Below are 56,711 nucleotides of genomic sequence, written 5' to 3'. Positions count from 1 at the left end.
GGGCAGGACGGTGACCGCTATGTCCTCGTCGCCAGCGGGGTTCGTTTCGGGGATCCGGCATTGCCGAACTGGTACCGCAACCTGCGCGCCAATCCAGAGGTCGAGGTCCAGGTCCGCGGCGAGCGGTTGACCGCCCGGGCCCGGACGGTGGTTGGGCCGGAACGATCCCGGCTGTGGCGGCTGATGGCCGACGACGCGCCCATCTTCGAGCGGCATCAGGCCTCGGTGTCACATGAGATCCCGGTGGTGGTTCTCGAACGGACGCCGTAGCCGGCCAGACGCGGACTCCGCGCGGGCCGTTCCGTGCCAGCTCTCCCGGTCATAGTGACAGCGGATTCGCTATCATTGGGCGAATGGGACTGGTTGATGGTGACACGGACGCCGCGAGACGTGGCCGGGCAGCAGGTTTGGTGGCTGCTGCGCGGGTGAGGCGTGCCATGTCGCAGCGTGAGCTTGCTCGTGCTGCGGGTGTCCCGCAGTCGACGGTGGCTGCGGTTGAGTCCGGTCGTCGTCAGCCATCAGTCATGATGCTTGAGCGGTTACTAGATGCTGCTGGGTTTGGCCTTGATACGCGTTTGGTGAATGCGGTTCGGCCGTCGGTGTTGCTTGATCGTCATCGTGATGCTGTTGCTGGGGTGTTCGCTCGTTTCCCCGTTGTTCAGGCCTGGGTGTTTGGTTCCGTGGCGCGAGGCGATGATCGGCCGGACTCGGATCTTGATCTGCTGGTTGAGCTTGAGTCGGGTTCGTCGGCTGTGGACATCATCGGCCTGGATGAAGAGTTGTCGGCTGTGCTCGGCTGCCCCGTTCAGGTGGTGACCACCGCTGAGCTGGAGTCGAACGATCTGCTTCGGCGTGGTGTGAACCGTCACCGTGAACCGCTGGCGATTGCGGCTTGACGGTGGACATTCGTACTGCCGAGCGGTTGCTCTATGTCGATGCGTCGCTGGCGGAGATGGGCCAGTTGGCTGCACGTGGGCGAGCCGCGTATGACTCTGATATTGCGGTTGCTCGTGCATGCCAGTACAACGTCATCCGCCTAGCGGCCGATCTTGAGCGTCTTGGCGATTCATGGCTGGAGTCTCATCCGGAAGTGCCTTGGCGGCTGATCAGGGGGATGCGTAACCGTGTCGCGCACAACTACTGGACCGTCGACGACGATATTGTCTGGTCTGTCGTCGCTGAACACGCCCCAGAGCTACGCGAAGCTCTCAGCGACGAGATCGACACGGCCAGATCGGTGCTCGACGCCGACGACTCGGTGGCAGGTTCCAGCGACAATTCTTGAATAGCCCTCGGCTTCTCGTCAGGGTTGGCGCCAACGATATGCCGCGGTCGGACTAGGGCCTGTCTTACGGATCTTCCGCGGCGCGGATCGTCGCCCAGACGCCGGCGGGCTGCGTTCTCGTCGTCGCTCGATGAACCCACATCGAACTCCTCCTCGGCCTTGCCGCTGGCGGCGCGGCTCTTCCGAATTCCGGTATCAGGGATATGCGGTGGCTAGGCGGGCCAGTGTGGTGCGTCCGAGGTGTGCCATGGCCGGATTCGTGTCGTTGTAGTACCAGACGAGGCCGATCGCTTGTTGAAGGGCCCAGGCCGCTCCACGGTCCCATTCGATGTCGTCGCAGGCCAGTTCGGTTCGGAGTACCTCGCGCGCCGGGGTGTCGAGCAGATGCCAGCCGGCGACCAGGTCGAGTGCGGGGTCGGCCGGACCGAAACCGCCTCCGTCCAAGACCCCGGCCAGCCGGCCGTTGGTGGCCAGTATGTTGCCCGGGATCAGGTCGGTGTGGCTCATCACCTCTGTGGTGGGACGAGGAAGGGTGCGTAGCTGGGCCCAGATGCGGCGCAATGGTGGCACGTCGAGTAGAAGTTCCGAACGTTCGAAGCAGGTGTCGGCCCAGGCGTCGTGGGCGGGCAGTTCACCACCTCGACCCGTACCGGTGAAGGAACGTTCGCGGGTGTCGACGGCACGCAGCCGGCCGATTAACCCAGCCAGGTCCACGGCGAACGCCGTCGATTGGGCCACCGACGTTGGGGTGGCGATCTCACCCGGAATCCAGGCCTGCACCGACCATGGCAGCGGGTAGCCGTGGCCCGGGCGGCCCAGCCCCTTCGGCCGCGGAGCGGGAACGCCGGCATGATCAGCCAGCTCGGCCAGTGCGGCGGCCTCGCGGCGAAGTTCGGTTTCTACGTACTCCGGATCGCGGTGGCGCAGCGGGAATCTGGCGACGAGTGACTCACCGATCCGGAACAAAGCGTTCATCGTTCCGGCGGTGGCGATCCGACGGACAGGTAGCGTCCGCCACTGTGGAAACTGGGCGTTGATCAGAGCGTTGACAGTGGTGACGTCCAGCTCCAGCTGGTCGTCATGCATCGCGCGCGGCACTGGGCCAGGCTAGCCGCGCTCGACCAACTGACATACCGAATTTACGGCGCAGAGCATTAGTGACGCGGCGCCGACACCAACATGACGTGTCACTGACGTGGCACGTCACCGACGTCGCATGCTAGTAATGACCCGTGGGGTTCAACAACCGAGTCCGTGAGCTATCTCTGTTGCGTGAATGGTGGGAGTCGCCGACTCCTCGCCCAGCATTGATCTGGGGACGCCGACGTGTCGGCAAGACGGCACTCATCACCGAGTTCGCGGCAAGAGCCGGAGCCCGCACGATTTATCACATCGGTGGCACCCGGTCAGCGACGGCGGAGTTGGCGGCGCTGTCGCAACGGGCTGCGGCGGTGACCGTAGCGGGACGTCGCAATCCGGCCGAGCGGCCCTTCCAGACATGGGACGACGCGCTCGAGCATCTTGCCAGGCAAGCCGCAACTGAGCCGCTGCTTCTGGTGCTCGACGAATTCCCCGAATTGGTGCACTCCTCACCTGAGCTGCCCGGCGTGCTGCGCGCCTTCCTGGACCATCCGGATGGTGTCGCACAGCTGCGGATACTGCTCTGCGGGTCAGCCGTGCGGGCGATGGGGGCTATGCAGGAGCATCGGGCGCCCTTATATGGACGCTTTGACCTGTCCATGCAGTTACATCCGTTTCGGCCACACGAGGCTGCCGAATTCTTGCCCGATCTCGGTCCTAGTGACCGGGCCTTCGCGTACGGCATTCTTGGCGGCACGCCGCTATATCTTGGCTGGTGGCGTCAAGATCTCTCAATCGCTGAGAACGTCCTCCAGCTCGCTTGTCGCCCCGGAGCACGGCTGCTGTCAGAAGGAGAGCTGGTGCTCTCCACTGAGGTCGATCCTGGGGAGTATCCAGCCGCCGTTCTGGAGGCGATCGCTACAGGCAAGACTCGACACCACGAGATCGCGGACGTGATAGGCACGGATCCCAGTCGCTCCCTGCGCCAGCTTCTCCAACTTCGCCTCGTTGAGCAGGTACTGCCCGTTACCGAGTCCCAACGCCGCACCCGCCGCAAGATCTACCGAATCGCCGACCCTTTTCTCCGCTTCTACCTGGGGCCACTTCAGCGGTACCGCACCGAGATCGAACGAGGACTTGGGCCGGACATTGTTGGACCTCTTCTCGACTCTTTGGCGGAGCACCTTGGAAGTGTCTACGAGGAAGCGTTCCGCGACCACCTCCGCCGGTTGGCCGTCGACGGCGAACTAGGCCCACGCGTTGTCGCCGTCGGACCATGGTGGCGCGAGGGCGGACAAGATGAGATCGACGCCGTCGTCCTCAGCGAACCTGAACGCACCAGAGTTCCAGTGCTCGTGGGCGAAGCAAAATGGACGCGGAGAGTCGACGGACGCCGCATCCAAGCCAGACTCGCAGCCAAAGCACTCAATCTCACCGACACCCCGGACGAACTCACTTACGCGATCTGCGCCCGGGAAGAAGTAATCAGTCATGATCCAAAGATCCGAGCTATCACAGCCGCGGACATCTTTCAGCTACCCGCGGACAAGCCCGCGACTCAGTAGCCGAGGTTCGACGGTCCATGCTCTCCGCGGCTCAGCGGCGGGTCTTGGAGCTGGCCGGGCCGAAGGCCTAGAACGGATCGGAGTCAGCGACACCTGGGTGAAGGTGGCATACGGCAGGACCACCAGTACCGGCCAGACCTGGTGGCGTTCTGGCCTTTCATGACGCACGAGTGCCAAACGAACATGCCGACCAAGCTCGAAGGTCAAGCACGGCAAGCGGGACCTAGGCTGTTCCTCGATGGAGTTTCCACAAATCGACGACCCAGCAGGGGCAGACACCCCTCTTGGCATGTTGCAACGAGGTCGTGGTGCCGGATGGCTGGGTGCGGTTTCCAGTGACGACGGCGACCAGTGGCTTCTGGCCTGTTTGCGAGGAGATCCTCGAGGAGATCCTCGGTGGGATCGCCAGGTGGAGTCGCGTTCCGACTACTACGCCACCCTCGCCCTTCGGTTGTCGGTTCCGGTGGCGTCGTTCGCGGCGGATCTGGGCGAGGGCGACGAACAGTGGATCGTTGGGGACGTCGTCGAGGCGATGGCGCGTCGAGGATCCGTCGAGGCCGCCGAGCTCTTGAGCACACTCGAGCGGGACGACGACCAACCCGGTGACGAGATGGCCGGGACTCCGGTCGTCGAGTTGCGATCGACGACGGGGCCGCGGGTCTCAGCCGATGCGCCGATCGACGACCTGCTCGCTGCTACCTGGCATCGCCCGTTCCCGAAAGCGGTGATCAATCGGCTGCGGATGACCCGCGACCCAGTGGAGGTCGATGCTTTGCGTCGCGCCGCGCGGGACGTCGACAACCCCGGCTGGCACCTCGCCCTCCATGTCCTCGCCCGCCGGGCCGATGTATCACCACTGGAGGTGGTCGAGCGGGTCTTGGCCGCCGACGAGACCGGGAGTGTTCGAGCCTCTGCCTTCCGATTCGTCACGGCGCTGCCTTCCGATATTGCCCTGCCGTTGGCGCGCTCGTGGCTCAGCCACGACGACGGTAGGGGGTCGGCCGCGTCAGCTGTGCTTGCCTCGCACGCCGAGCCGGTCGACGCCCTGGCGTTGCGCGAGGCGTTGGCGGTCGCGACCGACTACTACTCCATGTCGAGCCTCGTTGAGGCGCTTGGCCGGTTGCCGGAGGCGGGGCCGTTCCCGGAGCTCGATGAGGTGTACGTGCATTCGGCTTACTCGTATACGCGTGCCCGAGCGGTGCATGCGATGGCAGCAACCGACCCGGCATTCGCCGACAAGTGGGCAGCGGAGTGTCTGTGGGACTGCGAGGGGGTCGTGCGCGCCGAGGGAGCCCGCCTCGCATCGCTGGACTCTGTGGTGGCCGCACGACTTCAGGAACTCGCCAATGACGAGTTCGAGGTCGACGAGGTCCGCGACGAGGCACAAGCGCGGCTGGATGGCCGGGGCGCCTGATCACGCTGGGACGTCGGCGTCAGCGTCGGCGTCGGCGTCGAGGTGCGAGCGGCGAAGTTCGGACATGATCTCTTGCCACAGCGCGGGGCCGCCTTGTTCCAGCTGCTCGGCGGCCGCCCCAAGTGCCGGGTCCGTGGGCCGGTGGCGGGCCCCCCAGCTGCCGAGTTGTGCGAACACGGGTACGAGTTGGATCGCGGGTTCGGTCAGGCTGTAGCGTGCCCGCTGGCCGGAGCGGGTGTCCTCACGGGTGAGGAGTCCTGACTCGACGAGTCGCTTGAGCCGGTCGGCAAGGATGTTTGACGCGATCCCCTCGTCTGAGTCGGCCTGTAGCTGCCGGAAGTATCGCTTGCCTCCGAAGATGATGTCGCGGAGCACGATCAAGGTCCAGCGATCGCCGAATACCTCGACCGCCGCGTTGATCGGGCACCCCGACCGTGGTTGGAACGCTGCGCTCATAGTGCTTGCAATCTACCATCGCCAGGTGTTACCGTCCTGGCCAAGCGATTGCAAACTACAAGCGGAGGGTCGTCATGCTGAGGCAGGTCGCGGAGGGCGTGCTGATCCACCAGAGCGAGTTCGTGCAGAGCAACGCCGTTGTTGTGCAGGGTCGGGCCGGGGTGTTGCTCGTCGACCCCGGGGTGCAGGGCCACGAAATGACCTGCCTTGTGAATGACCTCGCCGATATGGGGCAGACCGTTGTGGTGGGCTTCTCGACCCATCCGGATTGGGACCACCTGCTCTGGCACGCCGAGCTCGGCTCGGCGCCGCGTTACGGCACGGCCCGCTGTGCGGACACGGTCCGAACTTATCGGTCGGACCCACAATGGAAGGATCAGATCGCCGATCACCTACCGCCAGATGCCGAGCAGGTACCGCTGGACCTGCTGGGCCTGATCACCGGCCTGCCCGCCGAAACGACGCGGATTCCTTGGGACGGCCCCGACGTCCAGATCATCGAGCATCAGGCCCATGCTCCGGGCCATGCGGCACTGCTGATCGAAGAGTCCGGGGTTCTCGTCGCCGGCGACATGCTCTCCGACGTCCTGGTCCCGATGCTCGACCTGGACGCCACTGATCCGATCGGTGACTACCTCGCCGCGTTGCGGCTATTCGAGGGGGTGGCGGGCAACGTCGATGTGCTCGTCCCCGGGCACGGATCCGTCGGCGGCGCCAGTCAGCTACGCACCCGGATCGACCAGGACCGGGTTTACGTGCAAGCCCTCAACGACGCCGATGCCGGTGCTCCGGATGACCCGCGGATCGGCCCATCGGCCAAACCTGGCTGGGAATGGGTGAGCGACGTGCACGAGGGACAACTCCAGCGCCTCGCCCAGAGAACAGAGCGCAACGGTACGCCCGGATAAGGATCCGCCGTGGGATGACGGTGGTCGGTGCGACCCACTAGGGTGGTCGCATTCTGCGGCCCGACGCAGGGACTCGAGTTGGGAGCGCGCACGGCGGAGCGTCAGCCATGACTGGGCAGCGTGTGGGGGAGGGGCGAGCCGTCAGGTACGGCCTCCTGGCTGGGGCCCTGCTGACGGTGGAGTTCGTTGCGGGGATGCAGACGTTTCTGCTGCGTACGGTGATTCCCCTCGTCGGCGCCGATCTTGACGCACATGAGTTCTACGGCGTCATGACTGGCGCGGCCGAGATCGCGATGTTCGTGACGCTGCCGCTCGGCCCGTATCTACTCCAGCGCTTCGCGGTGGACCGGCTGTTGCTAAACCTGACGTTGCTCAGCGTGGCCGGTGGTGTGATCGCCGCCTTAGCCCCGTCCGTGGGTGTCTTCGTCCTCGGCCGGGCCTGTTCCGGACTCGCGGCCGGTGCGCTGGCATCGGTGTCGCTGGCCGCGATCGTCACGGTGCTTCCTGCCGGATGGCGGCGCGCCGTGCTCGCCGGATACAACGTGATGTGGATCATCACCTCGTTCGTCGGCCCCACGTACGCGGCGTGGGTGGCGTCGGCGCTGAGCTGGCGGTGGGCGTTGGTGCTCTACCTTCCGTTGCTCGTGGTCGCGCGGGTTGTTATCGCCCGCCAGCTAAGAGGAACTCTGAATCCCGGAGGGCAGGAGCGCCTCGCGATCGGGTCCGCTTTTATGCTGACCGGCGGTGTGGCCTTGGTGTCCCTGGTCGGGTTGCGGACGTTGCCGACGGGAGTTGCTTTCGCCGTGGGCGGGGTGGGTATAGCCACGACGTTGTTCGCCGCGCGACGCCTGCTGCCCCACGGGACCCTGACCGCGCGCCCGGGTCGCCCTGCGGCTCTCGCGACGATGGGTCTGCTGACCGCCGCGTACTTCGGAGCCGGAGCGATCATCGCGATCATCGTTCACGACCTGCTCCACGGCACGTCCCGCGACGTCGGTGTGGTCCTGGCAGGTGGTGGTCTCGGCTGGGCTTTCGCCGGCCTGGCGGTGGCGAAGTGGCCGGCTCAGGCGGCCCGGACCTACGTGCGTCGCTCGACCCTTGGTGCGTGCTTCCTTGTCGCTGGGATGGCCGCGACGGTCGCCGTCCTACTCGTCGACGGAATTACCGTTCCCGTGCAGATCGTCCTGTTCGGGTGGACACTGGCCAGTGTCGGGATGGGACTCACCTACCTCGACACGATCAACCACATCGTCGATATACCTCAAGAGGTCGACGACGTCTCTCCCGCGAAAGCGGCCGCTTTGGAGATCCTGATCGAGGCGATCGCTACCGCCACGTTATCCACTCTCACCGCGGCGATGGTTGGCCGAGCCATCGCCGGCGGCGCCGGATACGAGGCCGCCGCGATCGCACTAACGCTCACCGCGCTGGCGGCGGCGTCCCTTGCTTGGACAGTTCGCCGGCTGGTCGCCTGCGCGTCGGCTGGGTCATCGGGCGACGTCCAACTCTCGTAATCCGGTGGCGAGTTCCTCAATGCCTGCGATGTTGCGGATAGAAGGGTCCATGGTTGTGCTGTCGAGGATGATGTATCTCTCTTCGCGCACGGCGCTGAGTTGGCGGGCACTGGATCGGACTCCAGATATATGGTGCTCGAGTTCCTGCGTACCACCAGGCCAGCGAAACCTAACCATGGCCCGCGCCAACTCTCGGCGCAGTAAACGCGAGATAACAGTTGAGCGACGGCGCTATCCATGTGGTTCCTGAATGGTGCTTTCTTTGGCGGATCAAAGATAGTACCTTTGAGTACTGGCCGGGTTCCGCTTGCTTCTCCCACACGTGACGGCAACCGAGCCGAAGGCGTGAGAAGGCGGTTTGCCGCCCACGCGCCTGGCCACGCCTCTCGACTATCCGTTTCGCACATCTAGCAGAAGGAGAAGGGTGTGAACGTCTCATGTATCTGAGGCACGAATTGCGTCGGACGACTGCCCTCACTCGATCACTCGGCCTCCCCGGGGCCGCTGCCCTGGTTGTCACTGCCTGTGAATGCTGATGTGCTCCTTCAGGTGACCGGCCTCCGGAGCGCGGGCGTGGGAAGAGCACCACCGGCCGGTTGTTGCTGCGGCTGATCGAGCCGACATCGGGCTCGGTGGCCTTCGACGGCGTCGATCTCACTGAGTTGGATCGGCGCCACCTCCGGCCGATTCGCCGCCGCCCTGATCGTCGTCGACCCGGACACGGTTGGCGACGCGGCGACCTACGACGATCCGCGCCACCTCGCCACCGGCGTCGACGACGTCTGGGTGAACGGCGTGCGTGTCCTGTGCGCGGGGGAGCTCACCTCCACCCTGGCCGGCCGGGCGCTGGCCCCGGGGGATTGATCAACCGATCTGATGGAAAGGACACAAGTGACCGACTACATAGTCAGGGGCCAACTGCCGGAGCCTGGTGCACCGGAGGGAATCGACGGTCGCATCACCGTGGGTTCGGACCCGAAGAACGTCCTGGTCGACATCGACGGCGTCGCCGTCAAGCCGTCATGAGCGCAAGCGCGGACTGGCCGGTGGATCACCGGTACAAGGGTTTCCCTCCGCATTCGGATGGCCGCCCCGCCCGGGACATCGGCGCCGCCGGCTGGCAGTTGCAGGCCGACTTCTCGACTCCGATCGCGGCGCTCAAAGAGTCAGCGCTGACGCACAACCTCGATCGGATGCGGGCATACTGCGCCGAGAATGGTGTCTTGCACGCCCCGCACGGAAAAACGGCGATGTCACCAGAGCTGATCACCCGGCAACTCGAGCACGGCGCGTGGGGGATCACGGTGGCCACGACGTGGCAGGCCCAGGTGGTGCACAGCTTCGGTGTGCGCCGGATCATGGTGGCCAACCAATGCCTGGATCCGGTCGGGCTGCGCTGGATCGCCGAGGCGATGCGCGACGAGCCGGAGACGGACGTGCTCGTGTTCGCTGACTCGGCCGCGGCCGTGGAGTTGATGAGGAAGATCCTGCGTGACGTGCCGGACGCACCGTCTCTGCCCGTGCTGGTCGAGATCGGGGCGCAGGCCGGGCGGGCCGGGGCGCGGGGTGTCGAGTCCGCCGTCGACGTCGGGCATGCCATCGCACAAGCCCCTGAACTGACCCTCGCCGGGGTAGCCGGCTTCGAGGGTGCGGTCGCCGACCGGCGAGATTCAGACGGACTCGCGGCGGTAACAGCATTCCTAGGGGAAATTCGGCAAACCGCCGAGGTACTCGCCGCCGGCGGGGCGTTTCCCGACGACCGGAACATGGTGCTCTCCGCTGGGGGGAGTATGTTCTTCGACCTGGTGGTGGAGGAGCTCGTGCCGTTTCGCGGCTGCCCGGCCGACGTGGTCATCCGGTCCGGCTGCTACGTCACCCATGATCACGCCCTGTACCAGGCGAACTCGCCGCTGGCCGGCGACCCGCCTGACCTGCTCCCAGCCATGGAGGTGTGGACGCGGGTGTTGTCCATCCCCGAAGACGGGCTGGCGATCATCGACGCGGGGCGGCGCGATATCTCCAATGACGCGGGGAATCCCGTGGTGCTCGGACGCTGGCGAGGTGATCGGGTCGAAGAATTACCGGGGGTGACGCTGCTGCGGTTCAACGATCAGCACGGCTTCGTCCACGTCCCGGAGACCGGCCTGCTAAGCGTGGGGGACCTTGTGGCGCTCGGTATCTCGCACCCCTGCACGACGTTCGACAAGTGGCGCGCGATCCCGGTGGTGAACGACGGGTACGCCGTGGTTGATGCCGTCAGCACATACTTTTGACGTCCCGCCGCCCGACCACGGGAATGGAAGGGCGGCTCTGGGGCACCGGGCGTCGCTGCCCTGCATCCGAGGAGGTCGGTAAATAACGCGTCGACGGAACCGATACCGGCCATGGGGTCGCCAGTCGCCGGGCTTCGGTGACACCATGTGTGACGACAAGATCCCCTGCTACCTGAATTTGCTAGGAACCTTGGCCACCCTTCCGGGTTTGTCGGCCACTCACCGCTTCTTCCTCGTTATTTGATCGAGGCCGACCCGAGTTTGTTGAGCCCTGTCGCCGGTTCGTTGCTTTGGCGCGTACTTCGCATGGCGACCTTCCAGGAAATTGAGGCACCCGCGCTACCGCCGATTAGTAATCCAATGAGGAAGGTGCCGAGGCCACTGAAGTCCATTCCATGGACGTGCCCCTAAATCTTGGTTGTATGCAATCTGGTCGTATGCTTGAAGGTGTGGCTAGAGTTATGAATTGCCAGGGTTAGCGGTATGCTTCGCTGCGTTTTGCGACGGTGAATATGGTGATGGTCTGGTCGGCGTCGTTGATCTCGTAGACGATGCGGTACTGGCCGAAGCGGATGCGCCAGTCGTGGTCGCTTCCAGCAAGCTTCTTGGCGCCGTGGGGGCGTGATTCAGTTGTCAGATCGATGATCTTTAAGAGGGCGGTTTTGAAGGCATCACGTGGGAGGCGTTGGAGCTGTTTGAGGACATCGGGGTGGAACTGTATCTTCACGACGCGAGGACCTCGTCGGCGCTGACGCCGAGGGCCTCCATCATGTCGGACAAGGGTACGGAGGCAAAGCCTTGGGTGCGTATGTGCCTGAGGCGTAGGGCGTCGGCAACGTCAGCGTGTTCGTGCAGGCGTTCATAGTCGGCCATCGAGACGATGACGGCAATTTCAGTGCCGCTGTCAGTGATGATGGCTTCTTCGCCGGATGTGGCGACTTCCCGTACGACGGAGCCCAGGTGGCTGCGCAGGTCGCGTAGACTGTGTGTACTCATGTTTAACATGGTAAACGCGGCTATGTGGTGGGGCAACTGTCTTGGTAGTCGAAGTCGTTCCGGCGCTTCGTTTCATGATCTCCGCCATTCGTACGCCACCTGGCTCGTCTCGGATGGTGTTCCGGTCAACGACGTGCAGAGCGTCGTGGGTCGCGAGCAGGCGACGACGATGCTCAACCTGTTCACGCACACGTCCGGTGAGGCGGCAAACCGGATACGGGGTACGTTCGATGCCTTTTCGCTGCCCCAGCCGAGGAAGGAGAGAAAAGCAAAGAAGACGGCTCCTAAGAACCGTCCTCTGACCTGCGATGATGCTGGCGGTCCTGACGGGACTTGAACCCGCGACCTCCGCCTTGACAGGCTCCGGTCCATCGCTCGGGGTGAGGGGGCCGGACGTCGTCGTCCACTATTCCGAGCTCGACGACGGGTCGGCGGCGGAGTCCGGCCACTTGACCCGGGTATTGGGCATCGAACTGAGAACGGGCCCGCCGAGGCCGGGACGCGACGGCGCGACGACGGTCGGCCGTGCGCTACGAGGTGTGTCGTACCGGATCGCGCGTACCGCGAACTGCTGAATCCGGGGTGGCTGCACCGGGGTCAGGTGAATCATGCAGTGCAGTTCGCCATCGGTTCCGGGGATCGCCCACGTCACGTCCGCCGGGGTGGCCGCGGACAGTACGTCCGGCACCGCCCGGCGTGGCGCCAGCGGCCCGATCTCGTCGACGAACTGCTCGATCTCGGCGCGGCGCTCGGCCACCGGACGATCGAAGTCGATGTTCTCGGCGAAGATGCGCTCGGCCAGGTCGTCGTCCCAAGACCGGATCAGATCTTCGGCGGCGCGGCACAGCTCCTGGGTCGCGGGCCACAACCGGACGGTGCGGGCCGGCGTCTTGTGGCGGTCGAGTACCCGGAAGAGAGCCTCCTCGGCCAGCACGGCAGGGTTGCCGCGGTGGCTGTTGGTGAGAACCACGATGCCGTGCCCGGAGTCCGGATGCCAGATCATGTTCAGCACGAACCCGGGAAGCCCGCCGCTGTGCGTGACGACGGTCCCGCGATTCAGATCCTCGAGCACGACCAGCCCCAGGCCATACCCCCCGACGGAGAGCTTCCACAGCCCGTTGGCCCGGGTGGCGAGGCTGGGCAGGATCAGCGAATGTATCCGCTGCATGTCCCGCCGGGACGCCCGTGAGACGGGGCCGCTGGCCGGGTCGGACGGCGTCCGGAAGGCCGCCCCCAGCCACGTGACCCATACGGCGAGGTCACGCACCGTGCTCTGCATTCCGCCGGCGGCGGCGAACGCATCGGACCGCGCGGGTGGGTAGCCGACCCAGTTGCCTTCCGAGTCCAGCGTATAGCCGGTGGCGCGGACCGGGCCGCCATCGGGCGCGCTGTTGTCGAACCAGGTGGAGCTCAGACCGAGTGGGGTTAGCAGTTCCTGGTGGACGAAGTCTTCGATACGTGTCCCGACGGCGCGTCCCACGGCCAGGCCGGCCAGTGTGAATCCGACATTGGAGTACTCGAAGACCGATCCTGGAACGTTGCTATAGGTGAGGCCCTGGGAAATCTGCTGGAGCAGTTCGGGCACCGGCTTGCCGATGAACGGATCGACCCAGGCGTTGTCCTCGGTCAGTCCGCCGGTCATGCTCAGCAGCATCCGGATGGTCGGCGGGTCGCACGGGTCGTCGAAGGTGCCGGAAGCGGAGAACTCGCTGAAGAAGTCCGTGATCGGCGCATCCAGGTTCACCAGGCCCCGGTCGTGGGCCAGCAGCGCGGCGGCCGCCACGAAGCTCTTGGACATCGACGCGATCGGGAACACCGTGTCCGCGTCGGGGACGGTGCCGGCGTCGTCGACGACGCCGAACCCCGCGCTGTGCACCAGCCCTTGCGGGCCGACCAGTCCATAGACGAGCCCTTTGGCCTGGTTCGCAGCGGTGTACTGGCCAAACACCGCGTCCAGCTCGTCCTCGAGCGCGGTGTCCAGGTGCTCCGTCGACATGGTGTCCTCTCGGCCGTGCGAACAGCGTGGTCGAAACGATCTACCGCTCACGGTAACCGGGCTGCCGGATGGTTCACGACGGCCTCTACGACGATCCATGACGGGGAGGATGGTTCACACCGACAATGCGGCATCTCTCAGCGGCAACACACCCGGATGCGGATGGCGATGTAGACGCGTTAAAAAGCGATGGCACTATCCGTGCTGATCGGAAAGAGTTGCCCTCATGGTCTCGGTTGTGCAGAACGTGGCGATTGACTGTGCGGATCCCTACGAGCTGGCTCGGTTCTGGAGCAATGTGACAGGACGTCCGTTGCATCCGGAGGACGGGCCGGGTGACCCGGAGGCTCAGGTGCTGCTGGCGGAGGGGCCCGTGCTCCACTTCAACCAAGTACCCGAGGGTAAGACGGTCAAGAACAGACTCCATCTGTGCTTGCGGCCGGAGACCTCGCGTGAGCAGGAGGTGGAACGGCTGATCGGGCACGGTGCCACGTTCGTTGCCGATCACCGGAATCCCGATGGTTCGGGCTGGGCCATCCTGGCCGACCCTGAAGGCAACGAGTTCTGCGTCTTGCGCAGTGAGTCCGACCGAGCCGCGATGAATACCTGACCCGCACGCGGGCGTCCTGGCCAGCCTCGTCTTCCGGTGGCCAAGACGATGCGGAACCCGGGAATGGATCTGAGCCGCGCGGTGTTCTACTGTTTGGGTCAAGGTTTTGAGTGTTCGTGTTTCTACACGCTCGCACATAACTTTCGTTGCGGGCGCGGCTTGCTTTCAGGGACCTGGAAGGGCGCGTCTAGGCGGACCAGGGTACGCACGGTGCGTGCCCGTATCCAGCCCTGTAAGGAGCAAACATGGCACAGGGAACAGTGAAGTGGTTCAACGCGGAGAAGGGCTTCGGGTTCATCGCTCGGGAAGAGGGACCGGACGTTTTCGTCCACTATTCCGAGATCGACGGCGACGGGTTCCGTAGCCTCGAAGAGAACCAGCCGGTGGAGTTCGAGGTGGCGCAGGGCGCGAAGGGCCCGCAGGCCACCGGCGTCCGTCCGCTCTAAGCTACCGGCGGTTAACGCCTAGCACAGACGAACCACAGACGATGGGCCGGCGCCGAGTGGCGCCGGCCCATCGTATTGGTGGTTGTCTCTCGGGACGAAGCACTATCCAGTCACCCAGCGGCGAGTGGTTCCGGGGCGAACTCGGCCGAATCGGAGTTCGGGGAAGTGTGCTGCGGTTCCAACCGTCCGTTCGTCTTCGAGCTCTCGCCAGAGGACCTCACGGGTACGGGCGGCCAACGGTGGGTCGACGTCGCCCATAGAGTGCCACGTCGGTTCGTCGAGCTGAATGGGACAGGTGATCGCATCACCCATCAGCAGTGCGCGCTCTGCCGGAGGCGACGACGACGCAGATATGCCCGGGGGTGTGGCCGGGCGTGAGCAGGAGCATGACGCCTGGGGCGACGGTAGCGTCTTTGTCGACCTGCTCGATGCGGGAGTGGCGAGAACCGGCGCGGAGCCCTTCCCGGACGTGATCGGCCATATGACCATGGCCGTCGACGAAGTGCTGCCAATCACCCGCGCCGATCCCTAGGGCACGCAGCCCGGTGATCAGCTGGCCACCAACGAGATACATGCCGTGCGGCAGTTCCTGCAGCTCGGGGCCGAGACCTGCGTCGACCAGCACGAGGCGGTCCCGGGACCGGATCACGAAGCACCCGATGGGTAGCCAGGCCGCCTGGTGGTGTGTGAAGAACTCCGGATGGGCATCCAGCGGCAGCTGAATCGCCGAAGTATTTAGGCCGCGCGATGAACGTGCCATCGGAGATGGGACACAGACGAATCCACAGCGGTAATGGGCGGACCCGGTAGCCGGCCGTCGTAGGTCCATGCCGGTATCTCACGGCCCGATGCGAGCTGGACGGTGGCGGTTTGGGCCGTGACCGTGTATCGCTGCCAGGACGCTCCCGGCCAGCGCCATGATGATCAGAGATGACCGGAACGTGGTGCTCTCCGCGGTGGGGAGTATGGTCTTCGGCCAGGGAAAGGAACGGCGACGACGCGCCCGTTGCTGTGCTCACGCTGGCGCCTCCGGAACTGCCGCTGAGCGGATGTCATTCTCGGCATGAGAGAATTGTGTCAGTTGTCACGTAATAGGTTGCTCCTGACGGGCAGGTTTCTCTTGCCCCAGCTGTGACCTGACGCTCGCCGGATGGTCCGTTGCGTTCGCGTGTTGACCTGCGGCGATGCGGATGGGTGACACACCATTGTGAACCGCCAAGGCGTCGCGGTGCGATCAGTGCCGGGCGTCCAGTCAGTGAGGAGCTGCATCCTTGATGCAACGACGTCTGTTGTCCCACGTGCTTACGTATGTCGTGGTTACCGGGGTCGGGACGATGTCCATGGCTGCGATGGCCACCGCCACCGACCAGGCGCCACCGGGCCCGGTTGGCGACGTAGAGCGAACGATGGATGGACCGTGGGACGCAGACCCGGACAAGAGCATCGCCTTCTACGTTGGTAAGAATCACACCGCTGATGGGCAGGTGCTCATTGGCGGATTCGGCCACGAGCCGTCCAGCCACTGGGTAGAGATCGTGCCGCGACAAAGCCACCCGGAAGGTTCCACCGTCACGGTGGGAGCTACCGAGGAGGCCGACATGCCGGGTCAGCTCAGTGAGATCCCCCAGGTCAGCGAGACGGCGAGATACATTACGTCGAACTATTCCGAGTTCGCTGGGTTCCCAGCTCCATTGACCAACGGCGGGCTGAACGAACACAACGTCGCCGCACGAGATGTCTGGTCTAACTCGCGTGAGGAACTGTGGGACATGACTCCTCTCGACCAGACTGGACCAAGCTACTCTGACCTCTCGCGCATCGCGATGGAACGGGCCACCACGGCACGGCAGGCGGTGGAGATCCTAGGAGAGCTCATCGACGAGCACGGGTACACCACCTACGGTGGCAACTCGCACATGTTCGCCGATGAGCACGAAGGTTGGATCTTCATCCAGTATTCGGGTGGGGAAGGGCTGTGGGCGGCTGAGCGACTCGGCCCGGACGACGTGCGTGTGTCGTATCCCGGATACATCCGGGAGTTCCCAGTCGAGGCGGTCGAGGGGGCACATCCCGATTTCCTTGGCTCGGCCAATCTGGTGAGTTTCGCCGTCGATCAAGGGTGGTATGACCCCGAATCCGACGAGGTATTCGACCTTCAAGCCGTCTATCAGCAGGAGTTTCCCACCGCCGAGTTCGAGGTGGGCGCGGTCGCGGACCCGGATGACCCGGCGCCATACCGGAATCCGATCTCGTTGGAAGCGGAGTTGGAGGAGCTCGCCCCGGTCACCCTGGAAGACATGATGCGGCTGGTCCGTGATCCGCGTTGGTCCGACGATCGCAGCGGCTACGGCCATGTGGCCGAACTCCGGGATGACTTGGCCCGGCCCGAGCTGGCCACGCTCTGGGTAGCTAGCACCGCGGCCGTCACCGCGCCGTACATTCCGATCGCCATCGGCACCGATGATCTCCCGGTCGAGTACACCCAGCACCGTTACCTCACTTCAGGCGCGGCGGCCAGTTACTTGAATCCGGAGTACGCCGAGCAGGAGGCCACCGAGTACGCCACCCAAACGTACAAGCGGCTGATGTACGCGACATGTGCTCGGCCGGAGCAGTACTTGGCCGAGGTGACTGCGGCTCTTGAGGGCTTCGAGGCGGATGTTGTAGGGGAGTGGCCGGACGTGCTGGAGCAGGCTGAGGCCGCCTATGAGGCTGGAGACGACGCCGACGCCGCCCGCGTGCTGACCGAATTCACCGCCAATCAAGCTCTGGACGGCTTGGCGTTGGCGAATTACCTACTCGATTCAGTGCTCGAGCGTAGCCGCGCGGATGGCGGGTTACACGTGCCCGACGCGGATGTTCCGGACGGCACGACAGCGTCGTCTCGCTCCCTGACTATGGAGCTGGACGGAGTTTCGGCGCGGGACCGGATGAACTGTGACGTCGGAGGAGGCTGGGCGGACGGCAGCACGTTGGATCGGCAGGGAAACTACGGTGATCCCGCCGACGTGCCAGACTTCGACGCGTCTGATTCAACGGGCTCGAATGAGCGGTCCTGGGCATGGATCGTCGGTGCCGGGCTGGTGGGAATCGTTCTCGGCGTAGCGGCAACCATGGTGATCCGCCGCCGCACACCGTGATGAAGGCCAACAGACTGGCCCCATGTCACCGCGCCGCCGAATGAGGGCGGTCGCTGCGCGGTACCGAGGAGCATCGACCAGCGGGCGCAGGACGGCGTGCATGTCGGCGAAGTCTACTCTAACGTTATGGAAGGTTGCGTAATGCGTGGCATGACGGCCTGCTAGCCGGGCGACGTTCGTCGGTGAGTCTTACGCGGGGTAACATTGGCCGCTTGTGGTCGTGGTTGTCGAGAGGTCCGTCGTGTCGTTGCAGCACATGCAGATCGGTGAGGTCGCCGAGCGGGTCGGGCTGTCCTTACGCACCATTCGGTACTACGAAGAAGTGGGTTTGGTGCGCCCGTCCGCCCGGACTACCGGCCGGTTCCGTCTGTATACAGAACCGGACGTGGCGCGGCTACGTCTGGTGAAGCGGATGAAGACACTGGAGTTTTCGCTGGAGGAGATGGGTGAACTCTTGGGTGTCTTGGATCGGCTCGACGAGCCGGACGCGGCCCCGGAGTTGCATGCGGAGTTGATCGAACGCCTGGTGACGTTTCGCGTCCTTGCCCAGGAGCGGTGCGCTGATCTGCGAAATCAGCTGGAGATTGCCGAGTCGTTCGCGGCGGATCTGCGTGGTGAGATCTCGCGGCAGCGGCGGCGGGTCAAGGAGGTTCGATGAACTCGGTCGCTGGGGTAGACGCCGAGGCGACACGTCGTCGTACGTTCGCGGTGATCAGTCACCCGGATGCGGGCAAGTCGACGTTGACCGAGGCGTTGGCGTTGCACGCGCGGGTGATTGCTGAGGCCGGCGCGGTGCACGGCAAAGGCGGGCGCAAGGGTGTGGTGTCGGACTGGATGGAGATGGAGCAGGCGCGGGGCATTTCCATCACGTCCGCGGCCTTGCAGTTCGAGTACCACGACGCTGTGATCAATCTGCTGGACACCCCCGGGCACGCGGATTTCTCCGAAGATACGTATCGGGTGTTGGCCGCGGTCGACTGCGCTGTCATGTTGCTCGATGCCGCCAAGGGGTTGGAGCCGCAGACCCTGAAGCTGTTCGACGTGTGTCGGCATCGTGGTGTGCCGGTCATCACCTTCATCAACAAGTGGGACCGCCCGGGCCTGGACGCGTTGGCGCTGTGTGATCAGCTGGAGGAGCGGATCGGCCTTAGGCCGACGCCGCTGAACTGGCCGGTAGGGATCGCCGGCGAGTTTGCCGGCGTGCTCGATCGTGGGGCTGGGCACATGATCGCCTTCGAGCGTGCGCCGGGAGGCGCGCGCCGCTCGGTCGAGCGTCAGCTCGAGCCGGGCGAGGCCGAGCGCGAGTTCGACGATGCCTGGGTGGCAGCGGTCGAGGAAGCCGAGCTGCTGGACGAGTACGATGAATCGTCGTTCCTGGCGGGCAAGACCACGCCGCTGCTGTTCGGTGCCGCGGTCGCCAATATCGGCGTGCGGCAGCTGCTGGACGTGCTGGTGAAGCTTGCGCCGGCACCGTCGCCGCGGCCCGACAACCAAGGTATCCCTCGGGCACTGGACGCTGCCTTCTCGGGGCTGGTGTTCAAGGTGCAGGCGGGCATGGACCGGGCCCACCGGGATCGGGTGGCGTTCGTCCGGGTGTGCTCGGGCCGGTTCGAGCGTGGCTCGGTGGTGACTCATGCGGCCACCGGACGGCCGTTCACCACCAAATACGCCCAGGCGATCTTCGGCCGTGACCGAGACACGATCGACGTCGCCTATCCAGGAGACATCGTTGGCCTGGTGAACGCCTCGGCACTACGGCCGGGGGACACGTTGCATGATCGGGAGGCTCCGGTCGAGTTCCCCGGAATGCCGTCGTTCGCACCGGAGAATTTCGCGGTCTGCCGGGTGGCGAACACGGGCAAAGCCAAACAGTTCCGCAAGGGCATCGAGCAGTTGGATCACGAGGGTGTGGTGCAGGTGCTCCGGTCTGACCTGCGCGGTGACGCCGCGCCGATTCTGGCGGCGGTCGGGCCATTGCAGTTCGACGTGGCCGCGCACCGGATGGAGCATGAATTCGGTGCGCCGATCCAGTTGGAACCTCTCGGGTATTCGTTGGCCCGTCGGACCCGGCCGGAAGATCGCGACGCGTTAGATGCCGAACATGACGTGGAAGTGGCTGAGCGTACCGACGGTGCGTGGTTGGCTTTGTTCAGTGATAAATGGCGGCTCTCGTCGGTTCAGCGCAGGCATCCGGACCTGCAGTTGGAGTCCTTGGTGGCTGGCGAGGTCGAGGTGTGACGGTGGCCCGGCCAACGCCGCAGCGGCGAGCCCGGTAAGAACTCTCTCGCCGCAAGCACAATCCCATGAACTGTGGACGACGCTGTCCAACTGACCGCGGCTGATAGTGCGGGAGCACGGCGACCGCCAGCCAGGAGAGTACGACCACGAAGGAATCAGTGTGCCCATCTCGACCCTGATCCGGCCGCGCACGTCGAGGTCGCCAACCGGCTTCTACGGGTGGCATATCGTCGTCTACTCCACCCTGGCGTTGGCGGCGACCGGGCCGGGACAGACAGCTGGCGTCTCGGTGTTCATCGATCCGTTGATCGCCGATCTGGGTATTTCCCGGTCGGCGATCTCCACCGCCTATCTGATCGGCACACTGGCGGGCGCCGTGGCGATGCCATGGATCGGCCGCGCCCTTGACCGCTACGGCATCCGGCGGACCATGGCCACGATTGGTGCGGTATTCGGCGCGGTGCTGCTGCTCATGGCCCTCGTCACCGAGATCGTCGGGCTCACCGCGGGATTTCCATGACGCCGCTGATCATGGAAGGGTTCATCGCCAACTACGGCTGGCGGTTGGCTTGGGTGGTCGAGGGGCTGGCCATCTGGGTGATAGTCATCCCGATTGCACTGCTCGGTATGCGTGATCGCCCGTCGGCTTTAGGGCAGTTTCCCGACGGTCGGGTGCGGGTCGGTGAACAAGCCAGGGAGCAGCGACGTGAGACGGGCGCTACCGTCCGGCAGGCCGTGCGGACGCCATTCTTCTGGTTGATCACCTCGGGTGTGGCTGCATCCGGTCTGCTCTCGACCGCCGTCAATTTCCACCAGATCAGTCTGCTCTCCGAGCGTGGTCTGAGTACTACCGCTGCGGCCGGGAACTTTCTGTGGCAGACCATCGCCGCGTTGCTCGCGACCCTCGCTACCGGATACTTCAGCGACCGGATCCGCCCGCGCTGGCTCATCGTCATGTCCATGGTGGCGCTCAGCGGTGGGCTGATCCTCGGTGTCTTCGTCGATCCGGGGTTGTCCGCAGTTGCGTTTGGTGCACTTATCGGGTCGGCGGGTGGGAGTATCCGGGCACTCGAGGCCGCCGCGTTCCCGCGGTACTACGGCACGGCGCACATCGGTGCCATCCGCGGCCTGGTGACGTCGTTCAGCGTCGGTTCGACGGCCTTCGGACCCGTGGTCTACGCCGCAGCACGCGAGGTCACCGGGTCCTACGGCGCGGTTTTGCTGGCCACGGCGCCGATCCCGTTGGCCATCGCACTGGCCGCATTCATGATCCGGCCGCCGGAAAACAGCGACCACCTGTAGTCCGGGTGCTGGACGAGGAAGTGTGACTGCTTTGGGGCGCGGGGAGCTGTACCTGCCCATTGTGTTGGACGGCGCCCTCGCCGCAGAAATAGCCTCGTTCAGGCGTCAGATTCACGTGTTGAGTCTGTCGGCGGGTACTCGCTCGATGCGGGTCCAGCCTTTCCAGCCGCGTTCCTCCAGGATCGCCAAGACCTTCTTGGCGGCCGGTGTGGACTCGGCCATGGCCGAGTCGAGGAGGTCGACAAAGGGGTCGTCGGCGTTGTTGGTGGCGGTGTCGACCTCCACCTCACCGGCTTCTACCGCGTCGATGAGCAGACGCTCCACGACGTCGGCGATCTCGACGACGCGTGGATCGTCGGTGGGCCAGTCAAGCGCTTCGCTGACGAGGTGATAAAGCCGCAGTATGTCCGGGTTGTTCAGGTCTTCGTGTTTTTTGGCGATCACGGAGTCGACCACCTGTGGTGCCTGGGCGGCGACCATGATCCAGCTGTCCCGTTCCAATTCGATGTATCGCTCGTCGACGCCAAGACCACGGAGCCGGTTGAGGTAGTCGACGACGCTTTGCGGCAGCGCCAGGTGGTCGCCGGCGGCAAGCTTGGCGATCCGTTTGCGGTTGTCTTGCAAGCGCCGGATCTCGGCCCGCAGCTGTTTGTCGATCTCCTGGATGTCATGGGCGAACTCCTCAGGGCTGGCATTGAGGAGTTCCTGCACCCGGGCCAGCGGCACGCCGGCGTCGGCCAGGGTGCGGATCCGGATCAGTTGTACTACAGCCGCGGCGTTGTAGATCCGGTAACCGGAGTGATCGCGCTCAGGCTCCGGTAACAGCCCGATATGGTGATAGTGACGCACCGCACGCACCGTCACCCCGGCATGACACGCGAGCTGGCCGATGGTGAGCATGGTCAAAGACTGCCTCAGGAGATCTTCCGACGGTAGGTGGCTATCGCGAAAAGGTACGCCACGACGAGGATGCCGGCACACCAGGCAAGCGCGGTCCAGATCTCGGTGCCGACGGGTTGATCGGCCAACAGAGCGCGGATCGTGTTGACGATCGAGGTCAGCGGTTGGTTTTCGGCGAATGCGCGCAGCGGTCCGGGCATCGTATCCGTCGGCACAAACGCTGAGCTGATGAACGGTAGGAAGATCAGCGGATAGGAGAACGCCGCTGCACCGTCCACCGACTTCGCCGTGAGACCGGGGATCACCGCGAGCCAGGTCAACGCCAGGGTGAACAGGAGCAGGATGCCTGCAACCGCGAGCCATGCTGCCACGCCGGCCGGAGAGCGAAAACCGATGAGCACAGCGACACCCACGACGATCACAAGAGAGATCAGGTTGGCGCACAACGACGTCAGAACATGTGCCCACAAGACGCCCGGCCGGGCGATCGGCATGGATTGGAAGCGCTCGAAGATACCGCTCTGCATATCCATAAACAGCCGGAACGCGGTGTAGGAAATGCCTGAGGCAATCGTGACGATCAGGATGCCGGGAAGTAGGTAGTTCACATACGAATCCGCTCCCGTGGTGATGGCGCCGCCGAGCACATAAACGAACAGCATCAGGAAGGCGATCGGCATCATCGTCGTGGTGAGAATGGTGTCTACGCTTCGGGTGACATGGCGCAAGGTCCGACCGGTGAGCGCGGCGGTCTCGGCGATGGCGTGAGTGGTCATTCGTGTTCCCGAGTTGTCGTGTCGGTGGTGTGGTTCGTTCCGTCGTCGCCGATGATGGCGAGGAAGACTTCCTCGAGAGTCGGCTGCTTCTCGACGTACTCGACCTTTGCGGGCGGGAGGAGCCTCTTGAGTTCGGCGAGTGTGCCGTTCGCGATGATCCGACCTTGATGGAGGATCGCGATCCGGTCGGCGAGGTGTTCGGCCTCGTTCAGGTACTGGGTGGTGAGCAGCACCGTCGTGCCGTTCGCGGCTAGTTCTTTGACGGCTTGCCACACTTCGATGCGCGCCTCGGGGTCGAGCCCGGTGGTCGGCTCGTCGAGGAAGATCACCGGTGGGTTCCCGATGAGGCTCATCGCGATATCCAACCGGCGGCGCATACCACCCGAGTACGTAGACACCTTCCGCGTGGCGGCGTCGGTCAGCGAGAAGCGATCGAGGAGTCCATCTACGACGGTCCCCGGGTCCTTGATGCGCCGCAGCTTGGCGACAAGGACGAGGTTCTCCCGTCCGGTGAGGATGTCGTCGACGGCGGTGAACTGTCCGGTCAGGCTGAAAGACGCCCGCACGTCCGCCGGGTGGGTGGCGACGTCGAAGCCGTTGACACCGGCTGTTCCCGCGTCGGCTTTCAAGACAGTCGCGAGGATCCGTACGGTCGTCGTCTTGCCCGACCCGTTGGAGCCGAGCAGGGCGAAGATGCTGCCGCGGGCGACGTCGAAGTCCACGCCGCGTAGCACCTCGACTTTCCCGTACGATTTCTCCAGCCCGCGGACTCGGATCGCCGGGTGCTCCCGTCGTCGCCGTTCGTCGTCGTCGACGACGCTCTTCTTCGTGAACATATGATCCCCTGTTTCGTGTGCGGAGCTGTATCACTCGGCTGTGAGATGCTCCGGTCACAAGGCTGAGGGGTTGACCCTGCGTCAGGGTCAACCCCGCTGAGCGAGAGCTCGAGGTAGACGATGGGGCCGAGGTCCTCGTAGCCGCGGAGATGTTTGACGACGAGCCCGTCGGGCTGACCTGACGGGTTGTGCGGCTGACGATCTCGGATCAGGTGTTCGGCCGGCGTCCTGGTAGGAGGCCGGAGGTGAAGGTTCGGAGCACGTCCCCGACGAGCAGGCGCACTTCATCGTCGGTGCTGGCGTGGAGCGCCCGGTCGAGGACCAGCATGGGCGAGTGCGAAGGCGACGTAGTCGTGACCGAGGGCGGTGATCCGTCGCCGCGTGACAGCAAGGCCTATCTAGGGACCGCCATGTCTACGACAACGGCGGCCCCGCGCTGCTCGGCCGTCCGCTGCTCTCGACCGAGGAAGCCGTCCTCGCCTGCGCTGGAAGCCTCGTAGGCCTCCAGCGCATAAAACCTTCCCGACCCTCCCCATGATCATGAACACTTTGCCGTGCCATGGCACGGCAAAGTGTTCATGATCATGGGCAAGTGATGGCACAGCAGATACCGGTAGCGCTACCACGCGAACGATGGCGGCCATCCACATCCGCGACGTATCGGACTCCACCCTCGCGGCCCTTCGGGAGCGCGCCGCCCGGCACGGTCATTCGATGCAACACGAAATCCGGCGGATTCTCGACGCCGCCGCCCGTGAACCAGTTGAGGGAGAGCGGCCCGAGCCGGGCCGCTCCGAACACGCGAGGGCGCAGGCGGCGCTCAACGATTGGCCCGCCGCTGGGACGACGCTGTCTACCTCTGGCCAATTCTGCGGGAGTGTCTCACGGTGGCGACCCGCCCGGCCCAGACGAACGGACTCGGCCTTGGACAACAGGACCCGCTGAACAACGCTCGGACGTCGCGAGCACGGAGCGGACACCATCGTGACCGCCAACGTTGACGGCCCGCTCTCGGAGGTGAAGCCGTGTGTGAATCCGACGCGGAAGCGCGCCGCGTACCATCTGGGCACATGGTCAGAATCATCACTGAACCACAGCGAGTTCCGGTTCCGGGCGGCAAGATCATCGACGAGTTTGTCGGCCGGGTGTCAACCGGTACCGATGGTGTCTCGGTAGCCCGGATGAAGGCTCCGGCGGGTTGGGACGAACCTGCGCAGACGCCGGAGTTCGACGAGGTCACGCTGGTGCTCGCGGGCAGTCTCACCGTCGAACATGACGGTACATCGACGGAGGTAGCCGCCGGCCAGGCGATTCTCACGCCGGCGGGGCAGACCGTGCGCTACGTCGCAGGGGCGTCCGGCGCGGAGTACATCGCGGTCTGCGTCCCGGCGTTCGGTCCCGACCTGGCACATCGCGCCGACGATCCGATCTAGTGCGTCGCGCCCCGTCAGCTTGTTGTCGCCCGGGCCACCACAAGGAGGCTTGTGGCGGGCCGGGCTGGCACACACACGGAGTGGAGGTGGTGAACGGAGTGGAGTTAGTGCGTGATCGGAGTGGCGTCGGTGTCGCCAGAGCAACACATTCGCCGCTCTGTTGTTGCACCAACTCCACTCCTGCTGGGGCGTTTCGTGCCAATTCTGGGACTACAGGCGCACGGCCCTGAGCGTGGTCCGGGCCGAGTGGATACCCCGATCCCTGCCTATCCCCGCGGATGGTGGAGCAGACTCAGATACTGGCTAAGCCTTGTCGAGGCATGCAGCATGGCGATCCCGCGCGCGGTGAGTTTTTGCTGCCAATCTTCCAGGGCGCTGGAAAGTGTGTCAGTGCCGCCCGCGATTCGAACCTGTTGGATCACGGTGGCTACGTGGTCTAGAAGGTAACCGCCGCGCCGGAGGAGATGGGCGAGTTCGGCGTCGCGTACGTCGTCCGGGCCGAAGCGCCGGTACCCGGTGGTCGGGTCCCGTTGCGGCTTGAGGATTCCGGCTGCCTCCCAGTTGCGTAGGGTCGCCGAGGTAACGCCGAGCCGGTGTGCGAGTTCACCGATCGAGTAGGGAGCGGTCCGCGCCGGCCCATCCGGTATGGCCGAAATGGCGACAGTCAGCCGGCCGACGGCTGCCCGAACCGCGTCGAGCGTGCCCCGATCCTGGAGTAACCGCTCGTGTCCGTGCGCGATCATGACCACGGCGCCGTCGACATCGTCGTCGGCGATGGCGTGCATGATCTCCCCGCTGAGCCGGTACCCGTAGGCGCGGACGAGGGCGAGGAATGCGCGTAATGCCGCGGCGTGCACCTCGGTGTAAACCCGGTAGCCACTCCGGGTGCGTTCAGCGGGAGGGATGAACCCGGCGCGCTCGTAATTGCGCACCGCCTGGGCCGATAGGCCATGTTCCCGGGCCAGGTCCGAGGGTCGTAGGTTCGCCATTGATTGAGACTTTACCGCACGTAGATAGGCATTCTTTCCATCGAAGTCTCAATCGACTTTTTAAAGATACGTTTGAGATCATGACTGCTGATATTCGAGACGTCGTCAACACCGCACCCGATGTCGTGGGCCTCGGCGAGCCAACTCATCGGGAACCGGCATTCGGACACGTCAGAAACGAGGTCTTCGCTCAACTCGTTGACCGCGGATTCCGGTCGATCGCCCTCGAGACCGACCGGGTAGCCGCCCTAGCGGTCAACGACTTCGTCCAAGGGGGCGCAGGCACACTCGATGCCGTCATGCGTGATGGTTTCACCCACGGTTTCGGCGCCTTTCCTGCCAACCGGCAACTCATCGCCTGGATGCGCGAGTACAACGCCGACCGAGCCGCTGGAGAACGGCTGGCCTTCCACGGCATCGATGCTCCCCTGGAGTTCACCGCGGCTAGCCCCCGGCGCGATCTCGAGTACGCGGGCCACTACTTGGGAGTCGATCTCGATCTCGCGGGTTTGGTAGGCGACGACGAGCAATGGAGCAGCGCCGAGGCGGTCATGGACCCAGCCCAGTCACCCGGCGACACCCCCGCCGCACACCGGCTGCGAGCGATCGCCGACGACATGTTCACCCTGCTCTATGCGCACGCCCCCGAATTGATCGCGGCTTCGTCGCGTGCTGACTGGCAGCGGGCGAAGGCCCACCTCATATCCGCGCTTGGTCTGTTGCGTTATCACCGGCAGGCGGCCCAACGCATCGGCGACAGTGCGAGGTGGTCCGGTCTGAGCGGCGTCCGGGACGCACTCATGGCGCAGAACCTGCTCGACATCCGCGAGATCGAGGCTGGCCGGGGGCCGACCCTGGCCTTCGCACACAACCTCCACCTGCAGCGGACCCCGAGTCACATGAGTATGGCGGGTATGGACATCACCTGGTCCGGCGCAGGAGCCGTCGTCGGGGCTCTGCTGGAAAACCGGTACACCTTCATCGCCGGCAGCCCGAGGGACGACGACAAGCTCAGATCGACGGAAACCGAACTCGACACCAATGACGGGCTGGCTCCGGGTGAGTTCACCTGGTGCCTAAGAGCGGCCGACGTGGCCAGCCAGCTGGATCAGGCAACACTGGAGGGGGCAGACGCGGTTCTGCACATCGACGTCAGCGGATCCGGCGCACGACACTAGGCTGAGGAACATGAGCGAGAACCCGGTACCTCAGAGACGCACCCTTGAGCTCGGATCGCCGGGTCCGCTTCGCCAACGGCTGACCGGCCTCGTGCTGGAGGGGCGGAAGCGGGCGACGGCTGGGCTGCGTGTCGAGTACGACGTCGACGGCGAGCCACTCGAGCATGTGGGAGAGGTGTTGGCGCTGGTTGGCGACGACGGCGAGCAGCTCGCACTGATCGAGGTGACCCAGGTGGACGTCGTTCCGTTCAGCCAGGTCACGTGGGAGTTCGCCGACGCTGAGGGCGAGGGATTCACCGACGTCGAAGACTGGCGGGTGCAGCATCGGGCCTTCTGGGAGAGGTACTCGGTGCCGGCCGTCCGCACCCATCTCGGCGATCCGCACTGGTCACTCAGCGACGACACCGACGTGGTGTGCGTCTGGTTCCGGGTGCGTGATCAGGAGTGAGTATCGAGGTGAGGCCCGCGACGGCGGAACGGTTCGACGACGTCGCAACCATCCTTGGCCCGAAGAACCCCACCGCATCGGTGTGCTGGTGCCTGAGCCACCGGGTCGACTCGAAAACCAACCGGGAACTCGTCGGACCGGCCCGCGGTGAGTACGTCAAAAGCCTCTGCGCGAACGACGTCGCACCAGGTGTTCTGGCTTACGAGGGCGACGTCGTCGTCGGGTGGGCTGCCGTAGCACCTCGAGCCGAGTTGCCATTTGCGCGCGCCAGGAAGATCCCGCACGTCGACGAGTTGCCCGTCTGGTCGGTGTGGTGCATCCGAGTGCGCCCCGGCCACCGCCGCAAAGGGATCTCACATGCCTTGCTCGACGGTGCCGTGGCGTTCGCCCGCTCGCACGGTGCGCCGGCCGTCGAGGGGTATCCCGTCGACAACCAGGGGGAGAAGGTCGACACCACCATGGCGTACGTGGGAACCCGTGCCGTGTTCGAGCGTGCCGGTTTCACCAAGGCCGCGGATACCGACTCGGTGTCCGGTGGGTTCCCACGCGTCCTCATGCGCCTCGACCTGCTGTGATGATCATCCCGTGCCGCGGCTGGCGGCAGCCGTCCAGTCCAGGCCGCCGCGTGTGGGACGCTTAGCGATCAGATGCGCTACCGGACGCCATAGGACGGTTCGTGCATCTGATCGCCACGCGTCCCACATCGTGGCGACGATCAGACGCCGCTACCGCACGTCGACACTGGCCGTCGCCACCACCGCGCATCTGATCGTCGCCACCGAAACGATCAGGCGTCAAAACGGAGATCAGGTGCACAACGGGGGAGGGGCGGGGCTGACGTTGGACGCCATGTGTGCTGCAATTTTGTTGGCGCATGACGCTGAGGAAGCCTGGGAGCTCTGGGGCGGCGGAGGGGGAGTTTCGGTGCGGCATCGGATCGCGATCGTGGGTTGTGGTGCCATGGCGGCGCGCCATGAGGAGGCGGTGCTCGCCATGCCCGAGCGGGTTCAGGTGGTGGCCACGGTGGATCCGGAGCTGCCCAAAGCCCGGCGGCTGGCGGAGAACCTGGGTGGTGCCCGGTATGGAGCCAGCGTCGAGGAGTTCATCGGTGATATCGACGCCGCGATCGTGGTCACGCCGCACGATTCGCATCATGACCTCGGCATGCTGCTGCTGAGCGCTGGCAAGCACGTATTGATGGAGAAGCCGTTGGCTTTGTCCGAGGGTGAGTGCCTGGCTCTTATCCATCAGGCCCGGCGCAGTGGCCGGGTTCTGATGACCGCGCATCCGATGAGATTCCACCCGTTGGTCCAGCAGGCGAAAAGGCTGATGGACGATGGGGCATTGGGGACGGTGTTCCAGATGTCGATCTGGACCGAGCAGTATCACCTTCGTGCCGACGCTCCGTGGATGAGCCGGGTGGCCACGCTAGGAGGCGGGCAGTTGTTCAGCCATGGGTGTCATTACATCGACTTGCTGCTGTGGTTTCTCGGCCGTCCGGTCTGCGGATCGCATCACGGAACGCGGCGAACGACGGAGTGGCTGGAGGGGGAAGGCACGAGCAACGTGGTGTTGGAGTTCGAGAGTGGTGCACTCGGCTATCACATGGGGACGTGGGGGGCCCGCGGAACCAAGCTTGGCTACAACATCCAGGTGCACGGCTCCAAGGGAATGGCTGAGGTCGACTACCTCGACGGCGAAGTTCGGATATACACCGAGGAACGGGTCGAGACGGTGCTCCACGCCGAACGGCGCGGCAAATACATCGAGAACGAACTGGCCCACTTCCTGGACTGTATTGAATCCGGCGCCGAGCCGTTGACCAGTGCTGGCTCGGCCTTGCAAGGGTTGCGGGTCATCTGGCGGCTGTATGCGGCGTCGGCGCAGGGGACGGTAGCTGATCTCGCGGGTCTGGGATTGGGTGACGACTGGGACCACCCGGGGATGGCCGTGTTGCCGAGTCCCGCGTAGCCAGAAATGAAACGATGATTACGGTCAGATAACGGTTGGTGGTGCAGCGGCCGGTCAAATTTGATACTAAGTTCCGTGACATCGCCCCGGGACCTGGAACTGAGCCCGTCTGAGGTGGCGCGGCTTCGGGTGCAGGCGGCCGGCGGAGGCCGCCAGGCTGTCCGCGCCCGGATCGTCCTGCTGGCTGCGGAGGGGGCAACCGATGTGGCCATCGCGGCCCGGCTTGGGGTGTCCCGTCAGATGGTCGCACGCTGGCGAACCCGGTATCGAGGAGACGATCGGTCGCCGGCGGATGCGCCGCTGCGTGACGACGCGCGGTCTGGGCGCCCAGTAGAGCTGCGGGACCCTGTGGTGCTGCTAGCCACCGGCAGCTCGCCGCCGGTTCATGTCCGCCGCCGGCGGTGGTCGGCGCTGGCCTTGGGGCAGGAGCTGGGGGTGAGTCCCGCGTCGATCCGCAAGATCTGGCGTCGGTGGGGTGTACGTATACAGGCCGGCCGACCTCCCTGGTCGGAGGAGATTCCGGTGCTGCCTACCCAGGTCCAAGCGTTGACCGGCGTATTCCTGAGCCTGCCCGACGCGGCCCTGGCTCTGAGCGTTGGAACTGCGGATACCTTGCCGCCGCCGTACGATCCCGAGTTGCGCGGGCGGGTCCGTGCCGGCGCTGGGGCACCCGTACCCATGGAGCCCGTGCCAGTGTCTGCTCCGGCGGGTGTCCGGCCCTTGTTGACCTTGCTGGCGCAGGCTCGGGTCAGGGACGGATCAGAATGGTTTCCGCGCCAGCGCGACCGTGACTTCGTGAGTTTCCTGTCGGACGTCCGTGCGGGGAGCGCCGAGCCGCCCGGCCGGCGGACCTATGTGCTGGTATCCCGGCCCCAGGTGTTGCGTAGCGGCCTGGTTCGGGAATGGGTGCAGCGCGAGCAGGCCACGATCCTTGTTCCCCCCGATGGGGTCCAGTGGCTCGAGTGCGTCGAGGTTGTGATGGCGGCCGCATGGGCCGGGCAGGGCCACGTCTATGCGGTCGACGCCGCGGCTGCGGTTGCGCGCGCCCTAGGCGATTTCGAGGCGGCCTGGCGTGGTGGACATGAGCCCATCGGTTGGGTGCCGTCTGCTGTGCACGTGCCCGATCGCGGAGGCACTTGAGCGCACGGGCACCGCCGCCAGAGGTGAGCCGATTGTTACGTTATTTATTGCCAATATTCGGGCTCTGGTGGCTTCTGCGGAGCGTTGACCCTGCACACAGCTCCGCCATAACGTGCAGCCTCATCCACGGCACGCCGGGGACAGCAGACATCCGGTCGCGGCCAGGTGAAAACGGCAGATGCTATCGCGTAGTCAGGAGCGGCCAGAGTGAAGCACAAGGTAGCGATCATCGGGTGCGGCAAGATGGAGGCCACCCACCAGGACGGGCTGGCGAATCTTGCGGACCGTCTTGAGATAGCGGCGACGGTGGACCCGGTGGTGGAGCGGGCAGAAGCGGCGGCCCGGCTGCTGGGCGCCGAGCGGGCCACGGCAGATCTCGACGACGTCATCGACGAGATCGACGCCGCCCTCGTCGTGACACCTCACCACGTGCACCATGAGATCGGCATGCAGCTCCTCAAAGCCGGCAAACACGTGCTGATGGAGAAGCCCTTAGCCATCACCGAGGCGGAGTGTCTCGAGCTCATCACCACCGGCCAGGCAGCCGGCCGGGTGCTGATGACGGCGTATCCGATGCGTTTTCATCCACTGGTCACTCAGCTCAAAGAGCACATGGACGACCACCTGGTGGGGGAGATCTTCCAGGTCTCGATCTGGACCGAGCAGCGAACCCAGCGCGAACCGGGTCACTGGATCGGCCGGGCGGACACACTCGGCGGCGGCCAGCTGTTCAGCCATGGCTGCCACTATGTCGACCTGCTGTTGTGGTTCCTCGGCACCCCGGTGCGGGGCACACATATCGGCACCCGCAAAGGCACACCCTGGCTGGAACGGGAAGGAACGAGCAACGTCTCGATCGAGTTCGCCAACGGTGCACTTGGCTATCACTTCGGCACGTGGGGTGCACGCGGCAGCAAGTTGTCGTACAGCATCCACGTGCACGGGACCGAGGGCATGCTCGAGGCCGACTTCCGGGCCGGAGAGCTACGTCTGCACACCCGAGCCGGGATCAAGGTGCTGGCGGAGACCCGCAAGCGGGACAAGTACGTCGAGTACGAGATCGCGCACTTCCTGGACCGGATCGAGGACGGCCGAGCGCCGATGACCGACGGCCCAGGTTCTCTACAAGGTCTCCGGCTGATCTGGCGGCTGTATCAGGCCGAAGACGAAGGCGTCGTCGCCGACCTGTCCGGGCTCGGGTTGGACCAGGACTGGACACCGGCCGGTCTTGACCGGCTACCGGGCTGACCATGGTGGGGTATCTGGTTCGGCGCTGCATACGCCTCGTCGTCTCCCTGGTTGTGGTCTCGATCATCCCCTTCGGGCTGTTGCAGATGGTCCCGGGCTCCTTCGGTGAGTTGTCGCAGCTTGCGTCGGGCTCCGGGCTCGGCGGCACCGATACGGCAGAGGCCGCCGCGCAGCTGGAGGAGCGCTACGGCGAGGGCACTCCGGCGTGGCGGCAGTACCTCACCTTCATGCAGGGCGCGGTGACCGGCGACATGGGTCCGAGCTACAAATACCCGCAGCTCACCGTCGAGCAAATCATCGCCGACGCCTTCCCGGTATCCCTGACGCTGGCGGCGCTCGCCACCGCTTTGACGCTGGTGATCGCCGTCCCGATCGGCGTGCTCGCGGCGCTTCGCAAAGATACCTTCGCCGACTACGGCTCGATGTTCACCTTAACCACGATCCAGGCCCTGCCCGGGTATCTGTTTGCGCTGGTGCTGATCCTGATCTTCGCCGCGGGTCTGGGATGGCTGCCCACCAGCGGCTGGTCGGGGCCACAGAACTTGATCATTCCAGTGATCGCTCTGGCGGTGCAGCCGACGGCCATGCTCGCCCGGTACGTGCGGTCCTCAATGCTCGAGGCACTACGCGAGGAATACGTGGTCGCCGCCTACGCCAAGGGCGGCACCCCCGGTGCGGTGACCATCCGGCACGCGCTGCGCAACTCGCTGATCCCGGTGGTCACGGTGGTTGGACCGATCTTCGCGGCCCTCGCCACCGGCACGGTATTCATCGAAGCGCTGATGGGCATTCCCGGCCTGGGAATGTTCTTCACCGTCGCCGCCCGGTCCCGGGACGTGCCCCTACTGATGGGGACGACGCTGTTCTTCGCCCTCATCATCATGGTGCTCAACCTCTTGGTCGACCTGTTGTACGGAGTGCTCGATCCGCGAATCCGGCACGAGCGCACCACCGGCCGGCGGCGCCGCCGAGGCAAACAAGAACCCGAGGGCGAGGGGCACACCACCCCGGCCACGCTCGCCGGCGGTCTGGAGGTTCGTGCATGACAACAACCGAGCAAATGCCCGCGGACCGGACACCACCGGTCCGCAGCGAGCTGGCCCGGGGCTGGCTGCGATTCAACAGACGCCCGATCGCCGTCGCCAGCCTGGTCTTCGTCGCCCTGCTGGTTCTCGTCGCGCTGCTGGCTCCACTGATCGCGCCGTACTCGTTCACCGAACAAGACCTCACCCAGCGCCTACTCCCGCCGTTGTCCGACGGGCACCTCCTGGGCACCGACACGTTGGGCAGAGACCTGCTGTCGAGGATGATCTTCAGCCTGCGCACGGCGCTGCTGATCGGGTTCGGTGCCGAGCTGATCGCCCTCGTCATCGCGATCGCAGTTGGGCTGGTCGCCGGGTACCGCGGTGGCCGGGCAGACCAGCTCCTGATGGCCGGCACCGATGTGATGTACGCGTTCCCGTCGTACCTGTTCGCGGTCTTGATCGTCGTGGTGCTGGGACGGTCGGTGACGTCGATCATCATCGCCATCGCTTCGTGGGTCACTCAAGCACGCCTGGTCCGCGCACAAGTGCTGAAGATCAAAACATTCGAGTACGTCGAAGCGGCACGTTCGGCCGGCACCAGCGGAACAGCCATCGCCCTGCGGCACATCCTGCCCAACGCGGTAGGGCCGTTGCTGGTCACCACCAGCTTCGCCATTCCGGGTGCGATCCTCGCCGAGTCGGGTCTGGCCATCCTCGGGCTGGGCGTGGCACCCCCAACGCCGTCGTGGGGCGGGATGATCGTCGACGGCTACCGCTATGTGCTGTCCTCGCCGCACCTGATCGCGGCCCCCTTGGTCGTCTTCGGCCTGACCATGCTCGCCTTCACCTGGATCGGTGACGGACTCCGGGACGCGTTCGATTCCAGCGAGGAGGACCGGTCGTGACATCTGGGCACCCACTACTGTCCGTGCGGGACCTGACCGTCGGGTTCCGTGGCCGGGACGGCCAGCCAACCCCCGCAGTGCAGGGGCTGTCGCTGAACCTTTCCCAGGGCGGCTCGCTGGCCATCGTTGGTGAATCCGGTTCCGGCAAGACGGTCAGCATGCGCGCCCTACTCCGGCTGCTTCCCGGCAGCGCGGAGGTTGGCGGACGAGCCGCCTTCGAGGGGCATGACCTGTTGCGGTTGCCGGCCGACCGGCTACGGGCCGTGCGCGGGCGGGGCATCGGGATGGTGTTCCAGAACGCGATGGACGCGCTGAACCCGACCCGAACGCTCAAGAGCCAGCTGACCGAACATCTTCGCTGGCATCGGATTTGTAGCCGGTCCGAGGCGACCCGGCGGGCGGTGGCGGCGCTTGATCGGGTGGGCATACCGGAGCCGCATCGGCGGATCCGGATGTACCCGTTCCAGCTGTCCGGGGGGATGCGGCAGCGCGCGATGATCGCCATGTCGATCGTCGCCGGACCTCGGTTGCTGATCGCCGACGAGCCAACCACCGCACTCGACGTCACGGTCCAGCGTCAGGTGCTCGACCTGCTGAACGACCTCCGCGACGACGGCCTGTCGCTCATCATGATCACCCACGATCTGGGGGTGGCGCGCTACCTCTGCGACGACGTCGTCGTGATGCGGGACGGGCGGGTTGTCGAGAGCGCACCGATGGCCGAGTTCGTCACCAGCGCCAGCCACCCGTACTCGAAGCAGTTGCTCGCCGCCGCGCTCGACGTCGACACGAGCACCGATGCGACGCAGCAGTCGGCTGTTCCTGATCCCGAGCCTGAGGCGCCGTCGCCGCTGATGCGGGCCAACGACCTGGTGAAGGTGTTCAACGGCCGGGGCGGCGAGACCCGGGCGGTGGACCAGGTCAGCGTGTCGATTCACCGCGGGCAGACGGTCGGCGTCGTCGGTGAGTCCGGAAGCGGCAAGTCAACGCTGGCCCGCCTGCTGGTTCGGCTCATCGAGCCGACGTCGGGGACGGTCACCTTCGCCGGCGCGGATCTTCTGGGTGCGGGCCGTCGTGAGCTGCATCAGCTGCGTCGACGGGTTCAGATGGTGTTCCAGAACCCGCACGGCTCGCTGCTGCCGCACCTGTCGGTGGCGGCGAACGTCATGGAACCGCTCCGGGCGCACCGCGTCGGCACCCCCGTCCAGCGCCGGCAGCGTGCCCTCGAGATGCTGGAGCTGGTGGGGGTACCCGCCCAGCGGGCCGATCATTACCCGCGGCAGTTCTCCGGAGGTCAGCAACAGCGGGTGGCGATCGCCCGTGCCCTCGCCCTCGAACCAGAATTGCTGATTTGCGACGAGCCGACCTCGGCGCTCGACCTGTCTATTCAGGCTCAGATTCTGGACCTGCTGGGCGACCTTCAGCAGCGGCTGGGCCTGTCCATGTTGTTCGTGACGCACAACCTGGCCGTCGCCCAGCGGCTGTGCGACCGCATCGTCGTGATGGCGGCCGGCCAGGTGATGGAGGTCGCACCGGCGCATCAGCTGTTCACGTCTCCGCAACACCCATATACGCGTGCACTGCTCGACGCGGTTCTACCGGTTCACAGCCCGCCCCAGCGAGCGGCCCAGCCCTTAGATCCCCCGCAGACGGAGGAGATACGTCGATGAACACATTCCAGCCGGTCACCAGACGCAGCTTCCTGGCCACTGTCCTGGCGGCGGCCGCGTCCACCGCGGCCGCGTGCAGCTTCGATTCCGAGAGCCCGGATGGCCGGGCCGAGCCGGGGGCGACGAACAGCCCAGGTGCGGGTACGCGGGTGCTGCGCCAAATGATGATCCCGGTGGCTGATCTCGACCCCACGGTGGCCTCGGGTGCCTCCTTCGGGCAGATCCTCATGGCCGGTCTGATGGAGGGGCTGGTCGTGCTGGACGCGGACGGCACCGGGGTACAGGCGGGCGCGGCGTCCGCCTGGGACGTTTCCGCTGATGGCCGCACCTACACCTTCACTATCCGACCGGAGGCGACGTGGTCGAACGGCGACCAGGTGACCGCCGCGGACTTTGAATGGAACTGGCACCGGCTGCTGAGCCCGACCGCCAGTGACCGGCCAGAGGGCACCAGCTCGTACAACCAGGCGGCGGGCGTCGTGGGCGCGGCGGATTTTCTGTCCGGCCAGACGACGGACTTCGCCGACGTCGGGGTCAGCGCCCGCGACGATTCCACCTTCGAGATCACTCTGGAGGCGCCGAATCCGGACTTCCTCTACATGCTGGCCGCGTACTGGGCCCTACCGCTTCACCCAGCGACGGTGGAGGAGCACTCGACTGGTTGGTCCACACCGGAGAACTGGGTCGGCAACGGGCCCTTCGTCCTCGACGCCTGGCGGACGAACGCCTCGGCCACGCTGGTGCCGAACGAACATTACTGGGATCGCGACAACTATCACCTGGATCGGTGGGAGGTTCGGTTCAACGACGCCGGAGCCACCGCCGACATCCTGGCCTACCAGTCCGGCGAGATCGACGTCGTCAATGTCTCCGGCGCGCTTGAAGCGGTGACCAGCGATCCGGAGCTGGAACCGGACCTGGTGACCGCGCCGCAGAACGTCGTCAACACCTTGAATCTGTTGAGCAGCCACAATCCGGTCCTCTACGACGTGCGGGTACGGAAGGCGCTGTCGCTGGCGATCGACCGGGATCAGATCGCCGCCTTGCAGTATCCACGAACACCAGGAGTCAGCCTGGTTCCCGACGGTGTCCCCGGCCACGAGCAGGTGCCGGCGACCACCTACGACCTCGACCAGGCGAAGGCGTTGCTGGCCGAGGCTGGTTTCGCCGACGGCGCCGGGGTGCCCACCGTGACGATTCTGATCAACCAGCCGACGGCGTGGATCGAAGCGGTCGCCGAAATGTGGCGGACCGGTCTTGGTATCGAGGTGACGCTGGACCTGGTGGAGCTCGGTGTCTACGTCGAGAAGCGCGGGCAGCTGCACCCGGACAGCTACACCGGTTTCTGGCACGGCAGCTTCGGTGTCAATCCACCCACCCTGTTCAGCTCGATCACCGGACCGTTGACGTCGTGGCGGTTCCTGGCCGGGTTCGCGATGCCGGCGGAGGCCGCGGAGAGGTACCAGGAGGTGTCGCAGGACACGTCGATGCCGCCGGACGAGAAGGTGGCGGAGCTGGAAGGGATCATCGACGCCGACGCGTTCCCCGAGATCCGGGAGTTCAAGGATCTCGCCGAACAAGCGGTCGCCGAACGTGACCCTGACATCCAGCGGCGGTTGTTGCTCGACGCGGCGGTGGCCCGCGAGTCCGCCTACGTCTCCCTGCCCGTCATCTGGGGCAGTTACGCGCTGCTGATCAAACCGCACGTTCAGGAACTGCGGCCGTGGACGGATTCCACGGTCTTCACTACCCGCGGCGTGCAGGTCGCGCCCTGACGTCACGGCAGAACCAACGATCCGTCGAACCAGCGCACCATCCCGTCGAACTAGCGCACGACCAGGAGGCTCGGAATGTCGAACAACGAACGGCACCTGACTCGGCGAACCATGCTCAGCGGCTTAGGCGCCGCCGCTTTAGGCGCCTCGATCCTGACGCCGGCGGTGGCGGGTCCGGCCAGGGGCCTCGTCGGCCAGACGCAGGCGGCGGAGGAGTACTACGTGACCACCGTCGCGCAGTTGCAAGCGGCGTTGGCAGCGGCACTGCCGGGGGACAGCATCGTGCTGCAGGACCGGACGTGGACTGACCTGCATGTGGTGGTTAGTGATGAGGCGAACCACGGCCTGCCGGGGGCGCGGATCACGCTGCGCGCGGAGACCCGGGGCGGAGCCGTGCTGACTGGCCGCTCCGCGATCAATCTGGCCCGGGACTACTGGGTGATCGACGGGCTGGTGTTCCGGGACGGGTATCTTCCCGGCGGGGACCGCGGGGTGATCTACTTCGGGCTGCCGCTGAGCGGCGGTGGCCATGCGGAGGCGCATCACTGTGAGGTCACCCATGTGACCATCGAGGACTACAACCCGCCTAACCCGGCGGTGCAGTACAACTGGGTCCGGATGATGGGCACCAACAACACTGTTAGCTACAGCTACTTCTCCGGCAAGAATCACTACTTGGACATGGTGGCGGCGCATTGGCGTAAATGGACGCCAGCACCAACCCGGCATTGGATCCATCACAACTACTTCGGCAACATTCCCTACAGTGGCGCCAACGGCCTAGGGGCGTTGACCCCGGTGCAGGGTGGGACGCCGCTGGTGTCGGACTTCAACATCGTCGAAGACAACCTGTTCTACCGGTGCGACGGTGAGTCGGAGATCATCTCGATCAAGAGCAGCAACAACATCGTGCGACGGAACACCGTCGTCGACAGCGTCGGCCACATCTGCCTGCGTCTCGGCAACAACAACGAGGTGAGCAGCAACTACGTCTTCGCGAACGGGGCGATGGCCGAACCCGCGCCGTGGTATCCCGGCGGTGTGCCGCTCGGTATCTCCGGCGGGGTCCGGATCAGCGGAGAAGGCCACCGCGTTTACAACAACTACATCCACGGCGTGGCCGGGCACGGAATCTACATCCAGAACGGCGGAGAAAGCCCCACGGCTGGCTACCAGCCGGTGAAGGATGTCGAGATCGTGTACAACACGATCATCGACAGCGGAATCAATGCCGTGACGATCGGCGCTGGGATCAGCCGGGTGACCGCCGGGGGAGACAACGTGCCCCCGGAGAACCTCACGCTGGCCAACAACATCATCGAGGGCTCGAATCCGGGGTACCTCGTCGAATACGGCCGCTGGCCGTGGCCCGACGGTGAGTTCCAGACGGAGCCGGTCAACCTGACCTTCGAGGGCAACATCATGTACGGCAGCCCGGCACACGCCGACCCGGTGCCCGACGGCATCGAGAACGTCGACCCGCAACTCGAGCGGGTACCGGGCGACTACCCGTTGTTCCGGCCCGCGCCGACCAGCCCGGCCATCGATGCCGCGGCCGGCCGAGGATACCTCTACGTCAACAAGGACATCGAAGGACGCCCGCGGCCCAGACCACGCGACGTAGGCGCCCATGAGCAGTCCCGCGGCCCGGTCCACAACCCGCCGCTCACCGGGGCCGACGTCGGGCCGAGCTATCTGGACCTGGAATGACGGCTACCCGAAAGGCTGCGGAAGTTTTATCGCCTCCGCCCGCATGAACCACCGGATGGTGAGGAGACGGCCATGACGAACCCAGGGAACGGACTCACTCGGCGCGCGATGCTAGCCGGAGCGGGCGCGTTGGCGATCGGCGGGTCCGGTGTGCCGGCCGCGGCCGTTCCGGCGCCGCGCCGGACAGCGCAGGACTACTACGTGACGACGGTGGCGCAGCTGGACGCGGCGCTGGCCGCGGCGGCGCCGGGGGACAGCATCGTGGTGCAGGACCGGACCTGGACCGACCTGCACATCGTGATCGGTGACGGGGCGAACCACGGCGCCCCGGGTGCGCCCATCACACTGCGCGCGGAAACCCGCGGTGGGGTAACACTCAGCGGCGCGTCGTACATCAACCTAGCCCGGGACCACTGGGTGATCGACGGGCTGGTGTTCCGGGACGGGTACCTCCCCAGCGGGGACCGTGGGGTGATCTACTTCGGGCTGCCCCTGACCGGTGGTGGGCACGCGCAGGCGCATCACTGCGAGCTCACCCAGGTGACGATCGAGGACTACAACCCGACCAACCCGGCCGTGCAGTACAACTGGGTGCGCATGATGGGCACCAATAACACGGTGAGTTACTGCTACTTCTCCGGCAAGAACCACTACCTCGATCTGCTGGCGGCGCATTGGGCGAAGGATCCGGCGACGGTGCCGACCAACCACTGGATCCACCACAACTACTTCGCCAACATCCCAGACGGCGGCGGCAACGGATACGGAGCGGTCACTCCGGTGCAGGGCGGGTCGCCGCAGGAGTCGGACTTCAACGTCGTCGAGGACAACCTCTTCTATCGGTGCGACGGTGAGTCGGAGATCATCTCGGTCAAGAGCAGCCACAACATCGTGCGGCGGAACACCTTCGTCGAGTGTGTCGGCTATATCAGCCTCCGGTTGGGCAACAACAACGACGTCAGCGGCAACTACTTCTTCGCCAGCGGCGTCGGAACCTCGCCGACCTATCCGGGCGGCATCCCGCTGGGGGAGTCGGGCGGGGTGCGGGTGACCGGCGAAGGTCACCGCATCTACAACAACTACATCGACGGGGTGTCCGGCTCCGGGTTCTATGTGCACAACGGCAACAGTTCATACCCACCGGTGAAAGACGTCGAGATCGTGCACAACACCGTCGTCGACACCGGCCATTCCGGCATACGGATCGGTACCGTCCTCAGCTCCGGAAACACCCCGCCCGAAGACCTGGTGATCGCCAACAACATTGTCTACAGCCAGAGCGGTGTGTCGCTCACCTATGACACGGAGCCGACGAGCGTGAGCTATCAGGGCGACATCATGTACGGCGCGCCAATCGACGTGTCCCCGGTACCAGCTGGAATACAGCAGGTTGACCCACAACTGACACCGGTCGCTGGCAACTACCCGGTGTATCAGCCCGGTGCGGGCAGCCCGGCGATCGACGCCGCGGCGGGGAACTTCGGATATGTCGACGACGACGTCGCCGGCCGGGGGCGGCCCGCAGGAGCGGGCAATGACGTTGGTGCCCATGAGAGCAGCGTCGATCCGGTTGTGTACCCGCCACTCACCGGGGCCGACGTCGGCCCCGGTTACCTTTAGGAGGACGTGTGTTCGAGCAGCGGCGGGTTGACGGGCCGGATCCGGCCGGCGGGCGAATCAGGGTCGGCATCGTCGGCCTGGGGCGCAGCGGTTGGAACATCCACGCCGCTGGGCTGGCGGACCGTGCCGACTATGCGGTGGTGGCGGTGGCCGATCCGGTGCCGGAACGGCTCGACGAGGCCCGCGACCGGTTCGGCTGCGCCGCCCATGCCGAGCCGGAAGGTGTGTTCGCCGATGAGTCGGTCGACCTCGTGGTTATCGCCGCGCCGTCGCACACCCACGTGCCGCTCGCCATCGCGGCGCTGGATGCCAGCAAACATGTGGTCGTCGAGAAGCCGATGGCCGAGACCGTGTCCGGCGTCGATCGGATCACGGTGGCCGCCAAGGAGGCCGATCGCCTGGTGACCTGCTTTCACAACAACCGCTTCGACCCGACGTTCCTGGCCATCCAGGACGTGGTGGCATCCGGCAAGCTCGGTGAGTTGGTGTTGATTCGCCGATCTCATCATGGCTTCTGGCGGCGGTCCGACTGGCAGACCTTACGCAAGTTCGGCGGTGGGCAGCTGGCGAACGCGGGATCGCACTTTCTCGACCAACTGCTCCTGCTGATGGACGGTGACCCGGTGGAACTGTTCGTGGACCTTCGGCGGACGCTTGCTGCTGGTGACGCGGAAGACCACGTCAAGCTGTGTATGAAGGGCCCAACCGGCCCGATGGCTGACCTCGAGTCGAGCTCGTCGGTGGCGTGGGCCCAGCCGGCCTGGTTCATTGCCGGCACCGCCGGTGGCTTGGTGAGCACCGAGAGTGGTATCGATATGCGCTGGTGCGACCCGGACCAGCTAGGGGCGTGGCCAGCCGACGAGGGCCCAGCTGAAGACCGCGGATACCGCGGGCTGGGTGAGATCGACTGGCATACGGAGAGCCGCGCAACCGAACGGCCCAGCGGCCAACGCACCGACCTGTTCTATGACAACCTCGCCGCTGCCTTGCGTGGTGATGCCGAGCTGTGTGTCACGCTGCCCAGCATCCGCCGGCAGATCGACGTCATCGAACGGGCACGTTTGCTGAGCCCGGTCTGAGGAATGGTCAGTTGATCAGGCGGAACGCCTTGGTCATCATGTCCGACGCCTCAGCCCACGTCGGCAAGGCGTCGATCTCGATGATGGTGTGTCGTAGCGGTTCGGTGTCATACAGTTCGACCCGCCAGCCGTTGCTGTCATGGTCGAGGATCCCCCTGATCACGCTGGGTCCTTCCTATGGTTAGGTCCGGTCATTTATCTAGCCAACGTGAATTGTGTCACTTCGGCGGGCGATTGTCCTGGCGACAGGATCGGCCGTTCGGACAATTCCGGGACGCCGGATCGGGTGATGCCCGCGTTGTTCCGCGGTGGGGTGTCAGCTGAGCCGGTAATACACCGCCAGGGGGTGCGTCGGGTGGTCGATGACCTCGACCGGGGTGTCGAAGACGTCGGACAGGACGTCCGGCGTCATCACCTCCCGTGGGGATCCGACGTAGCGGATCCGCCCGTTGGTCATGGCGACGATCCGGTCGGCATAGGCGGCGGCGAAGTTGATGTCGTGGATCACCAGCACCACGGTCTTGTCCAGTTCATCTGCCGCGCGACGTAGCTGCGCCATCATCGCGACGGCGTGCTGCATGTCGAGGTTGTTCAACGGCTCGTCCAGCAGGGCGTATTCGGTGTCCTGAGCCAGCACCATCGCGACGTAGGCGCGCTGGCGCTGGCCACCGGAGAGCTCGTCCAGGTACCGCGCTTGCAGTGCCGTCAGGTCGAGGAACTCCAGCGCGCGGTCCACGGCCGCCACGCACTCGGTGGTCAGCCGGCCTTGTGAGTGCGGGAACCGGCCGAGGGAGACGAGCTGGCGCACCGTGAGGCGAGCGACGAAGTGGTTCTCTTGCCGCAGGATCGCGAGCGTCTTAGCGAGTTGGCGCGACTTGGCGGTCGTTACGTCCATGCCGGCGACGTGGACGGTGCCGGCGTCGGCCCCGAGCAGCCGTCCGATGATGGTGAGCATCGTCGACTTGCCCGCACCGTTGGGCCCCACCAGTGCGGTGATGCCGCCCCTGGGCAGATCGAGGTCCACCGGCCCGAGGGCGTGGACGTCGCCGTACGATTTCGCGACGTCGGCGAGCTTGATCATCGCAACCCTTTCCGCAGCAGGTAGACAAGGAACGCCAGGCCACCGACCAGCTCGATGATCACGCTGATCAGTCCCTGGGCGTAGAACACGTGGCGGAGCACGAAGTACGCACTCAGCAGTGTGGCCACGGAGAGCGCGGCCACCATCGGCAGCGTCCACTGGTGAGAGCTGGTGCCCACGAGCTGGTACGTGAGCATCGCCACCAGGAACCCGAAGAAGGTCATCGGTCCGGTGAGTGACGTCGACACCGAGATGAGGACCGCGACCATCACCAGGACCAGCATCACTTCGCGCTGATACCGCACGCCAAGTCCGGTGGCGACCTCCCGGCCCATGGAGACGACGTCGAGCACGTGCCGGCGGCGCCACAGGACGAACCCGACCCCCACCACCGCCGCGAATCCGATGGGCAGGTAGGTGGAGTCCGACTGTGACATGGTCGCGAACAGCCGCGCGGTCAGGATGTCGAACTCGCTGGGGGTGAGCAGCCGCTGCATGAACGTGGCCAGCGAGCCGAAGCCCATGCCGAGGACAACACCCACGAGGAGCAGCACATGTAACGACGCGCGTTTTCCGGAGAACAACCACCCGTACAAGGCGGTGGCGAAGGCGATCATGAGCAGGCTCTGCGCCACGACATGCCCCACCGTGTTGGTGGCCGCGACCGCCCCTGCCCCGAGGAAGAACACCAGGGCCGTCTGCACCGCGCGGTACAACGCGTCGAACCCCAGGATCGAAGGGGTCAGGATGCGGTTGTTCGTCACCGAGTGGAACGCGACGGTGGCCACACCATGACAGATACCGACGATGGTGATGGTCGCCACCGAGGTCAGGCGGTTGTTGACGATCGTCCAGAACCCTCGGCTGCCGGGCTCCGCGGGGTTGTCATAGGTGACGATGAGGACCGCCGCGAGCACCGCGACCAGCAGAACGATCGTCAGCCGCAGCCAATACCGGCCCACGGTGGCCGGCGGATGTGCGGGCACCGGGCCCGGAATCGCCGGACCACGTGAGAGGTCGGAGGCCGCTGGCGACTGCACCATGGGTTGGCTGTTCGTTGTTGTCATGGCCTTCCCCTCACGCCGTGCGCCGCAGCCGCAGCACCAGGGCGATGAACACGGCGGCGCCGATCACACCCAGGATCATCGATACCGGTATCTCGAACGGCATCCGGATCAGCCGGCCGATGATGTCGCACGAGGTCACGATCGCGACTCCGCCCAAACACACCCAGGGCAAATTCGAGCGCAGATCATCCCCGCGTAGCAGCGAAACCATGTTGGGCACGATCAGCCCCAAGAATGGCAGGAATCCGACGACGACGGTGGTGACCCCGGTGGCCACGGCCACCATGGCGGTTCCCAGCAGCATCACCCGCCGGTAGTTCAGGCCCACGTTGGTGGCGACGTCGGGGCCCAGACCGGCCACGGTGAGCCGATGGGCCAGCAAGAAGATGGCCAGGCACACCAAGGCGACCACCCAGAGGATCTCGTACCGGCCGCGGACCACCGGGCTGAACGAACCCATGAACCAGGTGCCCAGCAGCTGGAGATAGTCCGTGGACACCGCGATCATCGTGGTGATCGCGGAGACGACCGCGCCCAGCATGATGCCCACAATGGGAACGATGAGGGTGGTGCGCAGCTGGATGCGCTGCAAGATCGCCATGAACACCATCGTTCCGGCGAAGGCCGTGAGCGACGCCAGCACCATTCGGACGTTCAGCGACGCCGTCGGAAACAGGATCACGGAGAGCAACAGGCCCAGGGCGGCCCACTCGCTGGTGCCGGCCGTGGTTGGCGAGACGAACCGGTTCTGGGTGAGCTGTTGCAGCACCACGCCACAGACGGCCATGGCGCTGCCGGCCAAGACCAGCGCCAGGGTGCGTGGTACGCGGGTGATGAAGAACATCTCCCGGCCGCCTTCAGCGCCGAGGTCGTAGACGCCGATGAACAACGATCCGACCACCAGCGCCAGGGTGATGCCGCCGAAGACGAAAAGTGCGGCCGGCCGCTGCCACCAGCCCTCGGCGTGGCTGGCGGCAGCGGCGCGCGGATCAGTCGCGGTATGGCTCGTCACGGCGTGGCGGCGAAGGCTTCAGCGATCTGGTTGAACAGCGTGGTGTAGGCCTGGATGTCCTCGGTGATGTAGAAGGTCGGGTCTAGGTAGATGACCTGGTCCTGCGATACCGCGGTGGTGCCGGCCAGCGCCTCGGACTCGCCGATCACTTCCCGGGCCGGCTGATACTCGGGTTCGTTGGCGGAGACGGCACCGTCCCGGTCCAGCACGATCAGCCAGTCCGGGTTGGCCGCGGCGATGGCTTCCACCGAGATCTCGTCGCCATGGCTGGCGTCCTCGGCCTCCTGATCCAGCGCGGGGACGAGGTCCAGGATGGGGAACACCGGGCCGACCGAGCGGCCGTTCACCGGGGCGGCGTACTGGAGTGAACTGCCCGAGGTGATGACACCCATGACGGTGTCGGTGCCGTTGTATGCGTCGCGGGCCGCGGCGACCGCGTCGTCGTACGCGCCGATGATCTCTGCTGCCTGGTCTTCGGCGGCGAAGACCTGCCCAAGCAGCTCTACGTAGCGCTTGAGGTCGGTGCCGATGTCACCGGACTCTGGGGCCGCCGTGGTGTCGATGACCACGGCGTCCGGGTTATCGGCGACCAGATCGTCGTAGAAGCTGGCGAACCGGGTGCCGGTGATGATCAGATCCGGTTCGGCCGCGATGATCACCTCGAGGTTGGGTTCCATGTGTAGCCCCACGTCCGGCGCGTCCATGTACTCGGGCCAGAGCGTGCCGTCGCCCATCAACGAGACGGGGGCCGCGGCCAGCTCGACACCGAAGGCTGACAGGGTGGTGAAGTCGGCGTTGTTCAGTGCGACGACGGTTTCCGGGTTGACCGGGACGTCGGCGCTGCCCTGGGCGTGTTGCACGGTCACCGTGCCGTCGTTGCCGTCGCCCTCCGCGTCAGGGACGTCCGCACTGGCGACGGTGTTGTCGCCATCGGCGTCGGCATTGGAGTCGTCGTTCCCGCACGCGGCTAGGGTCAGGGCGAGCGCGAGGATTGCGGCACCAGCGGCCGAGTGCTGGCGGCGGGGGAGTGCCAAGGTCACAACGTCTCCTTAGGTAAGCCTGGCCTAATTGATCAGAAATAACGCTAAAGGATCGTCGCGATAAAGTCACATCCGGGGTGCCCGTTCCCGCGGCCCGCACCTGGGGGCAGCAAGGCTCCCCCAGTTTGTGCACCTGATCTCCGTTTTGACGCCTGATCGTTTCTACCGGGGTGATCAGATGTGGGCGACGACGTGTTGACGGCGGTTGATGGCGACGTTGGTGCATCTGATCGCATCCCACGATGTGGACGCGTAGCGATCAGATGCACCAGCAACCGTTTCAGGGCGGCTAGTGCATCTGATCATTCTGCAGAACTGGCCGTATCAGTCCATCCGGGCGGGACGTGTACCGCGAGACGCGGGCGCCTAACGAGGTAGAACGTGTACCTGGCTGGAATGGACGCCGACGATCAGATGCATCAACTCACGGACAAGCCCCAGTAGTGCATCTGATCGCTATACGCCCATACTCCGAGATGTGATCAGATGCACCAACTCGCCATCAACCGCCGTCAACACGTCGTCACCCACATCTGATCACCCCGGTAGAAACGATCAGGCGTCAAAACGGAGATCAGGTGCACAAAGGAGGGGCAGGACAAGAGCGCAAAGCTTCGTTATGACGCTCGCTTACGCGAAGATTACGCCAAGCTACGATCGGCCAATGAGTGTCGGCGACCATGCCCCGAAAGCGACGGCTACCGGCTCGGGAGAGCTGCCACTGAGTGGGAAGTCTGCCCTGGTCACCGGGGTATCCAGGCGAAAGGGTATCGGCTTCGCCATTGCGGTGCGGCTGGCGGAATTGGGCGCCAGCGTTCACATCCACCATTTCGCGCCGCACGACGCAAACCAGCCGTGGGGGAGTGACGATCTCGATGCGGTGCGGGCCGGCATCCGGGCTCGGCTTTCGTCCGCGGCGGAGTTCGGCGACACCGGCGCGGACCTCGCAGACGCCAGCACGCTGGCTCCCTTGATGGCGGATGCCAAGCAGCTGACCGGGCGGGTGGATGTGCTCGTCTGCAACCATGCCCGTTCTGGTGGCGACGGCTCACTGTTCGACATGACCCCCGAGCGCCTCGATGGCCACTGGCAGGTGAACACCCGCTCGACGATCCTGCTGACGAGACTCTTCGCCGAGCAATACAGCGACAACCTGGGCGGCGGCGACCCAACACGTCCGGGTGAGCGGCGCGAAGGTGTGGTGGTCGATGAGCATGCCACGGGTCGAGTGTTCTGGATGACGTCAGGCCAGCAGCACGGGCCGATGCCCGGCGAGGTCGCCTACGCCAGCAGCAAAGCCGCACTGGCCGGGCTGACCGCCACGGTAGCCAGCGAGCTGTTACCTCACGGCATCATCCTCAATACCGTCAACCCGGGGCCGGTGAACACTGGGTATCTCGACCCGGACGTCACCGACCGGCCACTGGACGACCTCCTCGAGCACATTGCTCAGACGCCATTTCGCCGCTTCGGTCGACCAACGGATCCCGCCCGGCTCATCGGATGGCTCGCCGCCGACGACGCCCGCTGGATCGTCGGCCAGGTCATCACCAGCGACGGTGGCTTCGCCCTGTCATAGATCCTCTGGCCGATTCTTCATCGCCGAGACAGGTCTGCATCAGGAGTCGTGAACTTCACTTGTGGCAAATCTTTGCAGATTGGGCCAAATTCACGCTAGAGTCAAAGGCGACTCGTCATTTACATATGCGTGGAGGTGGGATGGTTCTGCCGGATGCTTGGGTGGACCGTTTGCGGATACCGGTCGTCGCGGCGCCGATGACCGGAGTGTCAGGGCCCGCCCTGGTGATCGAGGCCTGCCGCAGCGGCGTGATCGGGTCTTTCCCGACGCACAACGCCGCAACTCTCGATGAACTGGATCGCTGGTTGGGTGGGGTCGCCGAGTCCTTAGCCGGGGTCCGGGCGGCACCGGTGGCGCCGAATCTCGTCGTGCACCGGACCAACCACCGTCTCGCGGCCGAGGTGGAGTGCCTCACCCGGCACAATGTCGAACTGGTCATCACCAGCGTCGGCTCCCCGGCACAGGTGGTAGCACCACTGCACGAGGCGGGAAGTCTGGTGTTCGCCGACGTCGCCAGCCTGCGCCATATCGACCGTGCCGCCGAGGCCGGCGTTGATGGTCTGGTGTTGCTCACCGCCGGAGCCGGCGGGCAGACCGGTAGCGCCAACCCGCTGGCGTTCGTGCGCGCGGCCCGGCAGCGGTTCGACGGAGTCTTGGTGCTGGCCGGCGGGATCAGCGACGGGGCGAGTGTGCTCGCCGCCCGGGCCCTCGGTGCGGACCTTGCCTATATGGGGACGAAGTTCATCGCTACGACGGAGAGTCTGGCTCGCCCGGCGTACCGTGCGGCTCTGGTTGGGGCGTCGCTGGACGACGTTGCCGAAACCTCCGTCCTCAGCGGATTACCCGCGAACTTCCTGCGCACCTGGCTGGAGCGGGAAGCACGTGAGGGAGCCGGGGATGGCGGGTTCAGCTATCGGAGCCTGTCCGATGGGAGGGACGTGTGGGCCGCCGGACACAGCGTCTCGGGTGTCGACCGGATCCGTTCCGTCGCCGACCTCGTGGAACGGACGGATCACGAGTACCGAGCCGCGTGGCGGCAGCTGTCGGAGGAGATGTCGGAGCGGTCCCGGGCCGCCACGTAGAAGGAGGATGCGGATGTCGCTGTGGACAACGCTGCCCGACGTGTTCGACCGGGCTTGTCTTTACCATCGGGATCGGATTGCCCTTGTCGCGGGAGACCGCCAGCTCACCTATCGGGAGCTGAACGAATGGGCCAATCGGGTCGCACACGGACTCGCGGACCTCGGCATCCAGCAGGGCGATCCGGTCGGGCTTCTTATGCCCAACTGTCTGGAGTTCATCCCCACCCAGTACGGCATCTGGAAGGCGGGCTGTGTCCTGGTCCAGATGCCCGCTCGCGCGGCGCCCGCCGACGTCCGCTACTTTCTCGCCGAATCTGGCGCGACGACGCTGATCTACCATGCCGCATTCGACGCCGCCATCGCGGAGATCAGGCCCGAGCTAGGCGAGCTTCGGACCGTGCGTCTCGGCGCTGACGAGCCAGGCGAGGCGATCGGCTACGAGCGCGCGTTCGGCGAACAGCGCAGCGCCGACCCCGACGTCGAGATAGCGCCGGATGACCCCGCTTACATCGGTTTCACCTCAGGAACCACCGGAACTCCCAAGGGGGTACTGCAGTCGCATCGAAGCTGGTCGCACTACGCCATCACGGCCGGCCTGGAGATTGGCGACACCCGGCCGGCAGAGGTGTTCGCGCACATCGCCCCGCTGACGCACTTCACCCAGTCGTTCGTGGTGCCGACGTTCATCCGGGGTGGGACGAACGTGATCGTGACCAAGCCGGACATCGAAGAGCTGATGGCCACCATCCAACGGCACGCCGTAACCGCGTGCGCCGTGGTGCCCACCTTGCTGTATCTGATGCTGGATCACCCCGGTCGCGCCGACTACGACCTCTCGTCGCTGCACACGATGGTGTACGCGGGCTCGCCTATCTCGCCCGAGCGGCTACGCCAGGCGCTCGAGGTGTTCGGCCCGATCTTCGTGCAGACCTACGCGGGCAGTGAGCCCGGCTACACCACCTGCCTGCGCAAGGAGGAGCACCGGGTGGACAGCCCAGAATGGGTCCAGCGATTGTCCTCGGCGGGCCGCCCGATGATGCACGTCGACGTCTGCGTACAGGATGAGAACGACCAGATTCTCGGTGTCGGTGAGATCGGCGAGATCTGTGCCCGCCAAGAGGGGCAGATGATCGGCTATGTCGACACCTCCCGCAACTCCGAGGCGATGCGCGACGGCTGGGTGCACTCCGGCGACATCGGCTATGTCGACGACGACGGCTACGTCTTCATCGTCGACCGGAAGAAGGACATGATCGTCACCGGCGGTTTCAACGTCTTCCCCAGGCAGATCGAGGATGTCCTTCTGCAGCATCGAGGTGTCGCCCACTGTGCCGTCATCGGCATCCCGGATGACAAGTGGGGTGAGGCCGTCACGGCGTTCGTGGTCCGTCGGGAAGGCGCCGACGTCACAGCAGACGAACTGATCGGCATGGTCAAGGAACACAAGGGCGGCGTGTGGGCGCCCAAGACGCTGCGGTTCGTCGAGGAGCTTCCGCTCAACCCGGCCGGGAAGGTGGACAAGAGGTCGCTTCGTGCTCCCTACTGGGCCGGCCGCGGGCGGCAGATCGGCTGAAACCGGCCGCCCGCGGTCCTTCGACACGACCCGACGGACGTTCAGCGTCGCACGGGCAACGTGATGGTGGTCGGCGTCTCCTCGCCGTGGTGAATGGTGTTGACGGCCAGGTTCGGATTCGGCACGTTGCGCGGGTCCGCTGAGGCGATCTGGATCCCGATCCGATGCCCCTTCTTGAAGGTGTACGAGGTGGGGAACAGCGGGATCTGGTACTCGACGACCTCATCGCGAGGGATCGCCACGGGACTGTGATGACCATCGCGATGGGTGCCTTTGAGCCATCCGGTGGTGACCAAGTTCCAGTACCCGGGTTGGGGGATGGTGGAGTCGTCGGGGAACACATCGATGATGCGCACCACCCAGTCGGTGTCGGTGCTGCTCGTGCTGGCGAAGATGGTCGCTTGTGGCTCACCGGTCACCTCGACGTCTTCGGTGAGGACGGGGCCGACGAACGTGGCCGAGTCCGCGGCGTTGAGCCGTTGGTCGATCTTGCCGGTCGGGTGGTTGTAGGCGGTGAGGGTCGTGTTGTCGTCGGTGTTCGGCAACCGTGGAAGCAGCCCGCCGATTCCCTGGTTGAGGAAACCGTTCTGGGCGCCGAGTCTGCTGCTCAGCGGCGTGTAGAGGTAGCTGTTGGTGCCGCCGGAGGCCGGTGGCTGGGTATCGAGCCGGCCGCGGGCGCCCGGGACGGTTGAACCCGTGGAGGCATAGAGCTCGCGGCCTTCGGTCTCGGGTAGCGGCCAGTCGGTGGCGCTACGCCAGACGTTGGCCTCCTGGACGTAGTAGCGGACGGGTTCGTCGCGCAGCTGCTCGCCGATCCCGTTCGACCGGTCACCTTTGAGCCAGTAGTCGTACCAGCGTCCCGCCTCAGCTACCGGGTCGAAGTCGGGACCCATGCTGTGGCCGTGGTATCCAACGGCGAGCATCTTCTGCTCCGTGCCGACGTTCTCAAAGGTCCGGAAGCTGCCCAGCGTGAAATGGTCGTCCCAGGTTGCCCATACCCAGACCGGCACGTCGATCTTCTCGACATCGTAGGTGTACTTGTCCCAGTAGGAGCTTCTGGTGGGGTTGGCATACCACTCCAGGAGGAACGGGGGTGGCGCCTGGGCGTCGGTGATGCGTTTGACCATGGTGTCTAGGAGGTATTCGAGCTCGTCCTGGTTGGTCGGGAGGTCGACGCCCTGCCAAGCCCAGACACCGAGCGCCAGCGCGGCGATCATCGGAATTTCGCCGAGTGCGGGCATCCCGCCCCGATACATCGTGTCGCGATAGAGGTCCTGGTAGGCGACGGCGGGAATGATGGTCTTCAGATGTGGTGGGCGCTCCGCGGCGGTCATCAGCTGGGCGATCCCGTTGCCGGAGCCGCCATACATTCCGATATTGCCGTCGGACCACGGCTGGTGCGCCAGCCACTCCACGACGTCATAACCCGCCCGGCCGATCTCGTGTTTGTCGAACTCGAAATGTCCCTGTGAGCCGCCCGCACCGGGCAGCCCGACATGGGCGACGACGTAGCCCTGATGCACGAGCTTCTCCAGGCCTTCGGCCAGGTTGAAGCCGGTGAGTGTCCAGACTGACTGCATGACGTCGCGGGTCGCCGGCTCCCAGGTGGCCGTCGGGAAATACGTGTAGTGCAGGACCACCGGGAACTCGCCTGCCACCGGCTCACCGTCGGCGTTGGCCGGTCGAGTCAGGTGGACCTTCAGCTTCTGGCCGGTGCGATCGGTCAGGAAGGTCTCTTCGTCGTAACCGCGCGGATAGGTTTCCTGCGTCGTGCCGTGCCCGATCGCGGGCAGCAGCATTCCGCAGAGAGCGGCGGCAATCGCCAGGACGGCAAGGCGAACGAGGCTCCTACTGGAGCGGATCATGCGCATAAGGACCTCCGATGCCCATATGTGAATGGTTGATACCTGTATCTAGGTGTCTAGATGGTGGAGTGCAGCTAGGTAGACACAGAAGTAAATCCGAAGCCGTCTGTTGTGGCAAGCGATACGAGGATTCGTCCGGCCTGATGGCGAGTTGGTGGATGCTTGCGCACTCACACTACTAGTGATTTACTTAGGGCGATCGACACAGGTTGAAGCGATCATAAGTCGGGACATGCATGAATCGATGTTCACATTCGGCTCCGCTGCCTGGTTCAGGAAGTTCGGTTCGCCCGGCTCGCGGTACGACGAGTTCGGTAGTGAGACGCGACGGAGTTGCATCACCAGTCGGTGGCACAAGGAGGTGCTCATGACCGCGGATGACACGGACCTGCTGTCGGTCCGCAACCTTGAGGTCGTCTACGACGACGTCGTGGCGGTGCTGCACGGCCTGAGTCTCACCGTTCCCTCGGGCGCGATCGTGGCGTTGTTGGGGGCGAACGGTGCAGGTAAAACCACCCTGCTGCGCGCCGTGAGTGGTCTGCTGCGGCCACATCGCGGCGTGATCACCAAGGGAGTGGTCCATTTCGACGGGGTGGACGTGACCCGCGCAGATCCCGCCGAGATGGTGCGGCGCGGCATCGCGCAGGTGATGGAGGGCCGGCGGGTCTTCGCCGAGGTGACCGTGGAAGAGAATCTGCGGGCCGGAGCGTACACCCGGCGTTCGAGGTCCGAGGTCCGCGAGTCCTATGACCGCGTGCTGGGGCTGTTCCCAGCACTAGCCCGGTATCGGCGCTCTGTCGCCGGATACCTCTCCGGCGGTGAGCAACAGATGCTGGCCATCGGCCGGGCGTTGATGGCCGATCCGACGATCCTGCTGCTCGACGAACCGTCGCTCGGCCTGGCTCCCCAGATGGTCGCTCAAGTGCGCGAGGTGATCGTGGAGATCAACCGGCAGGGTACGAGCGTGTTGCTGGTCGAGCAGAACGCCGCCATGGCGCTGTCGATCGCGACGTTCGGCTACGTGATGGAGACCGGCAAGATCGCGCTCGATGGGCCGGCGGCCGACCTGTTGGCCGACGCGGACATCCGCGAGTTCTATCTCGGTGCCACTACCCGGCGCTCGCTTGCCGACGTCAAGACCTACCGACGGAAGAAGCGGTGGAGCGCATGACATCCGACAACACCTACGAACCGTTGCTCGAGGTTCGTGACGTGACCCTGACCTTCGGTGGTATCACCGCGCTGAACGGGGTGAGTTTCGGCGTCGATCGTGGCGAACTGTTCGCCGTGATCGGTCCGAACGGTGCCGGCAAGACGTCGTTGTTCAACTGCCTCAACGGGGTGTGCCGGCCGCAACTCGGATCGATCCTGCTGGGCGGCGCACCCCTGACCGGCCGTTCACCAGCGGCAGTCGCGGAGCGAGGGGTGGCCAGGACGTTTCAGAACCTCGGCCTGTTCGAGCATCTCAGCGTGGTCGACAACCTGATGCTGGGCCGGCATCGCCTGATGCGCACCGGATTCGGGGCGGGTATGGCGTGGTGGGGCCGGGCCAAACGCGAGGAGATCGCGCACCGAGCCGCCGTCGAAGACGTCATCGAACTGCTGGACCTGGAGCCCTATCGGCGAACACCGGCCGGGTTGTTGCCCTATGGCGTGGCCAAGCGGGCCGAACTGGGGCGGGCGCTGGCGATGGAGCCGGCACTCTTGCTGCTTGACGAGCCCGTCGCCGGCATGAACATGGAGGAAACCGAGGACATGGCTCGCTACCTGGTCGAAGTCCGAAGGGAAACCCGGGTGGCGATGATCGTGGTGGAACACGACATGGACCTGGTTATGGACCTCGCCGACCGGGTCCTGGTGCTCGACTTCGGCGTCGTGATCGCCTGCGGCACACCGGAACAGGTGCAATCGGATCCTCGGGTGATCGAGGCGTATCTGGGAGGGGCGGCATGAACACGCCGACCACCCCGACGTTCGCGACGTTGCCTGCTCGGCTACTCGAGTACGCCCGCGAGCGGCCGAACCTGGCGGCGCTGCGGGAGAAACATCGTGGGTACTGGCGGGAGTGGACCTGGGAGCAATACGCCACCCGCGTGGCGCACGTGGCCGCCGGACTTTCCCACCTGGGAGTCGGCAAGGGGACCGGGGTAGCCATCCATGCCGAGAACCGGCCGGAGTGGCTGATCGCCGACCTCGCGATCCAGGGCCTCGGGGCGCACAGCGTGGGCATCTATCCGACCTCACCGGCCGCCGAGGTGGAATACCTGCTCGGCCATTCCGGTTGCTCCGTGCTCATCGCCGAGGATGAGGAACAGCTGGACAAGGCGCTGTTGGTGCGCGACCGGCTGCCCGATCTGCGACACCTGGTGGTCATGGAGCCCAGGGGGGTCCGCCGGGATCGGATCACCGATCTGCTGACCTTCGCCGAGTTGGAGGAGTTGGGCGCCGGCGGCGCGGCGAGCCAGAACTTCGCCGACCTGGTGGCAGAGCTCTCACCTTCGGATACGGCGACTCTCGTGTACACCTCGGGCACCACCGGGCCGCCGAAGGCGGCGATGTTGTCGCATCACAATCTGGCCGTCGCGGGAGTGCTCTTCCGTGACGCGCTGGGTGTCACCGAAGACGACGACCTGCTCAGCTATCTCCCGTTGTGCCATGTGGCCGAACGGCTGCTGTCGCTCATGACTCCGCTGTGGGCGGGCTGCCGGGTCAACTTCGGCGAGGGCGGGGCGTCCTTCGTCCATGACATGCGCGAGGTCCAACCGACGGTTTTCCTCGGCGTCCCACGAGTGTGGGAGCGCATGCTGGCCACCGTCGAGGTCCGGATGGCCGATGCGAGCACCCTGAAGCGATGGCTGTTCTCCGCCGGTATGCGCTGGGGCAAAAGAATCGCTGCGGGTCGGATGAACGGCACCATCACGATGCGCGAGCGCGCCCTGGCGTGGTTGTGTGACGTCCTCGTCTTTCGTGCGCTGCGGGAGCGGCTTGGCCTGCTGCGGATGCGGACCGCGATGAGTGGGGCAGCGCCCATCTCACCTCAGGTGCTGGAGTTCGTGTGGGCTCTTGGGGTTGTGGTCCGCGAAGGGTACGGGCAGACGGAGAACACCGCGGTGTGCACCATGACCCCCACCGACGACGTACGCCTAGGTTTCGTGGGCAGACCACTGGACGGCGTCGAGATCCGCATCGCACCCGACGGTGAGATCCTGACCCGTTCGGGAGGTGTGTTCCAGGGATATCTTGGCGACCCGGTCGCCACGGCCGAGGCGGTCGACGGCGACGGCTGGCTGCACACCGGCGACATCGGCGAGGTCGACACCGACGGGTTCGTCCGGATCACCGACCGCAAGAAGGACGTCATCATCACCGCGGGCGGGAAGAACATCTCTCCCTCGGAGATCGAGAACCTGCTCAAGTCGTCGCCCTACGTGCGAGAAGCGGTGGTCATCGGCGACCAGCGCAAATACCTGACGGCCCTGATCGGCATCGAGCGGGACACCGTCGGCGACTGGGCCACCCGCCGGGACCTGCCGTACACGACGTACGAGGATCTGGCGGCCAAGCCGCAGGTCCACGAACTCGTCGCCACCGTGGTCGATCAGGCGAACCGCCAGCTCGCCCAGGTTGAGCAGATCAAACGCTTCAGCGTCATGCCGAAAGAACTCGATCACGAAAGTGGCGAGCTCACCGCGACGCAGAAAGTCAAACGTGCCGCCATCAGCCGCGCCTTCGCGAGCCAGATCGAGGCGATGTACCCATGACCGATCTCATCCAGAACGCGTTCGCCGGTGTGGCCCTCGGCTCCACCTACGCCTTGATCGCCCTCGGGTTCGTCATCATCTACAAAGCCACCGGTGTACTCAACTTCGCGCAGGGCGGCGTGCTGGCCATCGGTGCCTACCTGGCCTACACCTACACCAACCACATCGGCATCGCCTTCGCGGTGGCAGCCGCGCTGGCCTGTTTGTCCGTCGCCGTGCTCGGTATCGGATTCGAGCGAACCGTGCTGCGGCGTATGGTGGGCCAGCCGCCCTTCGCCGTCGTCATGGTCACGATCGGTCTGCTCTTCGTGCTGGAATCGCTGGTCACCGTGGTCTGGGGCTTCGACCACCGCTACCCGACCAACCCGTGGAACGTACAGACGGTTGCGGTCGGCGACATCGTGCTCGGCGTACGTGATCTGTGGACGATCGCCCTCACCGCCGCGGCCGTACTCGCCCTGTTCGTGTTCTTCCGGTTCAGCACGCTGGGCCTGGCGATGCGAGTGACGGCGTTCGATCCGGAGGCCGCGTTGGCGCAGGGCATCAGCGCTCGCCGGGTCTACGCGATGTCGTGGGCGATCGCGTCGGCGCTCGGCGCGCTCGCCGGGGTCACGGTGGCGGCGGGTCCCGGCGGGCTGTCGCCCGAGATCGGCCTGATCGCGCTGGTCGCGTTCCCCGCCATGATCGTCGGCGGGATGGACTCCCCGGCCGGTGCCGTGCTCGCT

56 protein-coding genes (2 of these 56 only partly in view) are annotated in these 56,711 nt (G+C 65.4%); 39 read left to right on the top strand and 17 right to left on the bottom strand.

Annotated features, from left to right (window positions below):
• From G8760_RS11265 to G8760_RS11255, 3 genes are all read left to right on the top strand, one after another.
• Positions 1-270 carry the 3' portion of a nitroreductase/quinone reductase family protein gene (locus tag G8760_RS11265; protein ID WP_166350883.1) on the top strand. The gene continues 168 nt to the left of window position 1, outside the view, so the window shows 270 of its 438 coding nt (coding positions 169-438); the start codon falls outside the window, past its left edge; it ends in the stop codon at positions 268-270.
• 83 nt (positions 271-353) lie between these two features.
• A complete protein-coding gene (locus G8760_RS11260; RefSeq protein ID WP_166350881.1) occupies positions 354-896 on the top strand; it encodes a helix-turn-helix domain-containing protein in 543 nt (180 codons plus the stop codon).
• Positions 897-898: 2 nt separating this feature from the next.
• A complete protein-coding gene (locus G8760_RS11255) occupies positions 899-1,285 on the top strand; it encodes a HepT-like ribonuclease domain-containing protein (RefSeq protein ID WP_166351174.1) in 387 nt (128 codons plus the stop codon).
• A 195-nt stretch (positions 1,286-1,480) separates the two neighbouring features.
• Here G8760_RS11255 and G8760_RS11250 read toward each other — a convergent pair whose 3' ends face one another.
• Complete coding sequence (locus tag G8760_RS11250; RefSeq protein ID WP_207782243.1) at positions 1,481-2,383, bottom strand: aminoglycoside phosphotransferase family protein; 903 nt, start codon at positions 2,381-2,383, stop codon at positions 1,481-1,483.
• Positions 2,384-2,517: 134 nt separating this feature from the next.
• Between G8760_RS11250 and G8760_RS11245 the strand changes: the two genes are divergently transcribed.
• Entirely contained in the window at positions 2,518-3,930 is a 1,413-nt protein-coding gene (locus tag G8760_RS11245) for an ATP-binding protein (RefSeq protein ID WP_166350879.1), read from the top strand.
• A gap of 238 nt (positions 3,931-4,168) precedes the next feature.
• Positions 4,169-5,344, top strand: a complete 1,176-nt coding sequence (locus tag G8760_RS11240; RefSeq protein WP_166350877.1) for a hypothetical protein — start codon at positions 4,169-4,171, stop codon at positions 5,342-5,344.
• Here G8760_RS11240 and G8760_RS11235 read toward each other — a convergent pair whose 3' ends face one another.
• Positions 5,345-5,800 carry a winged helix-turn-helix transcriptional regulator gene (locus tag G8760_RS11235; protein ID WP_166350875.1) on the bottom strand — a complete coding sequence of 152 codons (456 nt, stop codon included), beginning with the start codon at positions 5,798-5,800 and terminating at the stop codon, positions 5,345-5,347. It lies immediately after the preceding gene.
• 74 nt (positions 5,801-5,874) lie between these two features.
• On the opposite strand from G8760_RS11235, the gene G8760_RS11230 reads away from it, so the two are divergent.
• The 4 genes from G8760_RS11230 (at position 5,875) to G8760_RS11220 (ending at position 10,495) form a co-directional block, all read left to right on the top strand.
• Positions 5,875-6,708 (top strand): MBL fold metallo-hydrolase, encoded by an 834-nt coding sequence (locus tag G8760_RS11230; protein ID WP_166350873.1) that lies wholly within the window; start codon positions 5,875-5,877, stop codon positions 6,706-6,708.
• A gap of 107 nt (positions 6,709-6,815) precedes the next feature.
• Positions 6,816-8,222, top strand: coding sequence for an MFS transporter (locus G8760_RS11225; protein WP_166350871.1), 1,407 nt, complete (start codon positions 6,816-6,818; stop codon positions 8,220-8,222).
• Between the two features lie 891 nt (positions 8,223-9,113).
• Positions 9,114-9,248, top strand: coding sequence for a hypothetical protein (locus G8760_RS30555; protein ID WP_281355145.1), 135 nt, complete (start codon positions 9,114-9,116; stop codon positions 9,246-9,248).
• The gene (locus G8760_RS11220; RefSeq protein ID WP_166350869.1) at positions 9,245-10,495 is read left to right on the top strand and encodes an alanine racemase; all 1,251 of its coding nucleotides are present in this window, start codon (positions 9,245-9,247) and stop codon (positions 10,493-10,495) included. The genes G8760_RS30555 and G8760_RS11220 overlap by 4 nt, the downstream gene beginning before the upstream one ends.
• A gap of 475 nt (positions 10,496-10,970) precedes the next feature.
• On the opposite strand, the gene G8760_RS11215 is transcribed toward G8760_RS11220, so the two are convergent.
• A complete protein-coding gene (locus tag G8760_RS11215; protein WP_166350867.1) occupies positions 10,971-11,222 on the bottom strand; it encodes a type II toxin-antitoxin system RelE family toxin in 252 nt (83 codons plus the stop codon).
• Positions 11,219-11,491 carry a type II toxin-antitoxin system Phd/YefM family antitoxin gene (locus G8760_RS11210; RefSeq protein ID WP_166350865.1) on the bottom strand — a complete coding sequence of 91 codons (273 nt, stop codon included), beginning with the start codon at positions 11,489-11,491 and terminating at the stop codon, positions 11,219-11,221. Before G8760_RS11210 ends, G8760_RS11215 begins: the two co-directional genes overlap by 4 nt.
• Here G8760_RS11210 and G8760_RS11205 point away from each other — a divergent pair.
• Positions 11,490-11,828, top strand: a complete 339-nt coding sequence (locus tag G8760_RS11205; protein ID WP_207782242.1) for a tyrosine-type recombinase/integrase — start codon at positions 11,490-11,492, stop codon at positions 11,826-11,828. The genes G8760_RS11210 and G8760_RS11205 overlap by 2 nt on opposite strands.
• A gap of 69 nt (positions 11,829-11,897) precedes the next feature.
• On the opposite strand, the gene G8760_RS11200 is transcribed toward G8760_RS11205, so the two are convergent.
• Positions 11,898-13,487, bottom strand: coding sequence for a serine hydrolase domain-containing protein (locus G8760_RS11200; protein WP_166350861.1), 1,590 nt, complete (start codon positions 13,485-13,487; stop codon positions 11,898-11,900).
• A 226-nt stretch (positions 13,488-13,713) separates the two neighbouring features.
• On the opposite strand from G8760_RS11200, the gene G8760_RS11195 reads away from it, so the two are divergent.
• Both G8760_RS11195 and G8760_RS11190 read left to right on the top strand, forming a co-directional pair.
• Positions 13,714-14,097 carry a VOC family protein gene (locus G8760_RS11195; RefSeq protein ID WP_166350859.1) on the top strand — a complete coding sequence of 128 codons (384 nt, stop codon included), beginning with the start codon at positions 13,714-13,716 and terminating at the stop codon, positions 14,095-14,097.
• A 245-nt stretch (positions 14,098-14,342) separates the two neighbouring features.
• Complete coding sequence (locus tag G8760_RS11190) at positions 14,343-14,543, top strand: cold-shock protein (protein ID WP_166350857.1); 201 nt, start codon at positions 14,343-14,345, stop codon at positions 14,541-14,543.
• Between the two features lie 102 nt (positions 14,544-14,645).
• Here the strand turns inward: G8760_RS11190 and G8760_RS11185 are convergent, their stop codons facing one another.
• A complete protein-coding gene (locus G8760_RS11185) occupies positions 14,646-14,801 on the bottom strand; it encodes a hypothetical protein (RefSeq protein WP_166350855.1) in 156 nt (51 codons plus the stop codon).
• Between the two features lie 46 nt (positions 14,802-14,847).
• Positions 14,848-15,303, bottom strand: a complete 456-nt coding sequence (locus tag G8760_RS11180) for an MBL fold metallo-hydrolase (protein ID WP_166350853.1) — start codon at positions 15,301-15,303, stop codon at positions 14,848-14,850.
• A 514-nt stretch (positions 15,304-15,817) separates the two neighbouring features.
• On the opposite strand from G8760_RS11180, the gene G8760_RS11175 reads away from it, so the two are divergent.
• The 5 genes from G8760_RS11175 to G8760_RS11160 all read left to right on the top strand — a co-directional run bounded on the left by G8760_RS11175 (position 15,818) and on the right by G8760_RS11160 (position 21,223).
• Positions 15,818-17,683 (top strand): C69 family dipeptidase, encoded by a 1,866-nt coding sequence (locus G8760_RS11175; RefSeq protein WP_207782241.1) that lies wholly within the window; start codon positions 15,818-15,820, stop codon positions 17,681-17,683.
• 256 nt (positions 17,684-17,939) lie between these two features.
• Entirely contained in the window at positions 17,940-18,341 is a 402-nt protein-coding gene (locus tag G8760_RS11170; protein WP_166351168.1) for a MerR family transcriptional regulator, read from the top strand.
• On the top strand, positions 18,338-19,921 hold the full coding sequence (locus G8760_RS11165; RefSeq protein ID WP_166350851.1) for a peptide chain release factor 3: 1,584 nt from the start codon (positions 18,338-18,340) through the stop codon (positions 19,919-19,921). Before G8760_RS11170 ends, G8760_RS11165 begins: the two co-directional genes overlap by 4 nt.
• 160 nt (positions 19,922-20,081) lie before the next feature.
• Positions 20,082-20,441: an MFS transporter gene (locus G8760_RS29815; protein ID WP_207782239.1), complete on the top strand. Its 360-nt coding sequence runs from the start codon at positions 20,082-20,084 to the stop codon at positions 20,439-20,441.
• On the top strand, positions 20,438-21,223 hold the full coding sequence (locus G8760_RS11160; RefSeq protein ID WP_207782238.1) for an MFS transporter: 786 nt from the start codon (positions 20,438-20,440) through the stop codon (positions 21,221-21,223). The genes G8760_RS29815 and G8760_RS11160 overlap by 4 nt, the downstream gene beginning before the upstream one ends.
• A gap of 111 nt (positions 21,224-21,334) precedes the next feature.
• Here G8760_RS11160 and G8760_RS11155 read toward each other — a convergent pair whose 3' ends face one another.
• From G8760_RS11155 to G8760_RS11145, 3 genes are read right to left on the bottom strand one after another with little or no spacing between them, the layout of a single operon-like run.
• Positions 21,335-22,123: a MerR family transcriptional regulator gene (locus G8760_RS11155; protein ID WP_166350849.1), complete on the bottom strand. Its 789-nt coding sequence runs from the start codon at positions 22,121-22,123 to the stop codon at positions 21,335-21,337.
• Between the two features lie 14 nt (positions 22,124-22,137).
• Entirely contained in the window at positions 22,138-22,899 is a 762-nt protein-coding gene (locus G8760_RS11150) for an ABC transporter permease (protein WP_166350847.1), read from the bottom strand.
• On the bottom strand, positions 22,896-23,735 hold the full coding sequence (locus G8760_RS11145; RefSeq protein ID WP_166350845.1) for an ABC transporter ATP-binding protein: 840 nt from the start codon (positions 23,733-23,735) through the stop codon (positions 22,896-22,898). Before G8760_RS11145 ends, G8760_RS11150 begins: the two co-directional genes overlap by 4 nt.
• Before the next feature lie 633 nt (positions 23,736-24,368).
• Between G8760_RS11145 and G8760_RS11140 the strand changes: the two genes are divergently transcribed.
• Both G8760_RS11140 and G8760_RS11135 read left to right on the top strand, forming a co-directional pair.
• A complete protein-coding gene (locus G8760_RS11140) occupies positions 24,369-24,680 on the top strand; it encodes a FitA-like ribbon-helix-helix domain-containing protein (protein WP_166350843.1) in 312 nt (103 codons plus the stop codon).
• A 125-nt stretch (positions 24,681-24,805) separates the two neighbouring features.
• Positions 24,806-25,168 carry a cupin domain-containing protein gene (locus G8760_RS11135; protein ID WP_166350841.1) on the top strand — a complete coding sequence of 121 codons (363 nt, stop codon included), beginning with the start codon at positions 24,806-24,808 and terminating at the stop codon, positions 25,166-25,168.
• 266 nt (positions 25,169-25,434) lie between these two features.
• Here G8760_RS11135 and G8760_RS11130 read toward each other — a convergent pair whose 3' ends face one another.
• A complete protein-coding gene (locus tag G8760_RS11130; RefSeq protein WP_166350839.1) occupies positions 25,435-26,157 on the bottom strand; it encodes a TioE family transcriptional regulator in 723 nt (240 codons plus the stop codon).
• 80 nt (positions 26,158-26,237) lie between these two features.
• Here G8760_RS11130 and G8760_RS11125 point away from each other — a divergent pair, with 80 nt between their 5' ends.
• The 13 genes from G8760_RS11125 (at position 26,238) to G8760_RS11065 (ending at position 41,926) form a co-directional block, all read left to right on the top strand.
• Positions 26,238-27,335, top strand: coding sequence for an erythromycin esterase family protein (locus G8760_RS11125; RefSeq protein WP_166350837.1), 1,098 nt, complete (start codon positions 26,238-26,240; stop codon positions 27,333-27,335).
• A gap of 10 nt (positions 27,336-27,345) precedes the next feature.
• Positions 27,346-27,783 carry an ASCH domain-containing protein gene (locus tag G8760_RS11120; protein ID WP_166350835.1) on the top strand — a complete coding sequence of 146 codons (438 nt, stop codon included), beginning with the start codon at positions 27,346-27,348 and terminating at the stop codon, positions 27,781-27,783.
• Complete coding sequence (locus tag G8760_RS11115) at positions 27,780-28,358, top strand: GNAT family N-acetyltransferase (RefSeq protein ID WP_166350833.1); 579 nt, start codon at positions 27,780-27,782, stop codon at positions 28,356-28,358. The genes G8760_RS11120 and G8760_RS11115 overlap by 4 nt, the downstream gene beginning before the upstream one ends.
• A 130-nt stretch (positions 28,359-28,488) precedes the next feature.
• A complete protein-coding gene (locus G8760_RS11110) occupies positions 28,489-29,754 on the top strand; it encodes a Gfo/Idh/MocA family protein (RefSeq protein WP_166350831.1) in 1,266 nt (421 codons plus the stop codon).
• 75 nt (positions 29,755-29,829) lie between these two features.
• Complete coding sequence (locus G8760_RS11105; protein ID WP_166350829.1) at positions 29,830-30,894, top strand: helix-turn-helix domain-containing protein; 1,065 nt, start codon at positions 29,830-29,832, stop codon at positions 30,892-30,894.
• Positions 30,895-31,101: 207 nt separating this feature from the next.
• Positions 31,102-32,142, top strand: coding sequence for a Gfo/Idh/MocA family protein (locus G8760_RS11100; RefSeq protein WP_166350827.1), 1,041 nt, complete (start codon positions 31,102-31,104; stop codon positions 32,140-32,142).
• Positions 32,143-32,144: 2 nt separating this feature from the next.
• On the top strand, positions 32,145-33,188 hold the full coding sequence (locus G8760_RS11095) for an ABC transporter permease (RefSeq protein WP_166350826.1): 1,044 nt from the start codon (positions 32,145-32,147) through the stop codon (positions 33,186-33,188).
• Positions 33,185-34,072, top strand: a complete 888-nt coding sequence (locus G8760_RS11090; protein WP_166350824.1) for an ABC transporter permease — start codon at positions 33,185-33,187, stop codon at positions 34,070-34,072. The genes G8760_RS11095 and G8760_RS11090 overlap by 4 nt, the downstream gene beginning before the upstream one ends.
• Positions 34,069-35,742 carry a dipeptide ABC transporter ATP-binding protein gene (locus G8760_RS11085; RefSeq protein WP_166350822.1) on the top strand — a complete coding sequence of 558 codons (1,674 nt, stop codon included), beginning with the start codon at positions 34,069-34,071 and terminating at the stop codon, positions 35,740-35,742. The genes G8760_RS11090 and G8760_RS11085 overlap by 4 nt, the downstream gene beginning before the upstream one ends.
• Entirely contained in the window at positions 35,739-37,517 is a 1,779-nt protein-coding gene (locus G8760_RS11080; protein WP_166350820.1) for a peptide ABC transporter substrate-binding protein, read from the top strand. Before G8760_RS11085 ends, G8760_RS11080 begins: the two co-directional genes overlap by 4 nt.
• A 75-nt stretch (positions 37,518-37,592) precedes the next feature.
• Positions 37,593-39,227 carry a polysaccharide lyase 6 family protein gene (locus G8760_RS11075; RefSeq protein ID WP_166350818.1) on the top strand — a complete coding sequence of 545 codons (1,635 nt, stop codon included), beginning with the start codon at positions 37,593-37,595 and terminating at the stop codon, positions 39,225-39,227.
• Between the two features lie 72 nt (positions 39,228-39,299).
• Complete coding sequence (locus G8760_RS11070) at positions 39,300-40,847, top strand: polysaccharide lyase 6 family protein (RefSeq protein ID WP_166350816.1); 1,548 nt, start codon at positions 39,300-39,302, stop codon at positions 40,845-40,847.
• Between the two features lie 8 nt (positions 40,848-40,855).
• Positions 40,856-41,926 (top strand): Gfo/Idh/MocA family protein, encoded by a 1,071-nt coding sequence (locus G8760_RS11065; protein ID WP_166350814.1) that lies wholly within the window; start codon positions 40,856-40,858, stop codon positions 41,924-41,926.
• 7 nt (positions 41,927-41,933) lie between these two features.
• Here G8760_RS11065 and G8760_RS11060 read toward each other — a convergent pair whose 3' ends face one another.
• From G8760_RS11060 to G8760_RS11040, 5 genes are all read right to left on the bottom strand, one after another.
• Positions 41,934-42,089, bottom strand: a complete 156-nt coding sequence (locus G8760_RS11060) for a hypothetical protein (protein WP_166350812.1) — start codon at positions 42,087-42,089, stop codon at positions 41,934-41,936.
• A gap of 153 nt (positions 42,090-42,242) precedes the next feature.
• Entirely contained in the window at positions 42,243-43,007 is a 765-nt protein-coding gene (locus tag G8760_RS11055; RefSeq protein WP_166350810.1) for an iron ABC transporter ATP-binding protein, read from the bottom strand.
• Complete coding sequence (locus G8760_RS11050) at positions 43,004-44,074, bottom strand: iron chelate uptake ABC transporter family permease subunit (protein WP_207782236.1); 1,071 nt, start codon at positions 44,072-44,074, stop codon at positions 43,004-43,006. The genes G8760_RS11055 and G8760_RS11050 overlap by 4 nt, the downstream gene beginning before the upstream one ends.
• A gap of 10 nt (positions 44,075-44,084) precedes the next feature.
• Positions 44,085-45,086, bottom strand: coding sequence for an ABC transporter permease (locus G8760_RS11045; protein ID WP_166350808.1), 1,002 nt, complete (start codon positions 45,084-45,086; stop codon positions 44,085-44,087).
• Positions 45,083-46,126 (bottom strand): ABC transporter substrate-binding protein, encoded by a 1,044-nt coding sequence (locus tag G8760_RS11040; protein WP_207782235.1) that lies wholly within the window; start codon positions 46,124-46,126, stop codon positions 45,083-45,085. Before G8760_RS11040 ends, G8760_RS11045 begins: the two co-directional genes overlap by 4 nt.
• Positions 46,127-46,790: 664 nt before the next feature.
• Here G8760_RS11040 and G8760_RS11035 point away from each other — a divergent pair.
• The 3 genes from G8760_RS11035 (at position 46,791) to G8760_RS11025 (ending at position 50,360) form a co-directional block, all read left to right on the top strand.
• Positions 46,791-47,705, top strand: coding sequence for an SDR family oxidoreductase (locus G8760_RS11035; protein ID WP_166350806.1), 915 nt, complete (start codon positions 46,791-46,793; stop codon positions 47,703-47,705).
• A gap of 140 nt (positions 47,706-47,845) precedes the next feature.
• Positions 47,846-48,787 (top strand): NAD(P)H-dependent flavin oxidoreductase, encoded by a 942-nt coding sequence (locus tag G8760_RS11030; protein WP_166350804.1) that lies wholly within the window; start codon positions 47,846-47,848, stop codon positions 48,785-48,787.
• Between the two features lie 19 nt (positions 48,788-48,806).
• Complete coding sequence (locus G8760_RS11025) at positions 48,807-50,360, top strand: AMP-binding protein (protein WP_166351161.1); 1,554 nt, start codon at positions 48,807-48,809, stop codon at positions 50,358-50,360.
• Positions 50,361-50,401: 41 nt separating this feature from the next.
• Here G8760_RS11025 and G8760_RS11020 read toward each other — a convergent pair whose 3' ends face one another.
• A complete protein-coding gene (locus G8760_RS11020; protein WP_166350802.1) occupies positions 50,402-52,231 on the bottom strand; it encodes a CocE/NonD family hydrolase in 1,830 nt (609 codons plus the stop codon).
• Positions 52,232-52,613: 382 nt separating this feature from the next.
• Here G8760_RS11020 and G8760_RS11015 point away from each other — a divergent pair, with 382 nt between their 5' ends.
• The 4 genes in view from G8760_RS11015 to G8760_RS11000 are tightly spaced (each overlapping or abutting the next) and all read left to right on the top strand, a layout consistent with a single transcriptional unit that may run on beyond the window.
• Complete coding sequence (locus tag G8760_RS11015; RefSeq protein WP_166351159.1) at positions 52,614-53,396, top strand: ATP-binding cassette domain-containing protein; 783 nt, start codon at positions 52,614-52,616, stop codon at positions 53,394-53,396.
• Complete coding sequence (locus G8760_RS11010; RefSeq protein ID WP_166350800.1) at positions 53,393-54,178, top strand: ABC transporter ATP-binding protein; 786 nt, start codon at positions 53,393-53,395, stop codon at positions 54,176-54,178. The genes G8760_RS11015 and G8760_RS11010 overlap by 4 nt, the downstream gene beginning before the upstream one ends.
• Positions 54,175-55,986, top strand: coding sequence for an AMP-dependent synthetase/ligase (locus G8760_RS11005; RefSeq protein WP_166350798.1), 1,812 nt, complete (start codon positions 54,175-54,177; stop codon positions 55,984-55,986). Before G8760_RS11010 ends, G8760_RS11005 begins: the two co-directional genes overlap by 4 nt.
• Positions 55,983-56,711: the 5' portion of a branched-chain amino acid ABC transporter permease gene (locus tag G8760_RS11000; RefSeq protein ID WP_166350796.1), read on the top strand. It continues 168 nt past the right edge of the window; 729 of the gene's 897 nt are visible here — the first part of the coding sequence; it begins with the start codon at positions 55,983-55,985; its stop codon lies off the right edge, out of view. Before G8760_RS11005 ends, G8760_RS11000 begins: the two co-directional genes overlap by 4 nt.

This window comes from Phytoactinopolyspora limicola (assembly GCF_011320225.1).
Classification (GTDB): Bacteria; Actinomycetota; Actinomycetes; order Jiangellales; family Jiangellaceae; genus Phytoactinopolyspora; species Phytoactinopolyspora limicola.
The sequence above is the reverse complement of the archived record's forward strand: the minus strand, read 5'-3'. Positions and strand labels throughout refer to the sequence as shown.

Coding starts and splice junctions, on each gene's coding strand:
- G8760_RS11240 (WP_166350877.1), top strand. CDS start 4,169: ATGGAGTTTCCACAAATCGACGACCCAGCAGGGGCAGACACCCCTCTT.
- G8760_RS11135 (WP_166350841.1), top strand. CDS start 24,806: ATGGTCAGAATCATCACTGAACCACAGCGAGTTCCGGTTCCGGGCGGC.
- G8760_RS11235 (WP_166350875.1), bottom strand. CDS start 5,800: ATGAGCGCAGCGTTCCAACCACGGTCGGGGTGCCCGATCAACGCGGCG.
- G8760_RS11200 (WP_166350861.1), bottom strand. CDS start 13,487: ATGTCGACGGAGCACCTGGACACCGCGCTCGAGGACGAGCTGGACGCG.
- G8760_RS11150 (WP_166350847.1), bottom strand. CDS start 22,899: ATGACCACTCACGCCATCGCCGAGACCGCCGCGCTCACCGGTCGGACC.
- G8760_RS11165 (WP_166350851.1), top strand. CDS start 18,338: ATGAACTCGGTCGCTGGGGTAGACGCCGAGGCGACACGTCGTCGTACG.
- G8760_RS11220 (WP_166350869.1), top strand. CDS start 9,245: ATGAGCGCAAGCGCGGACTGGCCGGTGGATCACCGGTACAAGGGTTTC.
- G8760_RS11050 (WP_207782236.1), bottom strand. CDS start 44,074: ATGACAACAACGAACAGCCAACCCATGGTGCAGTCGCCAGCGGCCTCC.
- G8760_RS11260 (WP_166350881.1), top strand. CDS start 354: ATGGGACTGGTTGATGGTGACACGGACGCCGCGAGACGTGGCCGGGCA.
- G8760_RS11030 (WP_166350804.1), top strand. CDS start 47,846: ATGGTTCTGCCGGATGCTTGGGTGGACCGTTTGCGGATACCGGTCGTC.
- G8760_RS11195 (WP_166350859.1), top strand. CDS start 13,714: ATGGTCTCGGTTGTGCAGAACGTGGCGATTGACTGTGCGGATCCCTAC.
- G8760_RS11120 (WP_166350835.1), top strand. CDS start 27,346: ATGAGCGAGAACCCGGTACCTCAGAGACGCACCCTTGAGCTCGGATCG.
- G8760_RS11035 (WP_166350806.1), top strand. CDS start 46,791: ATGAGTGTCGGCGACCATGCCCCGAAAGCGACGGCTACCGGCTCGGGA.
- G8760_RS11180 (WP_166350853.1), bottom strand. CDS start 15,303: ATGGCACGTTCATCGCGCGGCCTAAATACTTCGGCGATTCAGCTGCCG.
- G8760_RS11145 (WP_166350845.1), bottom strand. CDS start 23,735: ATGTTCACGAAGAAGAGCGTCGTCGACGACGACGAACGGCGACGACGG.
- G8760_RS11210 (WP_166350865.1), bottom strand. CDS start 11,491: ATGAGTACACACAGTCTACGCGACCTGCGCAGCCACCTGGGCTCCGTC.
- G8760_RS11190 (WP_166350857.1), top strand. CDS start 14,343: ATGGCACAGGGAACAGTGAAGTGGTTCAACGCGGAGAAGGGCTTCGGG.
- G8760_RS11155 (WP_166350849.1), bottom strand. CDS start 22,123: ATGCTCACCATCGGCCAGCTCGCGTGTCATGCCGGGGTGACGGTGCGT.
- G8760_RS11055 (WP_166350810.1), bottom strand. CDS start 43,007: ATGATCAAGCTCGCCGACGTCGCGAAATCGTACGGCGACGTCCACGCC.
- G8760_RS11205 (WP_207782242.1), top strand. CDS start 11,490: ATGTTTAACATGGTAAACGCGGCTATGTGGTGGGGCAACTGTCTTGGT.
- G8760_RS11075 (WP_166350818.1), top strand. CDS start 37,593: ATGTCGAACAACGAACGGCACCTGACTCGGCGAACCATGCTCAGCGGC.
- G8760_RS11090 (WP_166350824.1), top strand. CDS start 33,185: ATGACAACAACCGAGCAAATGCCCGCGGACCGGACACCACCGGTCCGC.
- G8760_RS11010 (WP_166350800.1), top strand. CDS start 53,393: ATGACATCCGACAACACCTACGAACCGTTGCTCGAGGTTCGTGACGTG.
- G8760_RS11160 (WP_207782238.1), top strand. CDS start 20,438: ATGACGCCGCTGATCATGGAAGGGTTCATCGCCAACTACGGCTGGCGG.
- G8760_RS11070 (WP_166350816.1), top strand. CDS start 39,300: ATGACGAACCCAGGGAACGGACTCACTCGGCGCGCGATGCTAGCCGGA.
- G8760_RS11125 (WP_166350837.1), top strand. CDS start 26,238: ATGACTGCTGATATTCGAGACGTCGTCAACACCGCACCCGATGTCGTG.
- G8760_RS11020 (WP_166350802.1), bottom strand. CDS start 52,231: ATGCGCATGATCCGCTCCAGTAGGAGCCTCGTTCGCCTTGCCGTCCTG.
- G8760_RS11005 (WP_166350798.1), top strand. CDS start 54,175: ATGAACACGCCGACCACCCCGACGTTCGCGACGTTGCCTGCTCGGCTA.
- G8760_RS11140 (WP_166350843.1), top strand. CDS start 24,369: ATGGCGGCCATCCACATCCGCGACGTATCGGACTCCACCCTCGCGGCC.
- G8760_RS11175 (WP_207782241.1), top strand. CDS start 15,818: ATGCAACGACGTCTGTTGTCCCACGTGCTTACGTATGTCGTGGTTACC.
- G8760_RS11230 (WP_166350873.1), top strand. CDS start 5,875: ATGCTGAGGCAGGTCGCGGAGGGCGTGCTGATCCACCAGAGCGAGTTC.
- G8760_RS11095 (WP_166350826.1), top strand. CDS start 32,145: ATGGTGGGGTATCTGGTTCGGCGCTGCATACGCCTCGTCGTCTCCCTG.
- G8760_RS11170 (WP_166351168.1), top strand. CDS start 17,940: ATGCAGATCGGTGAGGTCGCCGAGCGGGTCGGGCTGTCCTTACGCACC.
- G8760_RS11225 (WP_166350871.1), top strand. CDS start 6,816: ATGACTGGGCAGCGTGTGGGGGAGGGGCGAGCCGTCAGGTACGGCCTC.
- G8760_RS11185 (WP_166350855.1), bottom strand. CDS start 14,801: ATGGGCGACGTCGACCCACCGTTGGCCGCCCGTACCCGTGAGGTCCTC.
- G8760_RS11130 (WP_166350839.1), bottom strand. CDS start 26,157: ATGGCGAACCTACGACCCTCGGACCTGGCCCGGGAACATGGCCTATCG.
- G8760_RS11080 (WP_166350820.1), top strand. CDS start 35,739: ATGAACACATTCCAGCCGGTCACCAGACGCAGCTTCCTGGCCACTGTC.